We start from the raw sequence: 55,508 nt of genomic DNA on the forward strand, positions 1-55,508 counted from the left end.
GGGTGGTTCCGTTATGGTGAAAGGAAAGTCGAACAGGCCGACGTAGACGATGATCTCGTCGAGCGAGTTCGATCCGGTGTGGAGCACGCAACTATCATCCGACAGTGCTTCGATCATGCCGGTTGTTGGGGGAATGCGTTCTGCGGCAACGGAAGCTGATACGCCCAGGGTGATCTTGGCGTGATAACGATAGGCCGATGTGGACACGCCGCGCGACACATACCCAGCCAGCGGTGGGACTTCGCGGGGGTTGAACCGGGGCCCGGTGGGAATGCGCGGCTTGATCCGGTCCACTCGATACGTTCGCCAGTCGCCGCGATCCAGATCCCAGCCGACCAGGTACCAACGGCGTCCAGTGTGGACGACGCGGTGTGGCTCGGTTTTCCGGGTTGATGCGGTGCCGTCGTGGGACGAGTAATCAAACCGTAGGACTTCATGATCACGGCAGGCCACCGCGATCGCGGTCAAGGTATCCGGGTCGACGGTAGGACCGTGCGAAGGCAAGGTCTCGGTCACCGAGCGGACCAGTTGCACCCGATGCCGAAGGCGTGAAGGCAACACCTGCTCCAGTTTGGCGAGGGCGCGCAGGGAGCTTTCCTCGATCCCCGCGATCGTTCCGCTTGCCGCGGTTCGCAGGCCGATTGCGACGGCGATGGCTTCTTCGTCGTCCAGCAACAACGGCGGCAGTTTCGCCCCCGCGCCCAGGCGGTAGCCGGCGCGGCCTTGGGCGGCGACTACGGGATATCCCAGGTCACGCAGGCGTTCGATGTCCCGGCGGACTGTTCTTACGTCGACCGACAGGCGCGACGCCAGGTCTGCTCCGCTCCAGTCTCGGGAGGTCTGAAGTAGGGACAACAACTGAAATAGCCGCACAGTTTCAGCTTAGGACATGATCCGCCCTAAGTGGGTCTTAGTGTTGTCCCCATGAGCGAAGAGATCACCGAGTTCCGCATCGACATCCCGCAGGAACGCCTTGATGACCTGCAGGTACGGCTGGCTAACACCATCTTTCCGACCGCTCTCCCCGGCGACGGCTGGGACACCGGCGTGCCCGTCCACTGGCTGCGCGACATCGTCGAGTACTGGCGCACCGAGTACTCATGGCGGGATGCCGAGGCGCAACTCAACAAGTTTCCGCAGTTCACGACCACGATCGATGGGCAGCGGATCTACTTCATGCACATCAGGTCCGAGAACGAGGAAGCCACTCCGCTGCTCCTCACGCACGGCTGGCCCGGGTCGGTCGCGGAGTTCCTCAAGGTGATCCCGCTGCTCAAAGACCAGTTCCACCTGGTCATCCCCGCCCTGCCCGGCTTCGGCTTCTCTGGCCCCACGAACGACGCGGGATGGGACACGACCCGAACCGCGCGAGCATGGGCGACGTTGATGGATCGCCTCGGCTACGACAGGTTCGGCGTGCAAGGCGGTGACATCGGCGCGGCGGTCAGCCCCGAGGTTGCGAGGGTTGCTCCCGACCGGGTGATCGGCGTGCATGTCAACGGGGCCATGGCGATCCCGCAGTTCCCCATCCCCGAGGACGAGTGGGCCACGCTGACCGAGCTCGAGCAGGATCGGCTCAACCGGATCCAGGCGTTCCACCGCGAGGAGTTCGGCTACATCGCCATCCAGTCCACGCGTCCGCAAACCCTGGCGTACGGCCTCGTCGACTCCCCGGTCGGCCAGCTGGCCTGGATCATGGACAAGTTCCGGGAATGGACGCACCCGCGCGAGGTCAACCCCGAGGAGATCCTCGACCGCGACTGGCTGCTGACCAACGTGATGATCTACTGGCTCACCGGCACCGCAGGATCGGCTGGTTACGTCGGCTACGCGCAGGACACCTCGTGGGGCGCGATCGCCAAGAACTCCGGCGTGCCCACGGCGATGATCGTGTTCGCCCACGACGCGGGAGTCCGGCGATACCTCGAGCCTGAGCACACGATCGTGCGGTGGACCGATGTGGACCGTGGCGGGCACTTCGCCGCGATGGAGGAGCCTGAGATCCTGGTCGCCGACATTCGCGACTTCTTCAAGGACCTTGGTTGAGGACGTTCGTTCAATCCTGGTACGGCGATCCCACGTCGCCTGCCGCGGTGGCGCCCGGCTCACCCCTGGCGCCACCGCCGCTCAAGGCGTGGCACGACATCGCGGCGCAATGGGATGGCGTGATCACGAGTCACAACTACCCGGTCGCGCTGCCTGAGCTTCGCCTGCTCGACGGAATGGTCGAGTTCTGGGGGGAGAACCAGGGCTGCTGGGTCTGGGGATTCGATCCGCACGACACGGCGCATCCGGTTTACGAGCAGCCGCACGCGATCGGGCCGTGGCGGCCGACCGGGGCGAACCTCGCCGAATTCCTCGAGCACGCCACCATGATCGAGGCGACGTTCGGTGCCCCGGTCCAGCTGTCGGCAGTGAGTCACTACTGGATTCCCGTTAGCGAGAGCCCGTTTCGGCCATGGAACTGGCCCGCACCAGGTGCCCGGGTGGTGGTCGGTGGCCAATGGCTGGCGTTCGTGTACCCAGAGCAGCACGGACACAGCATCACTCTGGCCGCTCGGAAAGCAGAGAACTTGGCGTGGGCCGAGGGAAAGGCGACGTGGCGCCGATACGAACCGGCCGCCTGCAACGACGAACCGGCTGCCTGGACCGAGCCGCCCTGGTGAGTCAAGTAAGACCCGACTGGTATGCGAAGACCACGAGTTGCGCGCGGTCGCGGGCGCCGAGCTTGATCATGGCGCGGCTGACGTGGGTACGGGCGGTGGCGGGGCTGACGACGAGGCGCTCGGCGATCTCGTCGTTGGTCAGGCCTTCGCCAACCAGCCCGACGATTTCCAGTTCGCGTTGGGTCAGAGTGCCCAGCTGCGGGTGTGGTTTGACCGCTCGCGACGGGCCGGAGGCGAATTCGCTGATCACGCGGCGGGTTACCGAAGGCGACAGCAACGCGCCGCCGCCCGCGACGAGTTTGATCGCCGCGACCAGCTCGTCCGGCTTGGTGTCCTTGAGCAGGAAACCGCTTGCACCGTAACGCAACGCGTCGAAAACGTATTCGTCCAGCTCGAACGTCGTCAGCACGATGATCTTGGTTTCGGACAGCGAGGGCGTCGCCACGATCCGGCGAGTCGCTTCGATGCCGTCGATTCCGGGCATCCGGATGTCCATCAGGATCACGTCCGGCGACAATTCCACGGCTCTCGACACGGCCGCGAGACCGTCGGCCGCTTCACCGGCGAAGGCCAGCCCGTCCTCGTTTTCCACGAGTGTCCGCAGGCCGACCCGGATCAGGTCCTGGTCGTCGACGATCAACACCCGGATCATGCGTCCCCCTTCGCAGGTATCGCGGCGCGCACCTCGAACATGCCCTCGGCAGTGGGCCCGGCGCTGAACTGCCCGCCCAGTGCCGTGACTCTCTCACGCATCCCCGCGATACCGAACCCGTCACCCACCGGCACACCGTTCGCGGGATTGGACACCGCGATGTCAACCGCGTCCGCCGAGTAGCCGACCTTGACCGTTGCCCGCTTGACCGGGCTGTGTTTGAGCACGTTGGTCAACGACTCCTGCACGATCCGGTACCCGGCGAGGTCCACCGCGGCGGGCAAAGCACGTTGCGTGCCAACGACATTGAGCCGGACTTCGACGCCAGCGTGACTCATCCGGTCAGTCAGATCCGGCAGCAGGCTCAGGCCGGGCGCCGGGGCACGACCCCGCACGACGGTCAATGTCGCACGCAGTTCATCCAGCGCCTCGGTACTCGTCGAACTGATCGCCTTCAACGCGATCTCGGCCTGCTCAGGCTTCTTGGCCAGCAGGTGCAACGCGATGTCCGCCTGCATCTTGATCGCCGCCAACCCATGGCCGACGACGTCGTGCACCTCCTGCGCGACCCGCAGCCGTTCGTCGGAAACGCGTTCCCTGATCGCGTCGGCACGCGCACGTTCGGCGGATTCCCGGTTCACCCGGACCATCACGCCCACAGCAAGCGGAATGATCGCGAAACCAGTCGACGGGATCAGGCCATACAGGCCGCTCGCGGAAGCAGGATGGACGAACAAGTGCGTGGCCTCGACTACCAAAGCGATCAACGTGGCCGTCGCGGCCCGGTTCAGCGGCAAGTAGCGGCCGACGCTGTAGGTGGCGACCGAGAACGTGAACATGACCGGCCCGTACGGGTAGGTCAGCCAGAGATACGTCGACAGCAGCACCACGTTGGCGGCCAATGTCGCCTCCGGCCACCGCCGCCGGACGGCCAGCACCAGTGCGGTGCTGGCCGCCAAGGCGAATCCGAGCAGGTCGATCGACCGGTCCGCGGCGTTCATGTGGTTCAGCGCGCCGGCCGAGACCACAGCGAGCACCGCGAGGAACACCGCGAGTGCGATGTCGCCGACCTTCATGACGTCACTCCAGTTCACTGGTCCTCAGCAGCGTCGACACTCTGTACTTCAGAGCTGCCAGGAAATAGCCAGGTTCACTCGAAAGGTAACCCGACACTGCATCGGGCGGGACGGTCAAGCACTACTGCTCCACATAAACTCACCTTGTGCGTACGGCGTACCGGTGCCGGGCCTACCCCGACTCGGAGCAGGTTGTGGCGATTAACCGTACGTTTGGGTGTGTGCGGCTGGTGTGGAACAAGACCTTGTTCGAGCGGAACCGCCGTTGGCGTACCGATGGAACACGCATTTCGTATCGGGACACTGATGCCGCACTGACTGGATGGAAGCGCACCCAGGAGTTGGCGTTTCTGTCTGAGGTGTCTTGCGTTCCCTCGCAGCAGACGCTGCGGCATCAGCACGTCGCGTTTGGCAACTTTTTCGCTGGCCGTGCCGGTTATCCGCGGTTCAAGTCCCGTGCTGGCAAACAGTCTGCGCACTACACGCGGTCTGCGTTCCGGATGCGCGACGGGCAGTTGTGGCTTGCGAAAACTAGCGCTGCTCTGCGGTTCGTGTGGTCCTGGCCCGACATCGATCCAGCTGAACTCAACCCCACGATGGTTGTTGTGTCGCGAGAGCCGGATGGACGTTGGTATGTCACCTTCGCCATCGACACCGACGGTCCTGAACCTGCGTCGGACACCGGTCGAGCAGTTGGTATCGATCTCGGCGTACTGGACTTCGTTGTGGACTCCGCTGGAGATCGGGTCGCCAACCCGCGCCATCTTGACCGTAAGGCCCGCAACTTGGCCCGGTATCAGCGGCGGATGGCTCGCTGTCAGAAAGGCAGCATGAACCGTCGCAAAGCCAAGGCCAAGGTCGCACGGACGCACCGTAAAGTCCGCCACGCGCGAAAAGACTTCTTGCACCGCCATTCCACCCGCCTTGTCCGCGATCATGACCTGATCGCCATCGAAGACCTCGCCGTCGCTAACCTGGTCCGCAACAAGCGGCTGGCCAGAGCGATCTCCGACTGCGGTTGGGGCGAATTCCGTCGCCAACTTGAGTACAAGTCCCAACGGGCAGGGAAGACGCTTGTAGTGATCGACCGCTGGTCCCCGTCCAGCAAAACCTGCTCCGACTGTGGACACCAGCTCGCCAAACTCCCGCTGTCGTTCCGGCACTGGACGTGCCCTGCTTGCCGCACCCACCACGACCGGGACATCAAACGCGGCTAAGAACATCCTTGCGGCTGGTCAAGCCGTAGCCCAAAGGATCACGTTGGGCGATGCCTGCGGAGCTGATGTCAGACGGCAAGGGCCTTCCCTGCCGCAATCGGCCGTGAACCAGGAAGCCCCGCTTGTGAAAGCGGGACTCCCTTCGCCTTGAGCACGGGAGCAAATCAATTGATGTCTCGGCGCTGCAGCAGCCATCCGCCTACCACGGAGAATGCCAGCAGGTAGGCCACGATGACAACGGTTGCCTGGCCGCCGCCCACGATCGGGTCGACTCCCGGCGGGCCCGCCCCGATCAGGGACGCTACGAGCGCGCCCGCGTTCGGCCCCGGCAGGCCTTTCTGCATGTCGTCGACCCAGCCGAGCAATGGCGCCGCGATCGAGGACAGCAGGTTCTGGATCGCCAGCATCCACACCAGGCCGAGCCCGATCGGCATCGCGACGCCACGGAACACGATGCCAAGCAGCACCCCGAGCGCACCCCACATCATCGTGACCAGCCAGCCCGCGCCGAATCCCGTCACGATGTCCACGAAGGACGGCCAGTTCATCGGCTGGTTCTCCAACGCCGCTACGACAACGCTCGCGGCAGCCGCGAAAGCCATCAGCGCCAAGACGAAGACAAGCACACCGAAAGCGACGGTGATCAGCTTCGCCGAATAGGCCCGGACACGTGAAGGTCGTTGGGAGAGCACGGTTTTCCACGTCTCCCAGCCGTACTCACTGCCCGCCACCAGCACGCCGAGGATCAACGCGAGGGCGCCGACGAAGAGCGGAAGCCCGCCGATCGCGCTGGCCACGAACTGCTCGGGCAGCATCGCCGCCAGCCCTCGGCTGACCGGCCCGCCTTCGGTCGTTCCAGTGAATCCGGCATACGGGATGACGTAGGCGAACGTCAGAGTCTGCACGACCGCGATGCCAAGCAACAGCCAGATCGCCGGCCGGTGCACCTGCTTGGTGATCTCGGCCCTGATGTCAGTCCACATGCGAAACACCTCCGGTCAGTTCGAGGAAAGCCTGCTCCAGATCGGGTTCGCGCCAGCGCAGTTCGCTGACCTCGACCCCGGCGCCGACCAGCTCGGCATTGATCTTCGCCGCCTGGTCCTGCTCGACCTCCAGGTCGAACACCGACTCCGAACCCAGCACACGCCCACCACCGAGCAGCGCCGAAAGCACGCTTCGCGCCTGGTCAAACGGATGGGCGACCACACGCAACGTCCCGCCTGCCCGCAGTTGGGCCACGGTTGTCTCGGCGACCAGTTCGCCTCGCGTGATCACGCCAACGCGGTCGCAGATCTGCTCGACCTCGGCCAGCAGATGGCTGGACAGCAACACCGTGCAGCCGTTTGCTGCCAGCTCACGGATGGTGACGCGCATGTCGGCCATGCCTGCTGGGTCGAGTCCGTTGGTCGGCTCGTCGAGAATCAGCAGCTCCGGCTCCTTCAGCAGCGCCGCGGCCAGACCGAGGCGCTGCTTCATGCCCAAGGAGTACGTCGAATACCGGTCACCCGCGCGGCCGGAAAGGCTGACGACGTCAAGCACTTCGTCCACTCTGGACCGTGCGACACCTGCGTGATCTGCCAGAACCACAAGGTTCTTGCGGCCGGACAGGTACGGATAGAACGCGGGCCCTTCGATCAGCGCGCCGACCTTGTCCAGATACCCAGGCCCTGGTGGCTTGCCGAGGATCCGGACACTGCCGGACGTCGGCCGGATCAGGCCGAGCAGCATGCGCAGTGTGGTGGTCTTGCCCGCGCCGTTCGGGCCGAGGAAGCCGTAGACCTCCCCGGGCCGAACGGTCAGGCTGACGTCGCGGACCGCCGCGACCTCGTCGAAGTTCTTGGCCAGTTTGATCGTCTCGACCGGGTTCATGACTTCTTGTCCTTCCTGAGCCGTCCCCACGGCTTGATCACGGAGATGACGGTCGCGAACAGCACCGCGCTTGTGGACACGATCGGCGGGAAGATCATGCTGTCGGGCGGCGCCGCGGCCAGCCCACGGCCGAACTCGGCCGCTTCCTGAACGCCGGTACGCAGCGAGAAGATCACCAGCAGCACCAGGATCACGTTCATGATCAGCTTCACGAACACCCACCAGTAGCGGACAAGGCCGTACTTGGTGCCGAGCCCGAGCGCGATCCCGCTGATCAGGCACACGATCCCGGTGATGATCAACGGCCAGACCGCGAACAGCTCAAGCGCTTGGTAGGCCACCGCCGCGGTCTGCGGATCGGACGTCCACATCGCGGTGAACACCAGAACGCCGAGCACCAGGTCCATCCCGATCCACGCACCCGCGGACACGATGTGGATGATCAGCCACGCCCGGCGGGTCCCCTTGCCCAGCCGTTTCGGATTCGGCCGCGCCGATGCTGGGCGCCTCGGCGGGGTCAGCACGTTCGTTGTCATGGAAGGAATCGTCGCGGGCCAGGGTCCCGAGGACGTCCGCGCTGGCGCTGATCTCCACGTACGTAAATCTGCGTACATCGGGTGTGTGGCATTGGCCGCAGAGCAGGATCGCGGTCGGGAGTACGTTGCCGCGAGGTAGTCGGAAAAACTTTTCAAGATCGTGTGAATAATCGCGGTCCCGCCGGCTCTCTTCCAGTGCGTGAAGGGAGAGAGGTGTGCGGGTGTCCAGAGGGAGCAGATGTTCGTGCTCGACGCTGGGATCAGGGCAAACGCTGTCCACTACGGCGTGGTTGATGGTGTGGCTCGGGTTTGTGCTTTCGCTTGTCGCCGTGGTGTTCGACGATCTGGGCAATGTGCTTGCTTTGTTGCAAGCAACGGTCACGCTGCTGGTGGCGACCGTGGAAAGCAGACGCGGTCGTCGATAACGGTGTGACCGGAAGTTCATTTCATGATTTTTGCGGTTCGCGCGGAGATTCGGGGTTCTCGGTGCTCTGAAGGGGAGTCGTTGCATCTTGCGTGAAGGAGACACCATGCGGACCAGTCCGGTCTGGTTCTACGAATTGTTGCGCTCGTGCGCCCCACTGTGGCTCGCCGATCTGCGGCGCGGGCGGTGACGCGGATGGACGTGCGGATCAAGGACCTGGCGGTACAGGCGGGCAGCAAGGATCCGCAGGTCCGCAAAACCGCGGGGGACCGGCTGGTCGGCATGCTCCGGCACGGAGACGGTCATGCCGACGAGGCGTTCGCGGCGCTCTGCGAGGCGGAGCGCCCGCGGATCTTCCACTTCTTCTCGTTCCGGGTCCGGGATGAGCAGGAAGCGTTCGATCTCACCGAGAAAGTGATCGAAAAGGTGCTGACCGCGGGCAAGCGACTGCGGCTCGAGTACGGCGTCCGATCGTTCTACAAATACGTCTACACGGTCGCAACACGCGATGTCGGGCACTATCTGGACAAACGCAAACGGTCGATCTCGGTCGAGCCTGAGACGTTCGACATGACCGATCAATGGTCCAGCCAGCCCTCGCCGGAGGAACTCGCCCGCAGTAAGGAGATGTACAAATGGCTGCGGCAGGCCGCCGCCGAGATCCCTGACGACTTGAATTTGCTCATGCTCGCGCACGGACTCGGCCTGCCACGCACCGAGTTGATCGAGGTCAGTGGTATTCCCGCGGCGAAGTTCGACCGTCGGCTGCACGCCGCGAAGACCAAAGTGATCGATCGATTCGTCTGCCTTTACCTCGCCCGCACGCGCGGGATCGGCGAGCTGGAAACCGAGAAATGTGCCACATTGGCTGGCGAGCTCGAAGCAGCGCGTCCCAAGTGGACGCCGACGCAGGACTTCACGACGCCGGTGTACATGCTGGTCAAACGCCACCTCGGCCGCTGCGAGCCCTGCGCGGCGCAGTACGAGGACAAAAAGCGGCGCGGACTGCGGCCAGAGTTCCTCGGCATGCCGCTGATCGCGATGCCGGACTACGCGCGGGACCAAACCACGACAGCCTTCAAACCGGTGCGGCCGCGTATCGTCCGGCGGCGAGTCCCGAAGAGCGCCCAGGTCATGATCAGCACTGGCGTGACCGCTGCCGCTGTGGCCGCCGCGTTCTTGTTCACGCCAGCCGCTCCGACGCGGGATGCCAGCGGCAGCCCTGCGCCGACGACGACATCGAGCACCCCGGCCGCGTCCGAGACGACGACATCGAGCGCGGCGCCGCCCACCAGCACCACCACGAGGCCGAGCACGTCGACAAGCAAGCCACAACCGTCAACCCGGCCGAGCACCCCGCCGGTGAAGCCGTCCACATCGGCCACCAAACCGACCAGCAAGGTGGAAACCACCACGTCATCCGCCGTGCAGGCCCCGCCGCAGATCACACTGGCAACCTCGGCCGCGACGTGCGCCCCGGCCGACTCCTGTGATCCGGTGCCCTCGTGTGACACCTGCTCGGACACCTACGTCGGCAGCTGCACGGGCGGCGTGACGTTGCAGTTCAAGGCGATCATCAAGGTCAACCACGGGCCGGCTGAGCTGAAGTTCCGGTGGGTGCTCAACGGAACGCCGATGAGCTCGGACACTGTGTCGTTCCCCGAATCGGGGCCGCAACAGACCTGGGTGGGTCAGGTGACCGTGCTGTACGCCTCGTCCGGGCCGTGGACCGCGCAGCTGGAAGTCCAGACGCCGCAGTCGAAGGAGTCCAACACCCCGCAGGCGACCATCACGTGCACCTGATTTGTCCACAAGGGACCGATCCACGTGAAACCAAGATCAACGGAAATATGGTGCCGCGTAGTGTGGTTGAGGCAGCTGTTCGGCCAGTTCAACTCGCCTTGGAGGACTCGATGCGCGCCCTGGTCACCACCCCGGACACCAAGTTCGGGCTGCAGCTGAAGGAGGCGCCTGACCCGGTTCCGTCGCCCGATCAGGTGGTCATCGAAGTCGAGAACGCGTCATTGAATCACGGTGACGTGGCCGCGGCAGGCCGAGCCAAACCAGACCGGGTGGGCGGATGGGACGCCGCAGGCATAGTCGTACAGGCCGCAGCGGACGGTTCCGGCCCGAAGGTCGGCGATCGCGTGGTGACCACGGGACTAGCCGGAGCGTGGGCGGAGAAGCGCGCGGTTCCCGTGAACGAACTGGCGGTCGTGCCGGACTCGGTGGATCTGGCGGTCGCTTCCGCGTTGCCTATCGCGGGCGTCACGGCGACGCGCGCGCTGCACCGCTCCGGTGACATCGCGGGCAAACGCGTCCTGATCACGGGTGCGTCCGGTGGCGTCGGCCGCTACGCGATCCAGATCGCCGCTCAGAAAGGCGCGCATGTCGTCGCACTCGCGCGGCGTGGCGACGGGCTTGCCGAACTTGGCGCTCAAGAGGTCGTGTCCGACTTGGATGGCGTCCAGCCTGTGGACGTCATCCTGGAGAACGTCGGCGGCCCGACCCTCGTGCAGTCGTGGGAGCTGCTCAAGCCGGGCGGGGTGCTGCAGAGCATCGGGTGGACGTCGATGGAGCCCGCGGTGTTCCCGCCATATGCGACAGTCGGAGAGGCCAAGTCCCTCAGCCCGTTCACGTCGGGCAACAAGTACGGCCCTGACCTCGAATACCTGCTCAAACTGGTCGCCGAGGGCAAGCTGAAGGTCGATATCGGCTGGCGTGGCTCGTGGACCGACTTCGACGAGGCCGCGGCCGCGTTGTTCGGCCGTCAGGTCGCTGGCAAGGCCGTCCTGGACGTCGACTAAGCGAACCGCCGCCGAGGCGAGTCGCTGTCCTTCATGGACGTGATCAGGTCGTCACGCGCCCGCGCGACGCGCGACCGGATCGTGCCGACCGGACAGTCACAGACTTCGGCGGCGTCAGCGTAGGCAAGGCCGAGGGTTTGAGTGAGCACGAAGGCCTCGCGGCGCTCGGTGTCGAGTGACCTGATGAGCTCCTCGAGGACAACGCTCTCCTCGAACCCAGGCGCCTGCTGGGTCCGCTCGGCGGCCGCCTGCCAGTCAGCCACGTCGGCATGACGCGGCCGGACCTGCGCGGCCCTGATCTGGTCGACGACCACGCGACGCGCGATCGAAAGCAGCCAGGTCCGCGCGGACGAGCGTCCCTCGAAGCGCGCGAGACTGCCCAGCGCGCGCAGGTAGGTCTCCTGTGCGAGGTCGTCGGCGAGCTTCGGGTCGGCGAGGTGCGCGACGAAGCGCCAGACGTCGCGCTGAGTCGCACGGATGAACCGCTCCAAAGCGGTCCGGTCACCACGCCGGGCAGCGAACGCCAACTGGGTGATCTCGGTGTCCTCAGGCCTCACAAGTACCACAACGTACTGGATCGATGCCGAGTTCAGGCAGACCCGGTCGGCCCATCCGTGCCGTGAAGGCCACCCTCGCGGCGTCAGACGCGCGAGGGCCTCCTTTCGCGCGTTTAACGCCGCATGGGTGGCCTTCACGGCAAAAAGATCAGTATGGTCACCAATGGATTTATTCTTGAGCGAGAAGGACATGATGACTGACGAATCCACGCGGGTCGCCCGCAACGACGAGCAGAGCCGCTACGAGGTGTTCTACGGCGGTGAGCTGGCCGGTTTCGCCGCGTACACCGAGGAAGGCGACCAGGTCGTGTTCACCCACACCGAGGTCGACGGCGCCTTCGCCGGCAAGGGCCTCGGCAAGGTGCTGGCCAGTGGTGCCTTGGACGACGTGGTCGCCCGCAACCGGGTGATCGTGCCGATCTGCCCGTTCATCGCCTCGTTCGTCCGCAAGAACGAGCAGTACAACGACCACGTCAAGTGGCCGAATGAGTAACGTGACCAGCCCTGAGTTCTTCGAGGCCCGCGAGGTACCGCTCGGCGGGGTTCGAGGAGTCAAGGTGGACCGGGTGCTGCCGCAGCGTGAGCTGCCGACGCTCGGCGCTTGGTGCTTCCTCGACCAGTTCGGTCCGGGGATCGCCGAGATGATCGTCCTGCCGCACCCGCACATCGGGTTGCAGACCGTGACCTGGCCGTTGGCCGGGGAGATCCGGCACCGCGACAGTGTGGGCAGCGATGTGGTCCTGCGGCCCGGTCAGCTCAACCTGATGACCAGCGGCCGCGGTGTGGCGCATTCGGAGGTCTCGCTGACTGGTGGCGTGCACGCCCTGCAGTTGTGGGTCGCGTTGCCCGCCGATGCGACCCAGATCGACCCCGGGTTCGAGCATCACGCTCAGCTGCCGAACTTCCGAAGCGAAGGGATTGATGCCCTGGTGTTCATGGGCGCGCTCGGCGACGTCGAATCGCACGCGACCACGTACACCCCGCTTGTCGGTGCCCAGATCGACGTCACCGAGGGCACGATCCCGCTGCGCCCCGATTTCGAATACGGAGTGCTGGTGATCGACGGCTCGGTCCGGGTCGCGGACGTCGAGCTGAAACCGGGACCGTTGCTGTACCTGGGCACGGGCCGCGATGAGATCACGCTTGCCGGTCCGGCACGCGTGGTCCTGCTCGGCGGCTTGCCTTTCCCCGATGACCTGGTGATGTGGTGGAACTTCGTCGGACGCAGTCACGACGAGATCCTGGCCGCCCGTGAGCAATGGGAGAACCAGGACACGACCCGGTTCGGCACGGTGGCCGGGCACGGCAGCGACCGGATCCCCGCGCCGGTGCTGCCCAACCTTCGCCTCAAGCCGCGCAAACAGCCGTCACGTCAGCAGTAGCGACGCGCCAATGAGCACCATCGCCACACCGGACACTCGCGAGACGATCGCGGCGGCCCGCGGCCGTGCACCCAGCACGGTCCGGGCCAAAAGCCCGACCATCAGGTAGATCACCGCGCACAGGACCATGTGCAGCACGCCCAGCGTCGCAGTCTGCAGCGCGATCGGCCATGGCGCGTCCGGCCGGACGAACTGGGGGAGCAAGGCCACCGTCAGCAGCATTCCCTTGGGATTCAGGCCGCTCACGCCCACGCCCCGCAACGCGATCCGTCCAGGTGACGGCGCCGCGAGCTGGACCTCCGCCGGTGGCTTCACCAGGACGCTCGCGCCCATCCAGATCAGATACGCCGCGCCGACCGCGGTGAGTCCTTTCAGCAGCCCCAGGTTCGCGGCGACCAAGGCCGCCAGACCGGCCGTCACCAGGATGACGTGGCCCGCGTAGCCGATCACTAGGCCGGTCACCGCTGGCACCACCGAGCGGTCTCGTATCCCAGCCGCAATGGTGAACGCCCAGTCCGCGCCGGGCGTGAGGACGAGCAGCAGATCGATCACCAGAAACGTCGCGACAGCACCGAAATTCATGGGGCAACGCTATGTCGATCCATCCGCAAGGTGTTCCCGAAGTTACCCAGGTCAGGCTCATTTTGGGGTAAAATATCGCGTGTGGATGCCGTTGACCGGAAGATTATTGCCGAGCTGCAGAAGGACGGCCGGTTGACCATCACCGAGCTGGCCGCGCGGGTGCGGCTGAGTGTGTCGCCGTGCCATCGCAGGCTGCGTGACCTTGAGCGATCCGGCGCGATCCGCGGGTACCGGGCGGTGATCGACCGGTCGGCGCTCGGGCTGGACTTCGAGGCTCTGGTGTTCGTGACGATGAGTACGACCGAGCGCCCGGTTGTCGCCGCGTTCGAGGAGGCCATCGCCAAGCTGCCCGAGATCGTCCAGGCCGAGCGCTTGTTCGGCGACCCGGATCACCTGCTCAGGGTCGTGACCAAGGATCTCGCCGCTTACCAGCAGTTCTACGACGAGAAACTGGCCACTTTGGCAGGTGTGCAGCGGGTGTCGTCGACGATCGTGATGAAACACGTCGTCGACCGTGTCTAGTGGCTCGTCTCAAGTCGTTGATCTTGTAACCGGGCTTCCGGTCTGTCCATAATGGATGATCAACCGTCACCTGAGTCGCACCTGTCGCACGTACCACACCTGTTACCCACGTTGATGCCGTGAAGGTCACCTTGGCGGCGTTCAACGCCGCTAACTCGGCCCTCACGAACAGTCGCGAGCGTGACCAGCACCGGACGACACAGGAGGCGGCCCTCCCGCCGAGGAAATGCCTCATTTGGGGTCACTCTGACCACCTCAGATCGATCCTGGCTAGAGGAGACCGGCTCCACCGAATAGACGCGGCACCTTCCGAGACACCACTAGGTCCAGGTCGCGGTCTCGGGATCGATGCCATTCACACGAGCGCTGGCGTCGATGATGCGACGGAACCACGTGGCAAGGCCGGGTCGGATGCCGTTGTAGTGGGCGGCATATCCCGGATCGCCCTCGAACATCCGGCCGAGACAGACCTGCATCTGCCTGCTGAGGGGAAAATACGACGCGAACACCTCGCGATGCTGCTCGACGAGCTGATTCGCTTCCGCGCTACCAGGCTGGACGCCCGCGTCCATCGCATCCCCCAATGCTCCTTCGAAGCCGAGCATGGCGTCGGCGATGGCCTGCCATTCCTCCGGACCGCGATCGGCTGAGCCTTCAGCGAACTGCTGCCATTGCGTCGTGTCGCCGTAGCGCTGACGGGCTTGGACCGACCAATCCGGGTTCCACTGTGGACCGATGATCGCGACCTGCTGCTCGGCGGTCAGCAGCAGGCCGCGCTCGTGGGCGTCGATCATCCGATCCAGTCCGGCGCTCAGTTCTCGCAGCCGCTTGATCCGGTCAGCGACCTGGGCGCGCTGGGCCCGCAACGCCTCGGGCACGGCCGTGGTCGAGTCCAAGATGGACCGGATCTTGTCCAGCCCGAGGCCGAGCTCGCGATAGATGACGATGCGGTGCAAGCGTTCCAGATCACCAGCGGTGTAAAGCCGGTATCCACCGGCCGTACGCAGCGACGGCCGCGCCAGGCCGACCTCATCCCAATGGTGCAGCGCTCGGACGGTCACGCCAAGACGCGTCGAGACCTGACCGACGGTCAGGCCTTCGACATCAGTGGGATCAGGCATGCTCCCCATTGTCGCTTGGCGGGGTGATCCCGACAGCCGCAAGGTTGCGTGCCTCCTCACTGTCCGGGTCGTACGGCTTCGCCGCGGTGAAGATGATCCGGGCGTTCTCGGGCGTGATCACCTCCACGTCACGGGTATTCCATGGCGTGTCGCGTGGACCGTCGACCGAGTCCGGGCGGATCGCACGGCAAGCCTCGACAATGGACTCGACCTGGTTGAGCACGCACGAGAAGCTGAAGCTGATCGCAGGTGCCTTGTCCGGAACGGTCTGCGCCGCGACGAGGAGCACGTCCTGGAACGCCCACCGGCGCAAGTGCGTGATCGTGCCGGGAATGGTGAACAGGTCGATGAACCCGAGCCCTCGGGTCCAGAAGTCCACCGAGGCCGCCAAATCGTTCGTCGGGATCGTCACGAACGCGGGCATCGCGTAGATGCCACGGAACGGCTCCGGCGCGACCGCGTCCGGGCCGACCGGCACAGGGCTCATCTCGAAGGCGTTGTAGTAGTCATTCACCCGACCTACCTTGCAGCCTCACGTTACGTGAGGGTCAAGCTGTTTGTTGCGTCGCACCCTCCGCAGGATCGGCACGACCACGACAGCCACCACGAACAGGCCCGCCAGGGTCGCGGACACCGGCCGTTGCAGGAAACCAAGGAGGTTCCCGTCGAACAGTCGCATCGACCGGCGGAACGAGCTTTCCAGCAGCTTGCCGAGCACGAACGCCAGCACCAGTGGCCCCGGCTCGAACCCGAGCTTCTTCATGCCGTAGCCGACCAGGCCGAGCACGATGACCACGAACATGTCGAAGGTGCTGTTACGGATGCTGTACACGCCGATCATCGTGATCAGGATCGTCAGCGGCGCAAGAATCCCCGGCCGCACCTTCAACAGCCGCACGAACACGCCGATCAGCGGGATACTCAGCAGCAACAGGAAGACGTTGCCGACGTACATCGAGTTGACCACACCCCAGAACACGTCCGGGTGCTCGACGATCAACTGCGGTCCCGGCGGAATTCCCTGCAGCAGCAACGCTCCGAACAACACCGCCATGGTCGCGTTCGCCGGGATTCCCAGTGTCAGCAACGGGATGAACGACGACGTCGCCGCCGCGTTGTTGGCTGTCTCCGGCGCGGCCACGCCCTCGATCGCGCCCTTGCCGAGCCGTTCGGGCTCTTTGGACGATCGTTTCTCCACCGCATAGGCCACAAAGGACGACATGGTCGCGCCGCCGCCGGGCAGCACACCGAGCACGAAACCCACGATCGAGCCACGCACAATGGCCAGCCGGGACTTGAGCCATTCGAGTCTCGTCGGCAATGCCCGGCCGAACGAGCTGATCGTGGGCTGCTCCCGAAGCCGGTGTTCGAGGTTGTAGAGGATCTCGGCGACCCCGAACAGTCCCATTGCGACGATCACGAAGTCGATCCCGTCGGCCAACTGGTCGCTGCCGAACACGAACCGAGGCGCAGCCACGATCGGGTCGCTGCCGATCGTGGCCAGCAGCAGGCCCAAAGCCGCTGCCGCGATTCCCTTCACCAGCGACCCGTTCACCAATGTGGCCACCAGCAAGACGCCGATCAACGCCAGCATCGTGTACTCGGCAGGACCGAACTCCAGTGCGAAGTCCGCGACCAGCGGCGCGATGAACGTCAGCAGGATGATCGACGCGGTCCCGCCGATGAACGACCCGATCGCCGCGATGCCCAACGCGGACCCGGCTTTGCCTTGGCGGGCGAGTTCATGGCCGTCGAACACAGTGACCACAGTGGACGCCTCACCCGGCAGCCGGAGCAGCACCGAGGTGATCGTGCCGCCATATTGGGCGCCGTAGAAGATCCCGGCGAGCAGGATCACCGCGGCCGCGGGCTCGATGCTGTACGTGATCGGTAGGAGGATCGAGATCGTCGCAGCCGGGCCGAGCCCCGGCAGGACACCGACGAGCATCCCGAGCGTCACGCCGACAAGGCAGTACAGCAGGTTCTGCGGCTCGAACACGACCGAGAACCCCGCCAGCACTGGTCCGAAGTCCATGGCGATCCCTTCAGATCACGAACAAGTGCGGCAGCGGCACGCGCAGGCCGAGGATGAACAGGGCGTAGGCCGCCGCGGTCGCGACCACTGAGACAATGCCGGTGACCAGCCAGCTCTCCTGGCCGAACGCCTTCAACCACAGCGCGAGCAACAGAATCGTCGGGATCTCGAACCCGGTGAGCTCGAACAGATAGGCGTACACGCCCAGGCTCACCGCGGCGATCACGACCGTGATCGCGCCTCGGGTGAATCCCTCGGTGTCCGGCCGTGCCTCGACGATGATCGCGATCCCGGCGGCGACCAGCACCACCGACACCACGACCGGCCACAACCCCGGGCCTGGGTTGGTCAGCGACCCGAAGTCGAGGTCGGCCGCGAACCACAGCGCGACAAGGCCGAGCAGGATCGGCGGGACGCCTGCGACGGCGCGCGTCATGAGCCGAACGTCAGACCGTACTTGCGGACTTGTTCCGCGTACACGTTCGCGGCCTCGGCGATGTGTGTCCGTGCCTCGTCGCCGGAGACTTCCCAGCGCTCGACATAGTTGTCGCTCAGGAACTTCTCGTACGCGGCGTCCTTGCGTGCTTCGGCGAAGCTGTTCGCCAGCTTCGTCGACACAGTCTCGGGCAGTCCGGACGGCGCGACGACGAACCGGCGCTGGTCGACCACGACGTCGTAGCCGCTTTCCTTGACAGTCGGCACATCGGGGACGAACTTGCTGCGTTGGTCGGAGAATACGGCCAAAGCGCGCATTCTGCCTGCCTTGATGTGCGGCATGGTCTCGGACAACGAACCTGACAACGCGTCAACCTGCTTGCCCAGCAAGGCGGTCACGGCAGGCGCGCCGCCGTCGAACGGTACGTCGGTCGCCTGGACGTTGGCTGCCTTGAACAACAGCGCCTGCGACAGCTGGGCTCCGGTGCCGACGCCGGACGTGGCGTACCTGACTGACTGCGCGTCAACCAGATCCTTGAGTGTCCGATATGGCGAGTCCGCGTTCACCACGAGGATGTAGTCCTCGGTGGTCAGAGTGGCCACAATGGTCAGTTTGTCCAGCTGGATCGCGGTCGGGTCCTTGATGGCCAGCGGGGTGATGGCGAAAAGGGACTTCACCAGCAACCCGATGTTGTACCCGTCCGGCGGTTGTGCGAGCACCTCCTTGCCGCCGACGGCACCGTTCGCGCCGGGTTTGTTGGCGACCGGCATGGATTGTCCCAGTTGCTTTTCCGCGACCTTGGCCGCGGCCCGCCCGACTATGTCGGTGCTTCCGCCTGGCGGAAAAGGAACCGTGAACTGGACGGCGCGATTCGGGTAGGAGGCGGCATTGCTGCCGCCTTGTACGCCGTTACATGCACTGGTGGAGACCAGAATCGTCGCGAGCGCGGCAAGAAGTCGGCGCCGCCGGACGGGCACAGTCATGACAGCTCCTTACGAGCGTATGAGTGTTGTCCTGCTGGCGGCGGACTCTTACGTCAGCTCCCGTTGTACCACTGGATCATCGACTGGGCCATCGGACTGTCGCCGACCGGGCCGAGCGTGGTGTCCACTCCAGACGCCGCGAGGCGCTCGCTGTAGGTGATCACGGTGTGTCCGTGGTGCCATGCCGCGCCCCATATCGCGGTTTCCAAGGCAGTGAGTACCCGCTCGGTGGAAATGACGCCAGTCCGCTCGTAGGCGACGATTTTGCGTGCGTCCTCGTCGACCACGAACAGCGCTCCGGCGTGGAAGTCCACGTACCACCGGCGGATTTTCGGTCCATCGGTGGTGACGGGCCGTGGCCCGCCGGAGATCTTCATATCGCGCATCAGCCGCTCGACCGTGCAGCGGGCGATTGTGACGCCTTCGGCGTTGAGCCTGCGCCAGATTCGCCGCGACCCGGCCGATGTCTCGGCGAAGACGCGCAGGATCTCGCGCTTCATGTCCTCGTCACGGCGTGAGCGTTGCGACAGCGGCCGTGCGATGGCCGCGTAGTACGTCGACGGAGCGATCCCCAGAACTCGGCAGATCGGCTCGACTCCGAACGTGCTCTTGTGTTCGTTGACGAATTTGATCAGTTGCTCGGTCGCGGGTCGAGCTCCCGCGCGAAAAAAGCCGATGCGGCTTTCAGTATCTCGTTCGACCGGCGAAGCTGCTGGACTTCTCTGGTCAGTTCGGTGATCCGGCGTTCGGCGGACATCGGCGTTCCGCTCGACTCGCCATGGATTTCGGCTTGCCGGACCCAGCTGCGCAGTGACTGGTCGCCGATCCCGAGCCTGGTGGCCACCTCGGCGATGACGCCGTAGGAGTTGCCACGGGCCCGTCGGGTGTCGAACACCAGGCGGACGGCGCGAGTGCGCAGCTCATCCGGATATTTTTTGGGTGCGGGCACGGGAAGATCGTGCTCCCGCACCTGCATACGCCCTGCACAATTCGCGTACAAACGGGCGGCCAAAAATAGTTCAGTGCCTATACTTGACTGCCCGAAACCTCCGATGTGTACTGGATAAGCCCTGCATCCGCCGCTCTTGCCGTCGCTCCCTGTGTCTGTTCAGCGATGGCAGGAAGGACTCGTCGTGCGCTCAATTCGTGCTGCCCTGATGACCGTCGTCTTGCTCGCTGGCGTGCCCGTTGCGACGCTTGCTTCCCCTACTGATGCCGCCTTCAACCCGTCCTCCGGGGTGTTGGACGTCGACTACGCCAGTTATCCGGCCAAGCACGACGTGGTCTACAACCGGCCGAACACCAATAAGCTGCATGGCCTGTTCGCGGGCAATGGTCGGATGGGTGCGATGGCGTGGCACCAAAACGGCCTGACCATGCAGGTCTCGGGCGTGGACACATCGCAGCAGACGGCGTTCGGCGCGGGGATGGCGAATCTGACGACCACTCCAGCTATGGATAGCGGATACTCCAGCTATCAGCAGCGGCTCTCGCTCTATGACGGCACGCTGACCACGAAGTACGACGCCAACCGCGCAGTGACCGTGATGGGCTCGCCGAACTCCGAGGTCATGGGCGTGCACGTCGACGACACCCGTGGGGGAGTACAGAACATCAGCTTCGAGCTGAGCCTGTGGAACGTCAGCAACCTCGGCAACAGCGGGGACGTCCCGAACCTGGACACGTGGAAGACCGTCACCGCGTACGCCGACTCCGGCAGTGCCGGGATCAGCCGTGGCCAGTCCGACCCGCAGAACTTCGGCTACACGCTGGCTGCGACCGTCGAGGGCGCCCCATTCACGACCCAGGTGGTGAACAACAGTCGCGTCCGGTTCACCATCACACCGTCCACAAGCTACACAATCTGGTTCACCGCGAGCACCAGGCTCAACGCGCCAGGCAACAACTCGGTGACCCAGGCCCGCAACGCGCTCAACTCAGTCAGAAGCACGGGCTACGCCGCCACGCTGACCAACTTCCGCAACTGGTGGCACGCGTTCTGGCAGAAGTCGTTCGTGCAGTACTCCAACGGTTCCCGCGAGGCCGATTACCTGGAGAACGTCTACTACCTGAGTACGTACATGATCGCCTCGGGTGGATATGGCAACTATCCGTTCCACTTCATCAACGGTGTCTTCCGGGCGACCGAGGATCAGACAAAGTGGAGCAACTCCTACTGGTACTGGAACCAGCGGGACGTCTACAACTCGTTCCTGGCGTCCAACCACGCCGACCTGATGGCCGGCTTCAACCGGATGTACAGCAGGAACTACAGCTATCTGAAGTCCTACACGCAGACCCGATACGGCATCGACGGCCTGTGGGTGCCCGAGACGATGGGCTGGGACGGAAACGCCCGCGGCACGATCAACAGCGACTACACCAAGAACATCTACTCGACCGGCACCGAAGCCGCGTACAACATGTATCTCCAGTACCGGTACACGAACGACGCGAACTACCTGCGTACCACGGCTTATCCATACATGCGTGAGGTCGTGAAGTTCTATGCGGCCAGATTGTCCTTTGACGGCAGCAAGTACTACATGGCCACGTCCAACTCGCATGAGACGTACTGGAATGTCCGCAACGCCATCACGGATCTCGCGGCTGTGCGGTTGTTGTTCCCGCTGACCATCCAGATTTCGACCGAACTCGGCCTCGACGCGGGTTTGCGTGGCCAATGGCAGAACATCGTGAACAACCTGGTCGCTTATCCGGTGGAGAACGGCGCCTACGTGCCGCATCAGCCGCCGATCGCCCAGACCCGCAACAACGAGAACGTCGCGGTCGAGCTCGTGTGGCCGTATGACCTGACCGGCATTGGTTATCCCGACCAGTCCATGGCGGTGACGACCTGGAACCGGCGGCCTTTCCCGTATGGCAACGTCTGGGCTCCGGATGCCGCGCAAGCGGCCCGGCTGGGTCTCGGCGACCAGACCATGCAGGGCATGAAGCAAATGCTGCGGCAGTACCAGAACTATCCCAATGGCATGACGAACAACACGAACGGCGTCTACGAGTACCTCGGCGTGCACCTGACCGCGATGAACGAGGCACTCATGCAGTCGTACAACGGGAAGATCCGCGTTTTCCCGGCGATTCCCAGTGATTCCTCGTTCGTCGGCAAGTTCACCCTGCTGGCCAAGGATGGTTTCCTGGTCAGCTCGGAACGTGAGGCGAGCGAGACGAAGTACGTCGGAATCCGCAGCCTGTATGGAAAGCCGACTCGAATCGTCAACCCGTGGGGTACTCAACAGGTCCGGGTCCGGCGCACGTCCGACAACGCGGTCCTGCAGACGACCTCGGCCGCCGAGCTCGACCTGCCGACCGCCGCGAACACCGTCTACGTGGTCGAACGTACCGCGAAACCGTTGACCAACTATGCCTCGACCAGACTCACCGGCACTGCCAACCAGGGCTCGAAGTCCCTCGCTGGCACGGCATCGACCTTGGGCCTTGACGCGACCGCCAACCCGATGGTCAACAACACCGACGTCACGTATGGCGCGAACTGGTACCTCACAACGAATCGCGGCTACGGCGACTACAACGACGACACCCACCACAGCAATACGATCGACGCGTCCGCCCAGTACACGTTCACCGGTACAGGTGTGCAGTTCATTTCCGAACGTTTCAGCGACATGGGAACCGTGGACGTCTATCTGGACAACGCTTTCCAAGCGACCGTGAACCTCCGGATCTCCGGTGCGCGGCAGTCGCAGCAGGTGGTGTGGGAACGCCAAGGCCTGCCGCGCGGCAGCCACACGATCCGGATCGTCAACCGCAGCACCTCGGTCGGCATGATCGACGCGTTCCGCATCACCCCATAGCCGGTCATCCCTCGTGAGTGGTTATCAGGGTTAGAACACGGTTAACCACTCACGAGGTCCGATCGGTATAAATAGGCAAGATGTTGCTGCCGAGAGGGCAATCTCGGGCTGGACCATGGCTTGTAGAGTCATGGCAGCCATACCGTTCGTCATTCGTTTCACGCCAGCAGGCACAGTGGAGCGTAGTCAATGAACGGTGATCAGTCGTGGAGGTCACGGGAAGGTGATCGCGCGGATTCGGGCGAACGAAGAGCTGTCGCGCAGGTACCGGGCCAGCGGTATTTGGCGACGGCACGGACCGCTCGCCGACCTGCGGAAGTGGCGGGCCGAGACGCCGCACGCGGCCGCGATCATCGCTGAGGAAGCCGGGGTGTCGAGGGTCTGCCTGACCTACGCCGAGTACGAGCGGATGGTCGAGCGCTTCGCCGGCGCGCTGACCGATCTGGGCATCGGTCGCGGCGACGTCGTGCTGATCCAGCTGCCAAGCCGCTGGCAAGTGCCCGCGTTGATGCTGGCCTGCCTGCGCGTCGGGGCGATCGTGGCGCCGGTGATACCGACGATCCGGCCGCGTGAGGTCGAGCGAATGCTGCGCAGGCTCGAAGTCCGCGTCTGTGTGACGATCGACTGCTGGGAGGGCTTCGCGCACGCGGACGCGCTGGCTGAGATGAGTGATCGGCTTCCGCACCTGCAGCATCGGGTGATTCTCGGGCACGCCAGAGACGACCGGGGCGAGCTGAGCTTCGATGAGGTCTTCGAACGGTCAGCTACCTGTGCCGACGAGCTGGACGACGACCCGGACCGGGCGGCGATGGTGCTGTTCACCTCGGGCACAACGGGTGCGCCGAAAGGTGTCGTGCACACCGCGAACACGCTGTACGCGGGTATCGCTCCGGTGATCGACGCGGAACAGCTCGGGCAGCACGACCGGTTCTTCACGGCCGCCGCGCTCACCCACATCGTCGGCGCGATCTACGGATACCTGCTGCCCCTGCTGACCGGCGGCACGGCCGTCATCCGTGACGCATGGGATCCGGTGAACGCGGCGATCTTGCTGGCCGAAACGCAGGCGACGGTCTACTCAGGTGCGCCGGTTTTCCTGCGCCAACTGCTGTCCGCGATCGACACCGATTCGTCGGGACCGTTGGCTCTGCGGTTGGTGGTCAGCGGCGCCACCACTATTCCGCGGCGGCTTGTCGACCAGACGCACCGGATCCTCGGTCTGCCTTTGCGGACTGCCTGGGGCATGACCGAGGCCGCCGGGCATACCTGGACCAGACGGGACGATCCGGTCGATTGGGGTGCGTACAGCGACGGAAGCCCTGGCGCGGGTGTCGAGATCGATCTCAGGTCGCAGCTGGAGATCACCCGTGAACAGCCCGGGCGGCTGTTCGTTCGTGGCGCGGGCGTCTGCGTGGCCACGTTCGGCTTGGACAGCGACGAGTCGCGAATACTGGCCGACCACGACGACGGCTGGTACGACACCGGTGACCTGGCGGTTCATGACGGTCGGGGAGGCATCAGGCTGATGGGCCGGGTCACTGACCGCATCGGCGGCACGTTCATGATCCCGGTGACCGATGTCGAGGCCGCGTTGCTCAACCACCCCGGGATCGCCGACGTGGCTCTGGTTGGCTACCCGGATGGCGATGGCGGCGAGTTGGCGTGCGCGTATGTCGTGGCGACGCCGACAGCCACGGTTGATCTGCCGATGATCAGGGCCTATCTGAACGGCATCGCGATGACGGGGTGGTATCAGCCGAGCCGCGTCGAAGTCATCGGCCAATTGCCGAGGAACGGCAGTGGGAAAGTCCAGAAAGACGTTCTACGGGCCCGCCTTCTGGACTCCCAGTAGTCATCTACTGCGGGGATTCCTCGGCGATCCGCATGGCCTCCTCGATCAACGTCTCGGCGATCTTGTGCTCTGGCACGGTCCGTACCACGCGGCCCTTGACGAAGATCTGGCCTTTGCCGTTGCCAGAAGCGACACCGAGATCGGCCTCGCGGGCCTCGCCGGGCCCGTTGACGACACAACCCATGACAGCGACCCGAAGCGGAACTTCCAGACCGTCCAAAGCAGCCTGAACCTCGGCAACCAACCGATACACGTCGACCTGAGCCCTGCCACAGGAAGGACACGAGACGATCTCCAGCTTGCGCGGACGCAGTCCCAACGACTCCAGGATCTGGCTGCCGACCTTGACCTCCTCGATCGGCGGCGCCGACAGCGAAACCCGGATCGTGTCCCCGATCCCGTCGGAGAGCAAGGCTCCAAACGCCGCCGCGGACTTCACGGTTCCCTGGAACATCGGCCCGGCCTCCGTCACCCCGAGGTGCAGCGGGTAATCGCACTGCTCGGCCAATTGCCGGTACGCCTCGACCATCACGACACAGTCGTGGTGCTTGACCGAGATTTTCAGGTCGTAGAAGTCGTGCTCCGCGAACAGCGAAGCCTCCCACAACGCCGACTCCACAAGGGCTTCAGGCGTCACGCGGCCATGCTTCGCGAGCAACCTTGGATCGAGTGAGCCAGCGTTGACGCCGATCCGGATGGGCGTGCCGTGATCGCGGGCTGCGCGGGCGATCACACCGACCTTGTCGTCGAACTTCTTGATATTGCCGGGATTCACGCGCACTGCCGCGCAGCCGGCCTCGATCGCGGTCAGGACGTACTTCGGCTGGAAATGGATGTCGGCGATCACCGGGATCTGGGATTTCCCGGCGATCTGCGGCAACGCGTCCGCGTCGTCCTGTGACGGGCAGGCGACGCGGACGATGTCGCAGCCTGCCGTGGTCAGCTCGGCGATCTGCTGCAGCGTCTTGTCGACGTTCGCGGTCACCGTCGTTGTCATGGACTGCACCGAGACGGGGAAATCGCTGCCGACTCCCACCGGACCCACCTTCAGCTGGCGGGTCTGCCGACGAGGCGCGAGTGTGGTCATGCCTGGCCCTCCAAGACGGTCGCCGCGATCGCGGCACCAGTGAACCCGTGCGACTCAAGGATTTGCTGACGTGAAGCGTGTGCGATGAAGGCGCGTGGATACCCGATGGTGTGTACCGGGATTTCCGGAATGGCTTGAGCGAGCAAGCTTCCGGCCGATCCCTCGCGGCCGCCGTCCTCGACCGTGAACACCTTTCGGTGCGCACGAGCCAAAGCCGCCAGCGCGGGGGAGCACGGCACAATCCACCGCGGGTCGACCACAGTCACGCCAACGCCTTCGGCTTCGAGCAGTGCGGCCGCTTCGAGGCAGACTTCCGCGACCGGCCCCATCGAGACCAGGAGCACGTCCGTGCCTGTGGACCGCAGGATATCCACAGGGCCAACACGATCGATGGCTTCGATCGATTCCCCAGCGGACGCTTTGGGGAACCGGACCACTGTCGGACCCGTGGCCACCACTGCTTCTCGAAGCAACTCGCGAAGCTGCGCGGGATCCCGGGGAGCTGCGAGGCGGAGACCAGGGACCGCGGTCATCAGGCCGATGTCCCACACGCCGTGATGCGACGCACCATCCGGCCCGGTGATACCGGCCCGGTCCAGGACGAACGTCACCGGCAGCCGGTGCAGCGCCACGTCCATCAGGACCTGGTCGAACGCGCGGTTCAGGAACGTCGAGTACACCGCGACCACAGGATGACACCCGCCCATCGCCAGCCCGGCCGCCGAGGTGACCATGTGCTGTTCGGCGATCCCGACGTCGAAGATCCGCTTGGGGAACCGTCGCGCGAACTCGCCGAGCCCGGTCGGCAGGAGCATCGACGCCGTCAGACAGACCACGTCGTCGCGTTGCGCCCCGATGTCCACGATCTCCGAGGCGAAGACGTCTGTCCACGTTGGCTTGGACTGGCTGCCGGATGGACCGACGGCGTGCATCCGGTCGTTGGCGTCGGCTTCGGCCGGTGCGAAGCCGTTTCCCTTGACCGTCACGCAATGCACGACGACAGGGGAGCGGTACGAGCGTGCCTCACGCAAAGCGTGCTCAAGCGCCGGAAGATCGTGGCCGTCGACAGGTCCGATGTAGACGAACCCGAGCTCTTCGAACACGTTGGGGCCGTAGCCCATCCGCAAGTCTGCGAGATGATCGGCGATGCCACCGCTGGTCGCCGCGTAGGAACGGCCATTGTCGTTCAACACGACCACGACCGGCCGACTGGAACCACCGATGTTGTTCAACGCTTCCCAGCACATGCCACCGGTCAGCGCGCCGTCACCGACGACCGCGACCGTGGTCCGTCCGGCGATCTCCCTCACCTCGTCAGCCTTCGCAAATCCGTCCGCATAGGACAGTGCGGTCGACGCGTGCGAGTTCTCGATGATGTCGTGGACGGACTCGGCCTGGCTCGGATATCCGGACAAGCCGTCACGCAGCCGTAGCGAGGTGAAGTCCTGCCGTCCGGTGACGATCTTGTGGACGTATGCCTGATGTCCCGTGTCGAACAGGATGCGGTCACGCGGCGAGCGGAAAACCCGGTGCAACGCCAGCGTCAGCTCGACGACGCCGAGGTTGGGGCCGAGGTGGCCGCCGTTGCGGCAGACGTTCTCGATCAGGAACTGTCTGATGTCCCCGGCGACCGCGCGCAGCCGCGGGTATCCCATGCTTCGCAGCGTCGCGGGATCGCAGGCCAGGCCCGGCTGTAGGGCGGCAGCGGTAGCCGACATGTTCCCTCCCTGATCGATTTCCACGCCGCCTGAGTCTGTGAGGGCGTTCCCGTGTGGTCCACCCGCTGTTCTGCGTCACGGAACGACGACGCCGCGCTGCTACCCGAAAGCCTTACGTTCGCTGCCATGGGACGACGAATTCTGCTGGCCGCGCCACGCGGTTTCTGCGCTGGAGTCGATCGCGCGATCGTCACTGTCGAGCGGGCGCTCGACCAGTACGGTCCGCCGATTTACGTGCGCAAGGAAATCGTGCACAACAAGCATGTCGTGCAGACGCTTCGGGATCGCGGAGTCGTTTTCGTCGACGAGATCGACGACGTCCCGGCCGGTTCGGTGGTCGTGTTCTCGGCGCACGGCGTATCACCCAAGGTGAAAAAGGATGCCCGAGACCAGGGGCTGATGGCGATCGACGCGACCTGCCCGCTGGTCACCAAGGTGCATCAGGAGGTCATCCGGTTCGCCAAGGACGGCTACCAGATCCTGCTCGTCGGCCACGAAGGCCACGAGGAGGTCGAAGGCACCATGGGCGAGGCGCCCGACCGGGTCCAGTTGATCGACACGGCCGAGGACGTCGATTCCGTCGCGGTGGACGATCCATCGAAAGTGATTTGGCTGTCCCAGACAACGTTGAGTGTCGACGAGACAATGGAACGCGTCGAAGGATTGAAAGAACGGTTCAACTTGTTGGCGGACCCGCCGAGCAGCGATATCTGTTACGCCACCCAGAACCGGCAGGTCGCGGTGAAACAGATCGCTCCATCGTGCGACCTCGTGCTGGTCGTCGGCTCGCGGAATTCGTCGAACTCGGTGCGGCTGGTGGAAGTGGCCTTGCAGGCCGGGGCCGCCGCGGCCTATTTGATCGACTCTGCTCGGGAAATCGAACTGTCCTGGTTGGACTCGGTGACCACGGTCGGGGTCACCAGCGGTGCCTCGGTGCCAGAGATTCTGGTCACCGAGGTCGTCGACTTCCTTGCCGGGCAAGGATGGCCCGAACCGGAGGAAGTCGTCACCGCTGAGGAACGGCAGGTGTTCGCGTTGCCTAGAACCCTGTCAGGTAAGCCTTCTCGATCTTGACCGGCTTGGCTGGCAGGCCGTCGCCCGGCACGGCCGGGTCGGTGTCGATGATGCCGTTGGCCACGATCCGGTCGAGCACGTCCATCCCGCGGACGACCTTGCCGAACACGGAGTAGTTCGGCTTGATGTTGGCGAACGTGTGGACGATGAAGAACTCGCTGCCGTTGGTGCCGGGGCCCTGGTTACCCATCGCGACGGTGCCGCGCGGGTAGGTCTCCTTGCCGTTGACCTCATCAGCGAACTTGTACCCAGGCCCGCCCACCTCGGCCTTGATCAGGTCGCCGCACTGCAGCACCCCGAGCCGCGCGTTGTTGGTCAACCGCCAGCACTGGCTCTTGTTGTAGAAGTGCTGCACGACCAGGCTGGCCATGTTGTGCGCGGCACATGGTGCCGTACCCGCCCGGTTCAGCTCGATCACGATCGGCCCGTAGTTGGTCTTGAAAGTGACCTTCTGGGTGCCGATGGTCAGCGCGTACGGCACCGGCCGCAGGACCGGCCGCGGTGACGGGTTCTCCGGCGTCGGCGTGAACTCACACCGGACGAACGGCTTGGTGGTGCTTGGCGAAGCCTGGGCCGGTGCGGCCGCGAGAACGGACGCCGCCAACGCGGCGACGGTGGTGAATACCCAACGAAGCTTCATGGCCGAGACAATAATCGGTTGTACCTGGCTTGTATCCGTACTGGCCAGGATGACGCCATGACGAACTGGGGACGGCTGCTGCTCGCGGCCGCGATCACAGTGACCTTGGTGCCGGGTGTCGCTTCCGCAGCGGCGGAATCACATTCGGAGAAGATCATCTTCGACGGTGGCGGCGACGACACGCTCAACGGCATCCGCTACCACTCGTTCCGGATCCCGGCGCTGATCCGTACCAACGACGACACGCTGATCGCGTTCGTCGAGGGCCGCGCGGAGAACAACGCCGACTACGGCAACATCAACCTGCTGTACAAGCGCTCGTTCGACAACGGCGCCACCTGGTCGGCGCTGGCCGAGGTGGTCGGCGGCGGCCTTGGCGTCTGGGGCAATCCGACCCCGGTCGTGGACCGGTCGAACGGCAAGATCTGGCTGTTCATGAACCGTCAGCCGGAAGGCAGCCACCCGGTGGACTCGTGGGACGACCGGCAGGTCTGGCTGTCCTCGAGCACGACCAACGGTGCCTCGTGGACCGCGCCGGTGGATATGTCTGCTTCCTTGAAGCCGCGTGAATTGGCGACGGGCAAGAGCTGGAACTGGGACGCGGTCGGGCCTGGTGTGGGAATTCAGACGACCGTGCGTAATCCGGGCAGGCTCGTGATTCCGGCGCAGCACCGGAACATTTACAGCGACGACCACGGCCAGACCTGGAAGGTCCAGGTCATGAAGACCACCTCGGGTGCGGCGATGGAACAGACCGGCGAATCGACCGTGCTCGAACTGGCGGATGGCCGGTTGTACCGAAATGACCGGCCGACCTCGGGCAACTGGGAGGACGTGAAACGCCGCTGGGTGGCCCGCGGCACGATCGAGGGTGGATTTACGGCATTCTCCGGCGCGGATTGCCTCCTCGACCCGTTGAACGAAGCTTCCACCATGCGTTATAACGCCGATGCGCCCGCGCGTCTTGCTTTCGTGAACTCCGCCAGCACCACGACCCGGACGAAGATGCGGATTCGGATGAGCGAGGACGAAGGCAAGACGTGGAGTTACAGCCGTCCGTTCTCGGACGCGCCATTGCCGCTGGAAGGCGGGAATTACAAGGAAGGCGGCTACTCCAGCATCGTGAAGACTGCCGATTACCACGTCGGCGCGTTGATCGAGGTCAACGAGAACACCGGCAGCAGCTCCACTTCGCACCGGTCTATCGCGTTCCGCAAGGTGAACCTGCCGTGGGTGCAGGGCGGCGTGCGCGAACCTGATTGCACTGAGTAAAAACCGCTGCGAGACGCCGTCAAGGTGGGTAGAAAGGCGTTATGACCAGTTCCCACCTTGATGGTGCTATCGAAATGCCCGATGGGACCTGGATCCGCGGCCGGGGTCTGCGTAACCCCGAGCCACCTGGCGAGAAGCCGGAATACGGCCTGTACCTTGGCTCAACCAAGATGCGCCGTAAGTACGAAGACCAGCTCACCTGGCCGCACGACTGGGTCGAATGGCCCGACTTCTGGCTGCCGAAGGACACCGAGGCCGCCAGTCGCGCGATCCGCAAGCTGCATGAGACGGCTCTGGCAGGCAAGCGGGTCGAGCTCGCCTGCGGCGGCGGTTTCGGCCGCACCGGCACCGCGATGTCCTGTCTGGCGGTCCTGGCGGGGATTGAGCCCGCCGACGCCGTCGCCTGGGTACGCGAGCACTACAGCCACCGGGCCGTCGAAACCCCATGGCAACGCAAATGGGTCCTACGTTTCCGCAGGTAAACCGTCGTGAGTGTTTTCGCCGGTTAGAACCGGCGAAAACACTCACGAGGGGTTTTTAGTCGACGGGCCAGGTGTGGACGGGTTTGTTCGAGTGCATGTGGGTGATGTACAGGTTCAGCATTCGCTTCAGGGCTGTGTAGCGGTCCACGTTGTCGCGTTCTTCGACCCTGGTGACCTCGTTGACCTGCCAGATCGCGCCATTTCGGCCGGTGAGGCAGCGGTCTTGGATGATCCCGAGCAGGCGGTCACGCTCGTCGGGGTGGACGCCCCAGCGGTCAAGACCTTCGTGGGCCATCGGCAACAGGCGCCGCAGAACCAACTCCGCCGCGGGCACGAAGCCGACACCTGGCCAGTACAACTGAGCCTCAAGCCCTTGGCGTGCACCGAGATGGAAGTTCTCCTCGGCCGCGCTGAACGACATCTGTGACCAGATTGGACGTTCGGCCTCCGCCAGCATCCGGACCACGCCAAAGTAGAACGCCGCGTTGGCCAACGTGTCCGCGACCGTCGGACCTGCTGGCAGGACTCGGTTTTCCACGCGCAGGTGCGGAGTTCCGGCGACCACGTCGTAAACCGGGCGGTTCCAGCGGTAGATCGTCCCGTTGTGCAGCCGCATCTCGGCCAGTGACGGAACGCGACCGGAATCCAAGGCTTCGAACGGGTCTTCTTCGTCCACAATGGGCAGCAAGGCCGGATACAGCCGGACGTTCTCCTCGAACAGGTCGAACACCGACGTGATCCACCGTTCGCCGAACCACACCCGCGGCCGAACACCCTGCGCCTTCAACTCGTCGGGCCGGGTGTCCGTGGCCTGTTCGAACAGCGGCACACGGGTTTCCTGCCACAGGTTCTGTCCAAACAGGAACGGCGAGTTCGCGGCCAGAGCGAGTTGGACACCGGCGATCGCCTGTGCGGCATTCCAATAGGCCGAGAACTGCATCGGGCTGACCTGCAAATGCAGCTGCGCACTTGTGCACGCGGACTCCGGCGCGATCGAGTCACACGTCACCTCAAGCCGTTCCGTGCCCTCGATCGAGATGTGCATGTCCTCGCCGCGCGCGGTGAAGATCTGGTCGTTCAGCAAGGCATAGCGCGGGTTCGCCGACAACGTGTCACGCGTCAGATCCGTTGCGCGCAACGTCGGCAGGATGCCGATCATCACCATATGCGCGCCTTTGCCGCGTGCTTTGTTCTCCGCGGCGTTCAGGCTGGCTCTGACCTGCTTCTCGAACTGGGTGATGCCGCCGCCGGAGAGTTCCCGCGGCTGCACGTTGATCTCGATGTTGAACTGGCCCAGTTCGGTGACGAAGTCCGGATCGGCGATCGCGTTGAGCACTTCCTCGTTGCGCATCGCCGGTTCGGTCTGGTTGTTGACCAGGTTCAACTCGATTTCCAGGCCGGTCATCGGCCGTTCGAAATCGAACCTCGACTCCTGCAGCATCCGGGCGAACGCGTCGAGGCATCGCCGTACCTTGTGCCGGTACCGAGTTCTGTCCTCGCGACTGAACTCTCGCTTCTCGACTTCCTGGCCCATGTCAGCCTCCCTGGATCCAGAGTCCGATCAGGCCGCGGAAGTGCGCGACGAACCGATCATGCTCAGCCGGTGGATAGGTCGTGCGTACCGTGTCGACGAGCAGCGCGTCGAAGTCCGGCGAGGAAACCCAATCCCGCACCATATCGTCCACACCGGACAGTGAGGTGGCGCAGAACTCGTGGTAGCGGGCCGTGTCGAAGTAGTCGTCGGCGAGCTTGCGGTACTCGGTCAGCTTCTCCGAATAGTCTATTTCGGAGTCGGCGACCTCGAAGTAGCGCCGGGTGTCCAGATCCAGCTGCGCCTTGCGTCCGGTCACCGCGCAGAACACCGACCACTTCAGCAAAGCGCCGATCGCCCACGGGAAGTAGTAGTGCAGCGAGGTGATCGAGATGTCCGGGCACGCGTTGGCGTAGTCGATCGGGTAGACCTCGGACCCGACGACCAGACTCTCACAGGAGTTGAACTCCCACCGGAAGAACGCGTTGATCAACCGGGAGATCGAGACGACCTCGGTGCCCGCTTCCTCGGAAAGGAAACCGTGTTGCACGGCGTACCGCTCGTGCATCGGCTTCTCCGGCTGGAAACGCATGACCATGGTGTCCGGGCCGATCGTCAACGACCGCGCGAACGAGTCGTAACCCTCGATCGACGCCTGCAGGTGCATCAGCATCTCGCCGGACGAGTCGTAGGCCTCGTGCAAGGCCTGTGGATCGGCGATCCGGGACACGCCACGCCACGCGCCACCGTCGTAGGGCTTCATGAACAGGGGGTACCCGACTTCGTTCGCGACAGCGTCCAAATCGAACGGCCGGTTGTACTTCTGCGCGGTGTACGCGTACTTCGCGTGATCGACCGGATTCTTGTACGGCACCAGCCACGTCGGCGGAACCTTCAACCCGAGCCGCATCATCGCGCAGTAAGCCGCGTGCTTTTCCATGGACTGGAACGTGAATGGGCTGTTGAGCAGGTACACGTCGTCCATCAACGCGACCTTCTTCAACCACTCCCTCGGCACGTAGTACCAGTACGCCAGCCGGTCGATGACCAGGTCGTAACGCGGTTTCGCGCGCAGGTCGAACGGCTCGATCGTGATCCGCTCAGTGGAAAGGGTGTGCTCGACGCCCGCGTTGTCGCGCACCGGCCCGAGGCGTTTCACCAACGTCTCGAACGCGCGCGGCCAGTCCTCCTCGGTGCCAAGCAGCAGTCCGAGCAAGTGCTCTGTGCGGTCCGGCATGCGCGGTCCTCCCTATACGAACCTCGGCAGGTGATGGGCGATTTGGGAACGCCACGACGGCCAGTCGTGCGGCACGTCGTGGCCCCAGACGTCGAGTTCGCAGCGCAGACCTTTGTCCCGCAGCAGATCGGCCATCTGCCGGGTGGACGGCAGCGAGCCGGTGGTGTCCTCCCACTGTCCCTGCCCGACCACGAGCAGGATCGACAGCCGCGACCGCAGCCAGTCGAGATGGGAGCCGTTCAGATTCGGCACGAAGTCGACCGGGTTCGCGAAGTACATCGCGTCACCCCGCTCGCCCCAACCGTGCCACGAGGACGCGTCGTAGTTGCCGGAGAGACCAAGCGCGAGGGGGAACAGATCGGCACGGCGCAGTGCGAAAAGCACGGAGTGGAACGCGCCGAGCGAGCATCCCATCGTCGCCACCTCCTGCGGGCCGCCCCCAAAAGAATCGGCACAGTCAGCGTGGATCATCGGCAGCACATGATCAAGGACCCATGCTTCGTACGTGCCGTGGTTCCTCGCGCGGTCCTCAAGCGGGATCGACCGGTTGGACCATGACGCGGCGTCGAACGAGTCGACGCAGTAGAGCTTGACGCGGCCGTCCTCCAGCAAGGGACGGACCGCGTCGATCATCCCGTTGCTCTCCCAGTCCCACGCGCGACCCTGTTCGGACGGGAACACCAGGAAAGGTCTGCCGTAGTGGCCGTACGCGATGACCGTTCCGCCGGCCAGGTCCACTTGATCACGCCTCAAGATCCCTCCCACACCGTGCGCAGCAGGTCAGCCAGCGCGGGGTCGAACGCGTCCCGCCACCCCACATAGTTGTGCGCGTCCGGGACCTCCACCAGTCCTGTGGGATATCCAAGTGCCACCAATGCCGCCGCCATCTGGCGATTGTTGGCCAGGTTCTCCTCAGCGAGACCGCACGTGACCGTCACAGGGACCGGCTTGCCCTTGCTCGTGCCGCGCACGATCCCGCTGACGAACCTGGTGACCCGCCGATACCGGCTGTACCCGGACTCCTGCGGATCCAACCGCCGATCGAAGAACGAACCAGATTGCAGGAACAGCCCACCGAATAACCCTGGCCTGCGACGTTGCGCGTGGAGCATGCCCAGCCCGCCAAGGCTCGCGCCCATCCCGACCACGGGCCGCTCGACCGGGACCAGCTTGCGGATGGTCGGCAGCAGGTCGCGGGCGAGCCTGCGGGCGTAATCGGGGTTGCCGGAGTATTCGTCGTCCCGGTCACCCGGCTGGAGCAGCGCGACGCGGTGGGGGATCTTGAACCACGCCGAGAATGTGGTGAGGCTGGCCAGTCGGTCGTACTCAGGGCCGTCGTTGGCCACGAGCAGAGGCATCGGGCCTTCTCCGGGGGACCACAGCCGTGCGTTGAACCCTGGAATGTCCAGGTATTCGCCGGTGGCGGGGGTGTCGAGCCACGCTGGCCGGACGTAGTCGGGGAACTCGACGACGGACTTGTCTCCGAAGGCTCCGGGTGCCCGCTTGTCGTTGCCGGGGTCGCAGATTTCCTCGATGCCGCCGTCGCGGTGCCGCAGTTGCAGGCGGTATTCCATCCGCCAGACCGGCGGCCGGTTGAGCAGCAGCGTCCAGCACTCGTTCGCGTGGGTGAACTCCATTCCGGCGCCTGGCAAGGACAGTGCGGGCAACAACCGGACCCCGGCGAGAACCGGGCCGTTGTCGGGCAGCCTGAAGGTCACCGAACTGGCCGTGACCAGCGGTCCGCCTTCGGTCGATTCGTCCACGCTGATCACGATCTCATGGCAGACTGCGGCGGCGTGAAAACTGGGTGGGGGCAAGTTCTCGCGGTCGTCGTCGCGGTGGTGGCTGGCGGCGAGGGCGCCAGCGACCGCGGGGATGCTGAAACCGCCTGCCACGCTCGCAGAGATCGCCGATATGCAACGGCAGATCGGCGTCCCAGTTCCGGCAGAGCTGATCGCCTCGCTGCTACGCCATAATGGCGCGGGCACGACCATGCTCGGGTTCATCCTGCCGCCGTTCTACATCCCGATGTCGACGCACAGCATCATCAGCGACGCCAAGATGATGTGCGACATTCTCGTCTCGAACGGGCACAACGACAGCGTCGGTTCGTGCTGGCACGGACAGGTCATTCCCGTCGCGCTGGACGGCGGCGGTGGGAATCTCCTGCTGGATCAGCGTCGTGGCCGCAACGGGAGGTTGGGCGACCACGACGAGGAGACGTACATGATGTTCGATCAGTGGCCGCCTACCCTCACTGACCTGATGGAGCAGACGGCCACCGCGCTGGAGACAGGGGAGCGGTCATGCAGGACTACCGTCCTAAGGTCACCGCGAAGGGTGAGCTGGAGTGGGACATCATTTGAGGTGCTTGTTCAGGAAGTTCACCGTGATGCCGAGTACCTGCTGACTGGTCCACGGCAGCCTGGACTCCGGGGTCGGCGCCAACGTGCCGTGCCCACCACCGTCCACAACATACCGTGTGCTGTCAGCTCCGGCGGCCTGTAAAGCGTTGTGCAGCAACAAGGTCTGGCTTGGCGAGATGATGGTGTCCTGGTTGCCGTGGAAGATCAAGAACGGCGGCGCGTCGGCCGTCACACGGTTCGCCGGGTTGGCCGCGGTCATGTCCGGCGCGTACTTGACGAAGCTGCTGGTCAACGGTGCCATCGCCTGCTGGCCAGCGGTGTCGAAGTCCGACGTGACCTTCGAAAGGTCGGTGGCGCCGAAGTCGTCGACCACGGCCTGGACATTCGCGTCACCGGTCAGGCCGGTCATCGACGCGAGATAACCGCCGGCAGAGTCGCCCCACACCGCGACTTTCGCCGGGTCGATGCCGTACTGGCTCGCGTTGGTGCGCAGGAACTGGATCGCGGCGGCGATGTCCGCGAGGGTGTCGGTGTACGTGGCGCCTTGCGGGATGGTCCGGTACTGGATGCTGGCGACGACGTATTCGGCCTCGGCCACGAATGTCCTCGTGGTCAAGGACATTCGTGGCCGATGACATGAACCCGCCGCCGGGAAGGTAGACGACAAGCGGCCGCACGCCCTCGGTCCGTGGCGCCAAGATGTCCATTTTGAGCTGGCCGGAGTACGTGACGTCCGATGTGGTCGTCAGCTGGATCCGTCCACACTGGATCTGTGCGTCGGTGCCTGGCTTGATCACCGTGCTCGTGCTGGTGTCGACTGGGACGACGATCTTGACCACGTGCTCTCCTCCGCGTGACGTGCGGAATAGCTATTCCGATTTCACTGTACGCCGATCCGGGTACCGTGGTGGTGTGCCGCCAAGCGACCGGATGCGCCGCGACGCCGAAACCAATCTGCGCAGGGTGCTGGCCGCGGCTGCGGAGGTGTTCGCCACCCAAGGGCTCGACGCGACCCTCGCTGACGTGGCCAAACACGCTGGAGTAGGAGTGGGCACGGTCTATCGGCGGTTCGCCAACAAGGACGAGCTGATCTATGAGATCTACCGTGAACGACTCAGGATGGCCGAGGATCGGGTCAGGGAAGCCACCGAGAGCGACGCGGTGTGGGACGCGTTCGTGCGGTTCTTCGAGGAGTCCATCCGTGTCCTCGCGGCCGACCGTGGCCTGTGGGAGTTGACCACCAGCGGCTTCAACGACTCGGTCGGCTGGTCACGCGGGAGCCCACCGACCCGGCTGACCGACTTGCTCACCGAGCACCGCGAGATCCAGGGCGGCCTGCTGCGAAAGCTGGTCAGCCGGGCACAAGAGGCCGGTTACCTGCGGACTGACTTCGAAGCGCTGGACATGATGGTGCTGTCCGCGGGGGTGCAGGCGACCATCACGTTCGGCGACGAGGCGTCCCGGCGCGCCCTCGGGTTCATCCTGGATGGCCTGCGTCAACGTGCGTGAATCAAACGTGAATCGCACGGTGATGTCGCGGCGGTTGCATCAGTGGCATGACCGAAAAGAAGATTCTCGCCGTTGTCGGAGCCACTGGTCAGCAGGGTGGTGGCCTGGCCCGTGCGATCCTTGACGACCCCGCCGGTGAGTTCAGCCTTCGCGCCTTGACCCGCGATGTCGATTCCGACGCCGCACGTGAGCTCGCGGCTCGTGGCGCGGAGGTCGTGCAGGCCGACCTCGACGACCCCGAGTCGGTGAAGAAGGCCTTTCAGGGCGCGTACGGCGCCTTCGTGGTGACGGCGTTCTGGGAGTACAACTCGCCGGAGCGGGAGCAGGCGCACGTGCGTGCGGCGGTCGACGCGGCCACTGCGGCGGGCCTGCAGCACGTGGTTTGGTCCACGTTGCCGGACACGCGCCTGCACGTGCCGATCGAGGATGGCCGGATGCCCACGCTGCACGGCAAGTACAAGGTGCCGCACTTCGACAGCAAGGGTGAGGCCGACAAGGTGTTCACCGACGCGGGCGTGCCGACCACGTTCCTGAGCACGACCATGTACTTCGAGTCCTTTCTCGACTTCTTCAAGCCGACCCGGGATGACAACGGCACGCTCTACATCACGCTGCCGATGGCCGATTCCCCGCTGCCCGGCGTCGCCCGTGAGGACATCGGTCGGACCGCGTACGGCATCTTCAAGCAGGGTAAGGACCTGATCGGGGAGACCGTCAACCTTTCCGGCGAGAACCTGACCGGCGAGGAGTACGTCGCCGAGATGGGCAAGGCGCTGGGGGAGAAGGTCGAGTACCGTCCGCTGACCTTCGAGCAGGTGCGGGCGCTGCCGGTTCCCGGCGCCGACGACATCGCCAACATGTTCCAGTACTACGCCGAGTTCTCCGACTACTTCGCCGGGGTTCGCAAGCCGGAGTACGTCCGCACGCTCAACCCTGACCTGCAGGACTTCGCCACCTGGCTGGCCGTTCACAAGGGGCAGCTCGCGGAATAACGGCTTTCGTCCAGCGGTTGACTTGAACGTTCATGTCATGCTTGAGTAGGTGAGGGACATGCAGTTCGGCATCTTCGGGGTCGGGGACATCGCGGTCGACCCGTGGACCGGCAAGGCGCCGTCGGAGCACGAGCGCATCAAGAACATGGTGGCCGTCGCGATGAAGGCCGAAGAGATCGGACTGGATGTGATTGCGGTCGGCGAGCATCACAACCCGCCCTTCGTGACGTCGTCGCTGACCACGATCCTCGGCTACATCGCCGCGCGGACAAGCAGGATCATCCTGTCCACATCGGTCACCCTGATCACCACGAACGATCCGGTGAAGATCGCCGAGGACTACGCGACCCTGCAGCATCTCGCGGACGGCCGGGTCGACCTGATGCTTGGCCGTGGGAACACGGGCCCGGTATATCCGTGGTTCGGGAAGGACATTCGCGACGGCCTTGGCCTCGCGGTAGAGAACTACGCGCTACTGCGGCAACTGTGACGTGAGGACGTGGTGGACTGGGAAGGCAAGCACCGCACGCCGTTGCAGTCCTTCACGTCCACGCCTCGGCCGCTCGACGGCGTACCGCCGTTCGTCTGGCACGGCTCGATCCGCAGCCCGGAAATCGCGGTACAGGCAGGGTTCTACGGAGACGGGTTCTTCCACAACAACATCTTCTGGCCCAAGGAACACACCAGGCGGATGATTGAGCTGTACCGTGGCCAGTTCGAGCACTACGGGCACGGGTCCGCCGACCAAGCGATTGTTGGTCTTGGCGGGCAGACGTTCATGCGGCGCACCTCGCAGGACGCGATCAAGGAATTCCGTCCGTACTTCGACCAATCGCCGGTGTACGGCGGCGGACCGTCACTGGAACAGACCATGCGGGAGACGCCGATCTCGGTCGGCAGTCCACAGCAGATCATCGACCGGACACTGCGGTTCCGTGAGGACTTCGGTGACTACCAGCGTCAGCTGTTCAATGTGGACGGAATGGGCCTTCCGCAGAAGGTCGTCCTTGAACAGCTGGACATCATGGGCGAGGACGTCCTTCCCGTGCTGCGCAAGGAGTTCGAGTCGATGAAGCCGAAGGCGCCGACCCACGAGACGCTGAAGGTGGCGTCATGACACGCACACTCGCAGTGGTGTCCGCGGGCCTGAGCCAGCCGTCGTCGAGCCGCCTGCTCGCCGACCGGCTGGCCGCGGCCGTCGTCCGGGCGATGTCCGACGACGTGGACGTGCGGATGATCGAACTGCGTGGTCACGCGCACAGTCTCGTGGACGCGATGCTTTCGGGATTTCCGCCACAGAACCTCAAACCCGTTCTGGACGCTGTGGCCAGTGCGGATGGCTTGATTGTTGTCACGCCAACGTATGCCGCCTCGTACAGCGGCCTCTTCAAGTCCTTTGTAGATGTTCTTGATGAGGGGATGGTCGCGGGCAAGCCGGTGTTGATCGGCGCGACGGGCGGTACGGAACGGCACTCGTTGGTGCTCGACTACGCGATGCGGCCGCTGTTCACCTACCTGAAGGCGATTGTCGTGCCGACAGGCGTGTACGCCGCGTCCGAAGACTGGGCAGGAACCACATTGTCCGCACGGATCGACCGCGCCGCGGGCGAATTGGCACACGACATAGTCCTGCGTGAGCGAACGATCCAGGCGGATCCCTTCGCGGATCCTCGTGAGTGGTTAGTCGTGTTAGAACACGTGTTAGAACACGTCTAACCACTCACGAGGGTTGACCAGGGAGGATGCAAGGGTGGAGTTGCGGTTCGAGGTGCTGGGCCCGGTCCGCGCGTGGCGCGGCGATACCGAGGTGGAGCTAGGGTCGCCGCAACAACGCGCCATCTTGGCGATTCTGTTGCTGCACAACGGCGGGGCCGTCTCACCGGACCAGCTGATCCAAGCGACGTGGGGGACAGATGCTCCACGCGCGGCGATCGGCATGGTCCGGTCGTACGTGTCGCGGCTGCGTAGCGCGCTCGGCCCGGTGATTCAATCCGTGACTCATGGGTACGCGCTGCCCAAGCCATCCCTTGACCTGACTGACTTTCAACGCCATATCGCCACGGCCAAGGCCGAGGACACCGCCGCTCGTGCCGCCGAGTTGCGCGCTGCTTTGGCGCTGTGGAAGGGAACTCCGCTCGCGGGCGTGCGCGGCGACTACGCGGAGGCTGAACGCGTGCGGCTGGGAAACGTTCAGCTCAGCGTGATCGAGGACCTGGCAGCGGCTGATATCGAACTCGGCAGACAGGCCGAGGCCGTCGCGGATCTGATGGCGATGGTCGAGCAGCATCCGTTCCGCGAGCGATCGCGGGAGCTGCTGATGCTGGCGCTGTACCGATCGGGACGGCAGGCCGAGGCGTTGGCGTTGTTCGACGAGACCCGCCGGGTGCTCCTCGACGAACTCGGCATCGACCCAGGTCCGGACCTGCGCGAAATGCGCCAGCGAATCCTGGTCTCCGACCCCACCCTGACTCCCGCGGTTGTCGTGGCGCGGCCCGCGCAACTGCCCGCGGACGCACCGTTCTTCGTCGGCCGAGGCAAGCTGTTTCCGCAGATCACGTCGGCGTTGGCAGAGGGCATCCCGGTTGGTATCGAAGGAATGCCTGGCGTCGGCAAGACCGCGCTGGCCATCCACATAGGACACCAGATGGCCGCGGAGTTCCCCGACGGCACGCTGTTCGTCGACCTGGCGAAGTCACCCGATCCGCTGGCCGAACTGCTGCGCGCGGTGGGTGTCGTCGACCTGCCTCGAACAACGTGGGAACGCGAGACCTTGTGGCGGACATTGACGAGCGCGAAGCGGATACTGATCGTGATGGACAACGTCCGTGGACCCGTGGAAGCACTACTGCCCAGTTCCGGCGCCGTGCTCATCACCGCACGTCAGCGGCTGTACGAGCCGCCACATGCGAGGTGGATCACCCTGGGTGGCCTCGATGAGGACGAAGCCGTGCTGCTGTTCGAGCACATGATCGGTGAGGCCAGGGTGCGCGCCGAGCCGGTCGCGACCCGACGGCTGGTCGCGAGCACGCTAGGCATCCCGCATTTGGTGCAGGCAATGGGAAACCGGATCGCATCACGGCCAAAGTGGACGATCGCGTCGGTCAGTGAGTGAGCCGAACGGCGAGTGCCGGGCGCGCCAGCGCAGCCGCCGGAATGCGAGATGATCGAACGGCCGTTCAAGGAGATCCTGGCAGACCTCGACGCGGAGCAACTCCGCGTGTTGTTGCTGGTGTCGTTGGTCGAATCGCCGGAGATCGACGTGCTCGCGGCTGCCGCGCTGCTGGACAGGCCCGTGACCCTGTCCGAGGATCTGCTGGAATCCTTGGTGGACAAGCACATTCTCGAGAGCACGGTACGGGACCGATACCGGCACCTGTCACCGGTGAAGAGGTATGCCCGAGTTCGTGCGCTGGCTGAGGTCGGCCGCGTCGAGTGCGAGGCCGCATTGGGCAGGTTGGCCGAGTACCACGAACGCAGGTTCCTGCCGCAGGACCTGGTTGCCGTCAAAGGCTAGCGGCGACCGCGTGCTGCGGCAGCTTGGCGTCGATCTTTCGCATGCCCCAAGCAGCCAGGCAGGCACAGACGAACACAACCAGCCACGGCAGCCAGATCGCGATCTGGAAAAGGCCCACCACACCAGGCGCCGCGACGCCTGCGATGGCGAACGCGTACTGGAAGGCCGCCAGGTAACGCCCCCGGACAGCGGGCGGCGCGGCGGCCTCGGCCAGTGCGTTCACCCTGGACTGGAATATCAGCACAGCCGCGGCCACGATCAACGTCGTGACCAGCAAGTACGGGATGCGCCACGCTGACGGCAGCAGAACCGTGGCGAGGGCGGCGACGCACCACACCGCGAAGAGCCCCGAGCTCAGCACGACCGCTGTGGTGCGCTTGTACATGCGGGTCGCCTGCACCGCCAACGTGCCGCAAGTCGCGGTGATCGCCGTGATCAGGCCGAGAAAGGCACCGGGAACCCAGTCGGGCATGTGCAACTGCTCTACCGTGAAGACCGGGATGCCGACCAGGAAGAAGTCGGTGGCCAGACCGACAAGGAAGGTCACGCCGATCAGAGCCAGGTAAGGCCGGTCACGCAACGGGCTCTGGGCTTTGCTTTCCTGCGGGGGCACCACGTGAGCCATCGGATGCACCCGGAACCTCAAGAGCAGCGCGCACAACACGAAGCTGACGCCGTCCAGCGTGATCGCGACCGTGTATCCAGTGGGACCTGCGGTCGAGAGCAGCACCGCGGCCGCGAGAGTGCCAGCCCCGAACGAGGCGCTGCGCACCATGCCGACAACCGCGAACGCCTTGTCCTTGGGTCCTACTCCAGCCACATCGGCGATCAAAGCGAACAGGGATCCGTAAAACATCTGCTGACCAGTGGCCAGCAAGGCCGCCGCGAGCACGGTGACCGCGACCCCGTCGGCGGCGAGGTAGGTGAACGCGCCCGCCGCCTGGATCACCTGCGAGAGGACCACGACGCTACGGGGGCCTGCGCGATCGACCAGTCGTCCAGTGAGTGGCAGGACCAGCCAGGCCGACCATCGTGCCGATCATGACGGCCGTGCCCGCCACGCCGACCGTCAGGCCGATCACCTGGACCGCGTAGACCACCACCAGCGGCAGGAAGAGTCCGGATCCGAAGTTGTCGACGGCGAGCGCGATCAGCAAGGCAATTCGGCTGTTCCCCACTGGTCACACCGTATTGGATCTAGAAGCTACTTGCCTAGCATGCCTCGGACAAAGGCGGCCTGGCCCACGTGCTGCAGGTCGTCGGAGATCACGCTGATCAGCCGCACGCCCAACGTCACCGGTGGATCCCAAGCCTCGTCCACGATCCGGTCAAAATCCTTGTCCTTCAGGGTTTTGACGTAGTCGATGGTCTGCTCGTTGGTCGCGTCGTAGTAGCCGATCAGTAGCTCGGCGCTGGCTTTGACCTTGGCGACCTGTGCGGCGCTGTGGCCGTAGCCGGTGTCGGATTTACGCAGGGACAGCCCGAATCGGTCGAACCAGCCCTGATCGGTCCACACCTGCGGGTGATCCGCGGCGTCGGCGAGGTGGTCGTCCTGGATCCTGGTGAGGTGCCAGACGAGCCACGCGATGGTGTTCGCACTGTCGCCGACCCGGAACGCCAGGTCATCGGTGCTCAGGTCGTCCACCACCGCGTGGACTTCTTCCCGCACACGGCCGAACGCGTCGACGAGCAACTCTGCGCTAGTCACTCCCCTGACACTACCTGCTCAGGATGATCCGCAGCGGTGTCGTGTCGGGATCCACTGGGAACACACAGGTCTCCACCTCGACACGGCCCGCGATGTTCAGGTCGCACACCCATGGCAGCTGTCCGTACCGGCGCTTTGCCTCCACGCGTGCGTCACCGATTGTCGGTTCTGGCGGCAAACTCAATGTGTCCATTGGCTTGCACAGCATTATCTGCGTCACCGAGTCACAGATCGCCAACGCGGCTGGCGGGGCCTCGGCAGGAATTTGAGCGGCCGGTGTCACGGCGCCGCCGGTTGTCGCTGTTACGGCGATGACGCCAGCCATGATCAGGTTCAGCATGACTCACCTACCCTGCTGTCGTAGTTCTGGCACAACAGGATTCGGCTTGTCCATTATGGAGCAAACCGCTCGCTCAGGTGGTTTCGCGCATCAGCGGCTGGGTACTAGTGGTCACGATCGGAAGTCTGTCGGGGGTCTCGACGGCCCAGCTTCCCGCTAGGAGGCCGCTGAATAATCGGCGTGTCGCCCCAGGATGTGGGTTTGAGCTGGGAGAATCGTTTCATGCAGGGTGTGGAGCGTGGTGATCGGGAGCTGCTGGACGCGGAGGCGCTGGTCGGTCATCTGGTCCCGGCGGGGAGCATGTTCGCGTTCCTGGCCGGGCATCGCCGGAATCTGTTCCCCGATGGAGAGTTCGAGGATCTGTTCCCCTCGGGCAAGGGACGGCCCTCGATCCCGGCGTCGGTGATGGCCTCCATCCTGGTGTTGCAGACCCTGCATGATCTCTCGGATCGGGAGACCGCTGAGGCGGCCCGGTGTGACCTGCGGTGGAAGGTCGCGACCGGGATGGCATTGGACGACAAGGGATTCGACCCCTCGACGCTGGTGTACTGGCGCAAACGACTGGCCACCTCGGGGCGGCCGCATCGGATCAACGACGCGGTGCGCACGGTCGTCGAGGAGACCGGGATCCTGCGTGGCCGCCGCAAGCGGGCGGTGGATTCCACGATCCTGGCCGACGCGGTCGCCACCCAGGACACCATCACCCAGCTGATCTCGGCGATCCGGCGGGTGGATCGGCAGGTGCCCGGCGCGGCGGGGCAGATCGCGAAGGTGTGTACCGGCCATGACTACAGTCGGCCGGACAAGCCGAGGATCGACTGGGACGACCCGGCCGCCAGGGACGCGCTGGTCTCCGCGCTGGTCAACGATGCGAACGCGCTGGTGGCGGCGCTGGCCGATACCGAACTGGAAGGCGACGCGGAGTTCGCGTTGGCGTTGCTGGCGTTGGTCGCCGGTCAGGATGTCGAGCCCGCCGAGGGCAGTGACGGCACTGATGGGCGGTGGCGGATCGCCCGCAAGGTCGCCCCGGACCGGGTGGTGTCCACAGTGGATCCGGATGCGCGGCATACCCGCAAGTCCCCGGAGAACCGGCGGGACGGGTATCGGGCGCACGTGGCGGCCGAGCCCGAGACCGGGATCGTCACCGACGAGAAGGTGACCACGGCCGCCGGCACGGAGAACTCCGACCCCGCTGTGGCCGAGGAGTTCCTCGACGCCGAGGACGGCAAGCGCGCGTGGTACGGCGATTCCGCCTATGGCACAGGGGATCTACGCGGTGGGATCGACGATGCCGGGCATGAGGCGGTGATCAAGCCCAAGCCGCTGCGGGCTCCGGTCGAGGGCGGATTCACCGTGGACGACTTCACCGTGGACGAGCAAGCGGGCACGGTCACCTGCCCCAACGACATCACCCGCCCGATCAGCCGGACCCGGGTCGCCACCTTTGGCGCTCTCTGTCGTGCCTGCTCACTGCGTGCACAGTGCACCACGTCCAAGACCGGCCGTAAAATCGTTCTGCACCCACGAGATGACCTGCTGCGCCAAGCCCGACGCGACTGGGCGGACAAGCCCGAACTGCGCGAGAGCTACAGGACGTTCCGCCCCAACGTGGAACGGGTCATCTCCCAGATCGCCAGCCGCGGTGGCCGACGTCTCAAACTCCGATATCTAGGCACCGGCAAGAACAACGCCTGGCTCAAACGCCGCACCGCAGCCTTGAACCTCCGCAACCTCATCGGTCGCGGCCTGACCCATACGGCGGGCGCTTGGACCCTGGCTACCTGAGGGAAACCACGGCCCAACCCCCAGTCTTGGGAGTTGTGAACCTCGTCGAGCAACCGCCCTGGGCTCCCTGAACGCCCAGCATCGCCCATGAATCAGCAAGGCCCAGGTCCTCGCCTGCCATCACTCGGTGACAACCAACCCGCAAACCACCCTAATTCAGCGGCCTCCTAGCGGGAAGCTGGGCCGTCGAGACCCCCGACAGACTTCCGATCGTGACCACTAGTACCCAATTGGAACGTTCCATCCAGAACGGACGAACAATCATGACTGACGCCGACCTGGCCCGTTCATTGGGCTTCACCAGCGAGTACGCGGATGTCAACGGAACACGCCTGCACTACGTGATCGGCGGCGAAGGCAGCCCCCTGATCCTGTTGGGAGGCTGGCCCCACACCTGGTGGGAATTCCACAAGATCATGCCAGCGCTAGCCGAACACCACCGCGTTGTAGCGGTCGACCTGCGCGGAATGGGCGGATCAGCCAAGCCGGAAAGCGGCTACGACAAGAAGACCATGGCCCGCGACATCGCCGAGCTGATCAAGACACTCGGCTTCTCGAACGCCAACGTCGCCGGCCACGACATCGGTGCGATGGTCGCGTACAGCCTTGCCGTGCATCACCCGGAGGCGATCGGCAAGCTCGCACTGCTTGACGTGCCACACCCGGACGAGGGCTGGTTCTTCTTCACGATGTTGCCGCAGCCACAGGTCCCGCACATGTGGTGGTTCGCCTTCAACCAGTTGACGGAGCTTCCGCAGGTCCTGCCCAACGGGCGGTTCCGCGCGTTGATCGACCATCTTTGCGAGGGTGGGCTGGTCAACAAGGACGCGATCACCGAGACCGACCGTGAGATCTACGCCAAGGCGTACGACTCGCCTGACGCGATCCGGGCCTCGAACGCCTGGTACCAGACGTGGCTCCAGGACATCGAGGACATGAAGACGTACACACCGGTGACGTTGCCGGTCCTGGGCCTCGCGGCTGAGGACAACGCTTTCCTGGAAGCTGCTCTACGCAGGCAAACCACCTCGTTCCAGCACGAGCGCATCGTGGGCAGCGGGCATTATCTGGCAGAGGAACAGCCCGAGGCGGTCACCGGCCACCTGCTGAAGTTCTTCAGCTGACGGGTCACCGGCGACCTGCGGCACTACCTCGGCTGACTGCCTCGACCTGGCGCCGGAGCAGTCACCAGCCACCCACAGCATTACCTCGACTGACCTCCTCAGCTTGGCGCCGTGGGCTGCGCAACGCGGCCCTTGTCGGATAGCCGACGCGGAACGAGAAGACCGCGTGCCCACCCGGCGGGACCAGCGCACTGGTGAACTCCGGCTTCAGATCGACCGATCGTTCCCGGTCGATCCGTTCCTCGATCTGGTTGATAGGTTGCGTCGTGCCACACCAATGAGATGTCCGGGGTTTCCGCCAGCGTGGCGAACTCGGCGTGGCCACGGGCCGGGAGTCATAGGCAACGCGGTTCGTGTGGCGGTGCGGGATCGCGTCAAAGAGCGCGGATTTCTCCGAAGTAGACCGTCCGAGAAGGACAGTCGCGCAGTCGTACATCCAGTTTCAGGCCACGATATCGAGCGGCAAGTGCGAGGTTCTCCAACGCTCGTCCCACGCTACGTAAGCCGCCCCGGATCCGGTCGAGAACACCCCCTGGTCGACCGCCTGCCACGTCGTCGCGCCAGTCCCAACCACTGCGAAGGAACCCAGCCCCAGTAACAGTTTCCGTCTGTTGATCACGTCTCCCCCTCGAAAAGTCTTCGGCCCTCGTCGGTCAGATACGGCTCGAGCACGACCATCAGCAGGTCAGTCACCCGGGCGACCTGCTGCTCGTCGGTCGGATCGCTGGTCAGATCCAGAAACGGCTGCCAGCCCTCAGCCACCAGCCACAGCGCAGTGATCAGGTCATCGATCGTCCGCGGCAACTGCGGCACGCGGATCACGTTCTGCAGCACCAGTTCTTGGGCGAACGACCGTTGTTCACTGAATCGCCGTTCATAAACCACGTCGTACGCCGCCCGAAGCCGGTCATCGGCACGCAGCAGCACGAGCATCTCACGCTGAAAGAACCGGTATTCCCAGCTCAGAGCCGCAGCTTCAGCCAGGTTGCGCCCGAGGACAGCCAGGTTCTTGCCCGCGTCGCGGTCCGGCCGCCACCGGTCGTCGAGCTCACGCGCATACCGGTCGAACAGCGCGTGGATGATCTGCTGCTTGTCGCGGAAGTGGTAGTAGAGGTTGCCGGGGCTGATCCCGGCGCCAGCCGCGATGTGGTTCGTGCTGACCGCCGCGGTTCCGCGCTCGTTGAACAGGTCCCGGGCGGCTTCGAGCACCTTCAGTCGCGTCCGCTCGGAAGTTTTAGAGCTCATGCTCTAATTAGAGCACATACTCTAAACGCTGGCCACTAAAAAGGCCCCCGAGTCATCCCCGGAGGCCTTACGCTGTTAATCCACCAATCGCAGGTCGGCCGCCTTGGCGTCCGCGGTGCCAGGGATGGTGTCGAACTTGTCGGGGTCGATCCGGTCGACCGCGCCCGTGCTGACGTCGGCGATCATCCGGTTCAACCCGGCGACGACCGCCCGCGTGAACCGTTCCCGGTGTTGCTGGCCAAGGGTTTGCGTCTGGCCACGAACCTCGAACAGCACGGTTCCGGTGCCGTTCAAGGCAAAGGAACAGCGCGCCTGACCAGGCAGGTCACGGTCGGCCGCGTGTGGATAGCGCGCGCCGATGTAGCCGCCTTCGGTCATCCCGTTGAAGGCGCTGATCGCCAGCTGCCGTGATTCATCCTTTGTGTACACGTCACGGTACTTCGCATACTTCTGGCCGTCCTCGAAGAACCGGTCCGGCAACGGCGGGTAGTCCACCGCCACGTCGAGGAACTTGTTGCTGCCTTCCTGCCGGACGCACGCGCCCTGGTGATGCAGGTCGACATACACGTCAGGCACCCTGCCGCGCTCGGCCTTCAGGTCGAGGTACACCTTGCGCAGCGCCCTGGCCTCCGGCGTGATGAACCAACCGGGCTGGTCGGGCGAGCCGGGCACGTCCGCGGCCTGCGGCACGTAGTTCAGCTCGGGGTGGAAGTCGCGGTTGACGTCGAACCCGGGCCTGGTGCGATAGTCATCTCCTTGCTGCTGGCCGGAAATGTAGTTCCACGCGGGTGGACGCCCAGCCAGTTGCGGGAACGTGCGCTGCACTTCGGCCCAGGAGATGTCGTTGCCCCTGCGGTCGAGTTCGGCGCCGTCCGGGTTGAGCTTCGGCACCGCGACGAACGTGATCGCCGCGCGTATCCGCTTGGCGTGCGCGGATTCCGACGTGCCAAGGAAATCGAGGATACGCAACAATGCGTCGGTCCCGGTCTTCTCGTTGCCGTGGATCTCGCTGCTGACAACCATCACCTTGGGCCCGGTACCGACGGTCACCCGGTGAATCGTGCGGCCGCGGTTCGACAGGCCCGCGGACTCGACCTTGACCCTGCCCTTGCTGACGCGTTGCAACCGGCCCAGTTCCCCCTGGAGTTCTCGGTAGTCGGTGAACTCGTGGATCGGCAGTTCCCGTGGTTCCTCACTGCACGGCCGTGCCTGGATTTCTGGCTGTGCTGCCGCCGCGAAGGTGGGATTGACCAGGCCGAAGGCCATGGCGGCGGCGAGTGTGCCAACAAGAATCCGCATGGACGCCTCCCAGTATGTTGGACAAAGCCAACGTACTGACATCACGTAACGCACGGTTAGCCCGATTGGCCCCTGTTCGAGTTGCGTGATTCGCCGCGACTGGGTACTACCTCCTTGACCAGGGAGGTACGCATGTCCACTGACAAGCCGAAACACGTGGTCGAGGAGATCGTCGGCAAGATCAAGGAAGAGTGGGGCGAGTACACCGGCAACGAGGCGTTGCGGGTGGAGGGCGAAGCCGAGCTCGAGCAGGCGAAAGAGGACCTGAAACGGGACGACGAATGATCAGCCGGGATTTCGGGTAGCCACGAGTCATGGCGCGTGCGATATGGAGCGGGGCGATCAGCTTCGGGCTGGTCAGCATCCCGGTGGAGCTCTACAGCGCCACCAGCGACCACACCGTGCACTTCAACCAGTTCCAACGCGGGACATCGGATCGAATCCGGTACAAGCGGGTGAACGAGCGAACCGGCAAGGAAGTGGACTACGGCGACATCGTCAAAGGTCGTGAGGTCGGTGACGGCCAGTTCGTGCTTGTCGAACCGGACGAGCTGGCCGACATCGCGCCAGGCCGGTCACGGACGATCGATATCGACGCCTTCGTGGACCTCGACGAGATCGACCCGATCTTCTACCAGAAGACCTACTGGCTGGCACCGGCCAAAAAGGAATACGCGAAGCCGTACGCCTTGCTGGCCAAGGCAATGACGGACAGCAACCGCGCCGGGATAGCGACCTTTGTCATGCGCGGCAAGCAGTATCTGACCGCGGTCCGGGCCCGTGACGGAATCATGGCGCTGGAAACGCTGTACTTCGCCGACGAGATCAGGGATCCGGCGGACGTGCGTGAGTCGGTCAAAGGCGTGAAGGCCGCGCAGAGCAAGGAACTCAAGATGGCCACGTCCCTGATCGAGTCACTGAGCGAGGCATGGAACCCTGAAGACTATCGCGACACGTACACCGACAAGGTGAACAAGCTCATCGAGGACAAGGCTGCGGGCAACGAGGTAGTCGTCGAGGCCGAGCCGCCAGCGGCCACCGAGGTCACTGACCTGATGGAGGCCTTGCGCCGGAGCGTCGAATCCACGAAGGGCCGAGGCAGGAAGCAGAGCCTGTCCGGCCTCAGCAAGGCGGAACTCGACGAACGCGCCCGTGACCTCGAGATCAAAGGCCGCTCGAAGATGAGCCGGGCCGAGCTGGAGAAAGCCGTGGCCAAGGCGTCGTGAGGTTTCCGGCTTGACGCGCTGGGCAACACTGGATGCATGATCGGACAACTACGAAGTGTGGTGTTTGACTGCAAGGATCCGGCGAAACTGGGGGATTTCTACGCACAGTTGATCGGCGGAAAGATCACGCAGGAAGAACCGGACTGGGTGGTCGTGACAGACCCGAATGGGCAACGGCTGGCGTTCCAGCTGGCGCCTGACTACGAGCCGCCGAAATTCCCCGACCCCACCGGCTCCCAGCAGGTCCACCTGGACATCAAGGTCGACGACGCGGATGAAGCAGAACGCCAGGTCCTCGCCCTGGGCGCGACCCGGGTGACAGAGGAGCACGTCGAAGACCACTTCCGGGTTTTCCGCGACCCGGCAGGACATACGTTCTGCCTGGTCTACGGCATCGAGATAGACCCAGCGGGCTCAGGCGCCTAGTACGGCAGCCGCACCTTGTGATATTTGAGGTGTTGTCGCTGGTAGTGGCTGCGGCGGGCTCGGGTTTGGTGGCGTCGTCGCCAGTCTGACCAGTGGTTGGTGTGGGTTTCGGGGTGGACCGGGTGGGTGAGGGTGGCCCAGAGTCGTCGAATTTCGTTACAGGACAACGGAATCAGTTGGCTTAAGGTGGCGAGATCGCCCCTTTTTGGTCATTGCGGCCGCGTTCTCGATATGCGGTGACGGCGAGGAACGCGGCGGCCAGCATCGCCAGGGTGATGTGCCGGTACCAGACGTCGTACTTGCGCACCTGATAGTGATCCAGTCCGGTCTCGTTCTTGGCGAACTGGAACGTTTCCTCGACCGCCCAACGGGATCCGGCTACCCGGACCAACTCGGCGACGGGTACTGGTTGGGTGCTGTGGCAGATGTAGTAGGCCAGCTCGCTGGGCTTGGAGATCGAGCGACGCACCAGCAGGAGGTGCTCGTCAGCGCCGGGGTCGATGAGCAGCCAATCGTAGAGGCGATGTCCCTTGCTGCCCTTACCGGCTGAGAGTCGTTGCCAGCCTCGTTTCGGCGCGGTCGCGGCGAGTTCGTCGGCTCGCTGAGGCCCGGTTGGAGTGGTGAACCGGTCGTCGCAGGAGACCGCCATGACGTAGTTGATGTCCTCGTCCTCCAGCCAGTCCCGCAGTCCGGGGTTGTCGCCGTAGGCTTCGTCGGCGGTGAACCAGCCCACCGTCTGCTTGCCGTGCTTGGCGATGAGTCGTTCGAGCATCCGCCGCGCCAGCTTCGGTTTGGTCGCGAACCCGACCGTGTCCGCGATGCCCGCCTCGGCACACCGCTCCCGGTCACCGGTCCAGGATTTCGGCAGGTAGAGCTCTCGGTCGATCAACGCCCGCCCCCGCGACGACACGTAGGTCAGGAACACGCCGAGCTGGCAGTTCTCGATACGCCCGGCAGTGCCGGAATACTGACGCTGCACGCCGGCGGATTTGGTGCCCTTCTTGAGAAAACCTGTCTCATCGCCCACCACGACCCCGCTGGGGTCGGCGAGAGTGTCCAGCACATAGGAACGTAGATCATCCCGCACCGCCTCGGCGTCCCAGCGGTAGAAGTTCAACAACCGCTGCATGCCATCCGGAGTCAGGTCACCAGCCTGCTCCGCGATGGTCCAGGAGTTCTTACGCTCGGCTGCCGAGAGCAGTCCCAGCAGGTACATCCGTGCCCGGCGACGTGAGTCCGCCTGCGCGAAACGCCCGGCCACCAGCGCGAACATCTCATCGAACCCCGCTCGCCACCGCGTGAGGCGATCATCAACTACAGTCTTCGACGCGGCCACCGCGTCTGCTTCGAGTCCTAACACACCTTGAAGTTGATCACGCGGTGGCCGCGTCCATGATCACGACCCCACACCAAGATCACACAGTGCGGTTGCCGTACTAGGCCCGTCGCGCGCCCAATGGCCGCAGAGCGTTGCGAATCTCGTGAGTGGTTATCCGCGTTCTAACGTGGATAACCACTCACGAGGCTTGACCTGCAGTGGACTTGAACTTTTAGGTTTGGGCCATGACGTATTTGGTGACGGGAGCGACCGGGAACGCGGGCCGCCGGGTGGTTGAGCATTTGCTCCGCAAAGGACAGCGAGTGGGGGCGCTGACCAGGAACCCTGGAAAGGGTAGCTTTCCCGAAGGAGTCGAGGTCGTGGCAGGTGATCTGACCGACCCGTCAACCCTCGACTTCCGCGGCATCACAGGCATTCACCTGCTGACCATCGGCGGGGATGACTACGCGACCCTCAAGACCGGCCCGGACATCGTTACGCTGGCGGAAAAGCACGGAGTGAGGAAGATCGTCACCCTGTGGAACGGGCAATCCGGTCCGGTCGAGGAAGCCGTGGAACAGTCCAGTCTGGAGTGGACACACATCGAGCCGACCGACTTCATGAGCAACGCGTTGCATTGGGCCAAGGCCATCCAAGCCACCGGCAAGCTGGAAGAACCTTTTGGCGACAGCCTGAACGCGGCCGTGCACGAGGCGGATGTGGGCGCGGTCGCGGCCACTGTCCTCGTCGAAGACGGCCATGCTGGCAAACGCTACTCGGTCACTGGGCCGGAACCGTTGACACCACGGCACAAACTCGATCAGATCAGCGATGCTATCGGTAGGCCGCTTGAGTTCGTGGAGTTGACCGAAGCCCAGGCACGAGCACGGTGGAAGCAGGCGGGCCATGCCGAGGAAATGATCGACATCCTGGTCGCGTGGCAGTCCAATCCACCGGCGGCTGCCTACACTGTCACGGCGACAGTCGAAGACATCACCGGCCAGAAGCCGAAATCGTTCAGGCAGTGGGCTGAGGAAAATGTTGACAAGTTCCGTTAACGGCCATCCAGCAGGGGCCGCAACGGGTCCCATGTCTCGCCTGTCCGGCGGTGGGCGATCGCGGAAAGTGCTTCGAGCACAACGCGATTCGCCAAAGCCGCCGTGATGTCCGCGTGGTCGTAGGGCGGGCTGACCTCGACCACATCTATGCCGACAACGGGCAGCTCCAGACATATCCTGCGCACCGAGTCGAGCAGTTCACGCGCGGACAGGCCACCAGGCTCCGGCGTGCCGGTGCCTGGGGCATGTCCGGGGTCACAGACATCAATGTCCACCGACAGGAACACGCCGTCGCACGAATCCGTCGCGATTCCGAAGGCTTCCGTCAGACACTCAGACAACCCGCGCGCCACGATCTCGGACATCTCGTACGAGCGCATCCGCTGCTCTGCCATCCATTTCAGCACTTCCGGCCCTGGCCAGTAGCCGCGCAAACCAATCTGCAGGAACCGGTCCCCGCGCAGTGCGCCGGACTCGATCAACTGACGCATCGGCTGCCCGTGGCCCCACAGTGAGCCGAATTCGATGTCTCCTGTGTCCGCGTGTGCGTCGAAGTGGATCATTGAGACTCGGCCATGACCCAGTACGTCCGCGACGCCGCCCGCGTCTGGGAAGGCGATCGAGTGATCACCGCCCAGGATCACCGGGATGGCTCCGGCCCGCACCACTTTCGCGACCTCACCGCGCAATGTCGTCAACGACCGTTCCGCATCACCCGAGAACATCTCGACATCTCCGGCGTCAAGCACGCGCAGGTCACGCAGACCGTCGGTGCGCAAGGCCAAACTTGGCCGGGAGCCGTTTTGTCCAAGGTAGTCAGTCGTGCGGATGGCCTGTGGGCCGAACCGGGTTCCTGGGCGGTGTGATGTTCCGCCGTCGAAGGGCGCTCCGACGATCACCACGTCGGCGTCCGCATAGGACGATGGTTCGGTCAGGTCGCAGCGGGCAACGCCGAGAAACGTCACATCAGGGCCGTACATCGCCATGGTCTCTATTCTGGCCTGATGACCGACGCTTGGCACTACACACCTTCCGGCAGCCCTCGGGCACGGGCGCTGACCATTCCTTTCCCTGGTCAGCCCGGCACGCTCAACTCGATCACCGATGTCCCTGGCGTCGAGGTCGGCTATGAAACCCTCATCGAGGGCGACGACATCCGCACTGGTGTCACCGCGATTCTGCCGCGCGGCAAGCAGGGGGTCGGCGTGAGCTGCGCGTCCGGTTTCCACTCGTTCAACGGCAACGGCGAGCTGACCGGGTCACATTGGTTGGCTGAGACCGGTCTGCTCGGCTGGCCCGTGATGATCACCAACACGTACGCCGTCGGGCCGGTGCATCGCGGGGTCATCGACTGGGTCGTGCGTGAACAGCCCAATCAGACTCCCTGGGATTTCCCGGTTGTCGGCGAAACCTACGACGGCTATCTCAACGACATCAACCGCTCCTACATCACGGCTCAGCACGCGGTGAATGCCATCGACAACGCCAAAACCGGCCCAATCGAGGAGGGTTCGGTCGGCGGTGGGACCGGCATGAACTCGTACGGGTTCAAGGGAGGCAGCGCAACGGCGTCCCGAAAAGTCCGGTATGCGGGCACGGACTACACGGTCGGGGCGTTCATCCAGTCCAATTTCGGTGCACGTCACCAGCTCACGATCGCTGGACGTGCGTTGGGCGAGATCTTCGCCGCCGACAACCCAATGGCCGAGACCGACTGGTTCCTGCCACCGGGCGCCGGGTCGGCAATTGTCGTCATCGCCACGGACGCACCCCTGCTTCCCCAGCAGTGCACGGCCCTCGCCCGCCGGGCCACCATCGGGCTAGGCCGGACCGGCACGACCGGAAACCACAGCTCAGGCGACATTTTCCTGGCGTTCTCGACCGGAAATCCCGGCGCGCTGGATCCCAAGCGGGAAGCCTTGTCGCGGCTGGAATTCGTGCCGTGGCACGGGATCGACCCGTTCTTCGAGGCAACCGCCTACGCGGTAGAGGAAGCGGCGGTCA

58 protein-coding genes, 3 pseudogenes and 1 other annotated feature (2 of these 62 running past the window's edge) are annotated in these 55,508 nt (G+C 64.5%); of the genes and pseudogenes, 28 read left to right on the forward strand and 33 right to left on the reverse strand.

Annotation, left to right across the window (positions count from 1 at the left end):
* A protein-coding gene (locus LWC34_RS51870; protein WP_233733650.1) for a helix-turn-helix transcriptional regulator crosses the window boundary here: on the reverse strand, positions 1-873 show its 5' portion. Its footprint begins 63 nt before the window's first position; the window shows 873 of its 936 coding nt (coding positions 1-873); the start codon lies at positions 871-873; its stop codon lies off the left edge, out of view.
* Positions 874-924: 51 nt separating this feature from the next.
* On the opposite strand from LWC34_RS51870, the gene LWC34_RS51875 reads away from it, so the two are divergent.
* Complete coding sequence (locus LWC34_RS51875; RefSeq protein ID WP_233733652.1) at positions 925-2,046, forward strand: epoxide hydrolase family protein; 1,122 nt, start codon at positions 925-927, stop codon at positions 2,044-2,046.
* Positions 2,043-2,666 (forward strand): hypothetical protein, encoded by a 624-nt coding sequence (locus LWC34_RS51880; protein WP_233733653.1) that lies wholly within the window; start codon positions 2,043-2,045, stop codon positions 2,664-2,666. Before LWC34_RS51875 ends, LWC34_RS51880 begins: the two co-directional genes overlap by 4 nt.
* Before the next feature lies 1 nt (position 2,667).
* Here the strand turns inward: LWC34_RS51880 and LWC34_RS51885 are convergent, their stop codons facing one another.
* Both LWC34_RS51885 and LWC34_RS51890 read right to left on the reverse strand, forming a co-directional pair.
* Entirely contained in the window at positions 2,668-3,318 is a 651-nt protein-coding gene (locus tag LWC34_RS51885; protein WP_233733664.1) for a response regulator, read from the reverse strand.
* Positions 3,315-4,394, reverse strand: coding sequence for a sensor histidine kinase (locus LWC34_RS51890; RefSeq protein WP_233733666.1), 1,080 nt, complete (start codon positions 4,392-4,394; stop codon positions 3,315-3,317). The genes LWC34_RS51885 and LWC34_RS51890 overlap by 4 nt, the downstream gene beginning before the upstream one ends.
* Positions 4,395-4,588: 194 nt before the next feature.
* On the opposite strand from LWC34_RS51890, the gene LWC34_RS51895 reads away from it, so the two are divergent.
* Complete coding sequence (locus LWC34_RS51895; protein ID WP_233734190.1) at positions 4,589-5,611, forward strand: RNA-guided endonuclease InsQ/TnpB family protein; 1,023 nt, start codon at positions 4,589-4,591, stop codon at positions 5,609-5,611.
* 164 nt (positions 5,612-5,775) lie between these two features.
* Here the strand turns inward: LWC34_RS51895 and LWC34_RS51900 are convergent, their stop codons facing one another.
* The 4 genes and pseudogenes from LWC34_RS51900 to LWC34_RS51910 all read right to left on the reverse strand — a co-directional run bounded on the left by LWC34_RS51900 (position 5,776) and on the right by LWC34_RS51910 (position 8,016).
* The gene (locus tag LWC34_RS51900) at positions 5,776-6,594 is read right to left on the reverse strand and encodes an ABC transporter permease (RefSeq protein WP_233733668.1); all 819 of its coding nucleotides are present in this window, start codon (positions 6,592-6,594) and stop codon (positions 5,776-5,778) included.
* A complete protein-coding gene (locus LWC34_RS59370; RefSeq protein ID WP_417448688.1) occupies positions 6,584-7,087 on the reverse strand; it encodes an AAA family ATPase in 504 nt (167 codons plus the stop codon). The genes LWC34_RS51900 and LWC34_RS59370 overlap by 11 nt, the downstream gene beginning before the upstream one ends.
* Positions 7,073-7,414 (reverse strand): annotated as a pseudogene (locus LWC34_RS59375) (ATP-binding cassette domain-containing protein); the annotation flags it as partial. The pseudogene LWC34_RS59375 and the gene LWC34_RS59370, both read right to left, overlap by 15 nt.
* Positions 7,415-7,476: 62 nt before the next feature.
* On the reverse strand, positions 7,477-8,016 hold the full coding sequence (locus tag LWC34_RS51910; RefSeq protein WP_233733672.1) for a hypothetical protein: 540 nt from the start codon (positions 8,014-8,016) through the stop codon (positions 7,477-7,479).
* Between the two features lie 221 nt (positions 8,017-8,237).
* On the opposite strand from LWC34_RS51910, the gene LWC34_RS51915 reads away from it, so the two are divergent.
* The 3 genes from LWC34_RS51915 (at position 8,238) to LWC34_RS51925 (ending at position 11,247) form a co-directional block, all read left to right on the forward strand.
* Positions 8,238-8,441 (forward strand): hypothetical protein, encoded by a 204-nt coding sequence (locus LWC34_RS51915; protein ID WP_233733674.1) that lies wholly within the window; start codon positions 8,238-8,240, stop codon positions 8,439-8,441.
* Between the two features lie 194 nt (positions 8,442-8,635).
* Positions 8,636-10,243 carry an RNA polymerase sigma factor gene (locus LWC34_RS51920; protein WP_250109480.1) on the forward strand — a complete coding sequence of 536 codons (1,608 nt, stop codon included), beginning with the start codon at positions 8,636-8,638 and terminating at the stop codon, positions 10,241-10,243.
* A gap of 110 nt (positions 10,244-10,353) precedes the next feature.
* Positions 10,354-11,247, forward strand: a complete 894-nt coding sequence (locus LWC34_RS51925; protein WP_233733678.1) for a zinc-binding dehydrogenase — start codon at positions 10,354-10,356, stop codon at positions 11,245-11,247.
* On the opposite strand, the gene LWC34_RS51930 is transcribed toward LWC34_RS51925, so the two are convergent.
* Positions 11,244-11,813, reverse strand: a complete 570-nt coding sequence (locus LWC34_RS51930) for a sigma-70 family RNA polymerase sigma factor (protein WP_233733680.1) — start codon at positions 11,811-11,813, stop codon at positions 11,244-11,246. The two genes, LWC34_RS51925 and LWC34_RS51930, sit on opposite strands and share 4 nt — an antisense overlap.
* Positions 11,814-11,979: 166 nt before the next feature.
* Here LWC34_RS51930 and LWC34_RS51935 point away from each other — a divergent pair, with 166 nt between their 5' ends.
* Both LWC34_RS51935 and LWC34_RS51940 read left to right on the forward strand, forming a co-directional pair.
* Positions 11,980-12,297, forward strand: a complete 318-nt coding sequence (locus LWC34_RS51935) for a GNAT family N-acetyltransferase (RefSeq protein WP_308200284.1) — start codon at positions 11,980-11,982, stop codon at positions 12,295-12,297.
* Positions 12,290-13,186: a pirin family protein gene (locus LWC34_RS51940; RefSeq protein WP_233733683.1), complete on the forward strand. Its 897-nt coding sequence runs from the start codon at positions 12,290-12,292 to the stop codon at positions 13,184-13,186. Before LWC34_RS51935 ends, LWC34_RS51940 begins: the two co-directional genes overlap by 8 nt.
* On the opposite strand, the gene LWC34_RS51945 is transcribed toward LWC34_RS51940, so the two are convergent.
* On the reverse strand, positions 13,172-13,768 hold the full coding sequence (locus tag LWC34_RS51945) for a LysE family translocator (protein WP_233733684.1): 597 nt from the start codon (positions 13,766-13,768) through the stop codon (positions 13,172-13,174). The two genes, LWC34_RS51940 and LWC34_RS51945, sit on opposite strands and share 15 nt — an antisense overlap.
* Positions 13,769-13,849: 81 nt before the next feature.
* Here LWC34_RS51945 and LWC34_RS58560 point away from each other — a divergent pair, with 81 nt between their 5' ends.
* Entirely contained in the window at positions 13,850-14,290 is a 441-nt protein-coding gene (locus LWC34_RS58560) for an Lrp/AsnC family transcriptional regulator (RefSeq protein WP_233733685.1), read from the forward strand.
* Positions 14,291-14,610: 320 nt separating this feature from the next.
* Here the strand turns inward: LWC34_RS58560 and LWC34_RS51955 are convergent, their stop codons facing one another.
* The 7 genes from LWC34_RS51955 to LWC34_RS51985 all read right to left on the reverse strand — a co-directional run bounded on the left by LWC34_RS51955 (position 14,611) and on the right by LWC34_RS51985 (position 19,814).
* On the reverse strand, positions 14,611-15,411 hold the full coding sequence (locus LWC34_RS51955; protein ID WP_233733686.1) for a MerR family transcriptional regulator: 801 nt from the start codon (positions 15,409-15,411) through the stop codon (positions 14,611-14,613).
* Entirely contained in the window at positions 15,404-15,925 is a 522-nt protein-coding gene (locus tag LWC34_RS51960; RefSeq protein WP_233733687.1) for a VOC family protein, read from the reverse strand. Before LWC34_RS51960 ends, LWC34_RS51955 begins: the two co-directional genes overlap by 8 nt.
* An 18-nt stretch (positions 15,926-15,943) precedes the next feature.
* Entirely contained in the window at positions 15,944-17,446 is a 1,503-nt protein-coding gene (locus tag LWC34_RS51965; protein ID WP_233733688.1) for a tripartite tricarboxylate transporter permease, read from the reverse strand.
* Positions 17,447-17,456: 10 nt separating this feature from the next.
* On the reverse strand, positions 17,457-17,882 hold the full coding sequence (locus LWC34_RS51970; RefSeq protein ID WP_233733689.1) for a tripartite tricarboxylate transporter TctB family protein: 426 nt from the start codon (positions 17,880-17,882) through the stop codon (positions 17,457-17,459).
* Positions 17,879-18,865: a tripartite tricarboxylate transporter substrate binding protein gene (locus LWC34_RS51975; RefSeq protein WP_233733690.1), complete on the reverse strand. Its 987-nt coding sequence runs from the start codon at positions 18,863-18,865 to the stop codon at positions 17,879-17,881. The genes LWC34_RS51970 and LWC34_RS51975 overlap by 4 nt, the downstream gene beginning before the upstream one ends.
* Before the next feature lie 53 nt (positions 18,866-18,918).
* Complete coding sequence (locus tag LWC34_RS51980) at positions 18,919-19,542, reverse strand: IS3 family transposase (protein WP_372496842.1); 624 nt, start codon at positions 19,540-19,542, stop codon at positions 18,919-18,921.
* Positions 19,426-19,539: a sequence feature (AL1L pseudoknot), on the reverse strand. (Overlaps the previous gene by 114 nt.)
* A complete protein-coding gene (locus LWC34_RS51985) occupies positions 19,497-19,814 on the reverse strand; it encodes a transposase (RefSeq protein WP_233733694.1) in 318 nt (105 codons plus the stop codon). The genes LWC34_RS51980 and LWC34_RS51985 overlap by 46 nt, the downstream gene beginning before the upstream one ends.
* A gap of 184 nt (positions 19,815-19,998) precedes the next feature.
* On the opposite strand from LWC34_RS51985, the gene LWC34_RS51990 reads away from it, so the two are divergent.
* Positions 19,999-22,701: a glycosyl hydrolase family 95 catalytic domain-containing protein gene (locus tag LWC34_RS51990; protein WP_233733696.1), complete on the forward strand. Its 2,703-nt coding sequence runs from the start codon at positions 19,999-20,001 to the stop codon at positions 22,699-22,701.
* Positions 22,702-22,924: 223 nt separating this feature from the next.
* Positions 22,925-24,553, forward strand: coding sequence for an AMP-binding protein (locus LWC34_RS51995; RefSeq protein ID WP_233733698.1), 1,629 nt, complete (start codon positions 22,925-22,927; stop codon positions 24,551-24,553).
* Positions 24,554-24,557: 4 nt separating this feature from the next.
* Here the strand turns inward: LWC34_RS51995 and ispG are convergent, their stop codons facing one another.
* Together ispG and LWC34_RS52005 are read right to left on the reverse strand one after the other, a co-directional pair.
* A complete protein-coding gene (gene ispG / locus LWC34_RS52000; protein ID WP_233733707.1) occupies positions 24,558-25,640 on the reverse strand; it encodes a flavodoxin-dependent (E)-4-hydroxy-3-methylbut-2-enyl-diphosphate synthase in 1,083 nt (360 codons plus the stop codon).
* Positions 25,637-27,358 carry a 1-deoxy-D-xylulose-5-phosphate synthase gene (locus tag LWC34_RS52005; protein WP_233733709.1) on the reverse strand — a complete coding sequence of 574 codons (1,722 nt, stop codon included), beginning with the start codon at positions 27,356-27,358 and terminating at the stop codon, positions 25,637-25,639. Before LWC34_RS52005 ends, ispG begins: the two co-directional genes overlap by 4 nt.
* 126 nt (positions 27,359-27,484) lie before the next feature.
* Here LWC34_RS52005 and LWC34_RS52010 point away from each other — a divergent pair, with 126 nt between their 5' ends.
* A complete protein-coding gene (locus LWC34_RS52010) occupies positions 27,485-28,432 on the forward strand; it encodes a 4-hydroxy-3-methylbut-2-enyl diphosphate reductase (RefSeq protein ID WP_233733711.1) in 948 nt (315 codons plus the stop codon).
* Here LWC34_RS52010 and LWC34_RS52015 read toward each other — a convergent pair.
* Positions 28,398-29,072: a peptidylprolyl isomerase gene (locus LWC34_RS52015; protein WP_233733713.1), complete on the reverse strand. Its 675-nt coding sequence runs from the start codon at positions 29,070-29,072 to the stop codon at positions 28,398-28,400. The genes LWC34_RS52010 and LWC34_RS52015 overlap by 35 nt on opposite strands.
* 57 nt (positions 29,073-29,129) lie before the next feature.
* On the opposite strand from LWC34_RS52015, the gene LWC34_RS52020 reads away from it, so the two are divergent.
* Together LWC34_RS52020 and LWC34_RS52025 are read left to right on the forward strand one after the other, a co-directional pair.
* A complete protein-coding gene (locus LWC34_RS52020) occupies positions 29,130-30,344 on the forward strand; it encodes a sialidase family protein (RefSeq protein WP_233733714.1) in 1,215 nt (404 codons plus the stop codon).
* A 74-nt stretch (positions 30,345-30,418) separates the two neighbouring features.
* Positions 30,419-30,826 (forward strand): protein-tyrosine phosphatase family protein, encoded by a 408-nt coding sequence (locus LWC34_RS52025; protein ID WP_233733715.1) that lies wholly within the window; start codon positions 30,419-30,421, stop codon positions 30,824-30,826.
* A gap of 55 nt (positions 30,827-30,881) precedes the next feature.
* Here the strand turns inward: LWC34_RS52025 and LWC34_RS52030 are convergent, their stop codons facing one another.
* From LWC34_RS52030 to LWC34_RS52045, 4 genes are read right to left on the reverse strand one after another with little or no spacing between them, the layout of a single operon-like run.
* Entirely contained in the window at positions 30,882-32,360 is a 1,479-nt protein-coding gene (locus tag LWC34_RS52030) for a glutamate-cysteine ligase family protein (protein WP_233733716.1), read from the reverse strand.
* A gap of 1 nt (position 32,361) precedes the next feature.
* The gene (locus LWC34_RS52035; RefSeq protein ID WP_233733717.1) at positions 32,362-33,594 is read right to left on the reverse strand and encodes an ATP-grasp domain-containing protein; all 1,233 of its coding nucleotides are present in this window, start codon (positions 33,592-33,594) and stop codon (positions 32,362-32,364) included.
* A gap of 12 nt (positions 33,595-33,606) precedes the next feature.
* Positions 33,607-34,347, reverse strand: a complete 741-nt coding sequence (locus LWC34_RS52040; RefSeq protein WP_233733718.1) for an esterase family protein — start codon at positions 34,345-34,347, stop codon at positions 33,607-33,609.
* Positions 34,344-35,600, reverse strand: coding sequence for an alpha/beta hydrolase (locus LWC34_RS52045; RefSeq protein WP_233733719.1), 1,257 nt, complete (start codon positions 35,598-35,600; stop codon positions 34,344-34,346). Before LWC34_RS52045 ends, LWC34_RS52040 begins: the two co-directional genes overlap by 4 nt.
* On the opposite strand from LWC34_RS52045, the pseudogene LWC34_RS59245 reads away from it, so the two are divergent.
* A pseudogene (locus LWC34_RS59245) lies at positions 35,509-35,739 on the forward strand (SMI1/KNR4 family protein); the annotation flags it as partial. The gene LWC34_RS52045 and the pseudogene LWC34_RS59245 sit on opposite strands and share 92 nt — an antisense overlap.
* Positions 35,740-35,952: 213 nt before the next feature.
* On the opposite strand, the gene LWC34_RS52050 reads toward LWC34_RS59245, so the two are convergent.
* On the reverse strand, positions 35,953-36,576 hold the full coding sequence (locus LWC34_RS52050) for an alpha/beta hydrolase (protein ID WP_250109481.1): 624 nt from the start codon (positions 36,574-36,576) through the stop codon (positions 35,953-35,955).
* An 83-nt stretch (positions 36,577-36,659) separates the two neighbouring features.
* On the opposite strand from LWC34_RS52050, the gene LWC34_RS52055 reads away from it, so the two are divergent.
* The 6 genes and pseudogenes from LWC34_RS52055 to LWC34_RS52080 all read left to right on the forward strand — a co-directional run bounded on the left by LWC34_RS52055 (position 36,660) and on the right by LWC34_RS52080 (position 41,975).
* Positions 36,660-37,469, forward strand: coding sequence for a TetR/AcrR family transcriptional regulator (locus LWC34_RS52055; RefSeq protein ID WP_233733721.1), 810 nt, complete (start codon positions 36,660-36,662; stop codon positions 37,467-37,469).
* A gap of 47 nt (positions 37,470-37,516) precedes the next feature.
* Positions 37,517-38,461, forward strand: a complete 945-nt coding sequence (locus LWC34_RS52060) for an NmrA/HSCARG family protein (protein WP_233733723.1) — start codon at positions 37,517-37,519, stop codon at positions 38,459-38,461.
* A 58-nt stretch (positions 38,462-38,519) separates the two neighbouring features.
* Positions 38,520-39,578, forward strand: a pseudogene (locus LWC34_RS52065) (LLM class flavin-dependent oxidoreductase).
* A complete protein-coding gene (locus LWC34_RS52070) occupies positions 39,575-40,177 on the forward strand; it encodes an FMN reductase (RefSeq protein ID WP_233733725.1) in 603 nt (200 codons plus the stop codon). Before LWC34_RS52065 ends, LWC34_RS52070 begins: the two are co-directional and overlap by 4 nt.
* A 34-nt stretch (positions 40,178-40,211) precedes the next feature.
* Entirely contained in the window at positions 40,212-41,573 is a 1,362-nt protein-coding gene (locus tag LWC34_RS52075) for an AfsR/SARP family transcriptional regulator (RefSeq protein WP_233733727.1), read from the forward strand.
* A 12-nt stretch (positions 41,574-41,585) separates the two neighbouring features.
* On the forward strand, positions 41,586-41,975 hold the full coding sequence (locus LWC34_RS52080; protein ID WP_233733729.1) for a hypothetical protein: 390 nt from the start codon (positions 41,586-41,588) through the stop codon (positions 41,973-41,975).
* Here the strand turns inward: LWC34_RS52080 and LWC34_RS52085 are convergent.
* From LWC34_RS52085 to LWC34_RS52100, 4 genes are read right to left on the reverse strand one after another with little or no spacing between them, the layout of a single operon-like run.
* Positions 41,965-42,939, reverse strand: coding sequence for an MFS transporter (locus tag LWC34_RS52085; RefSeq protein ID WP_372496822.1), 975 nt, complete (start codon positions 42,937-42,939; stop codon positions 41,965-41,967). The two genes, LWC34_RS52080 and LWC34_RS52085, sit on opposite strands and share 11 nt — an antisense overlap.
* Positions 42,940-42,943: 4 nt before the next feature.
* Positions 42,944-43,153 (reverse strand): hypothetical protein, encoded by a 210-nt coding sequence (locus LWC34_RS52090; protein WP_233733731.1) that lies wholly within the window; start codon positions 43,151-43,153, stop codon positions 42,944-42,946.
* A gap of 26 nt (positions 43,154-43,179) precedes the next feature.
* The gene (locus tag LWC34_RS52095; protein ID WP_233733732.1) at positions 43,180-43,683 is read right to left on the reverse strand and encodes a mycothiol transferase; all 504 of its coding nucleotides are present in this window, start codon (positions 43,681-43,683) and stop codon (positions 43,180-43,182) included.
* A gap of 10 nt (positions 43,684-43,693) precedes the next feature.
* On the reverse strand, positions 43,694-44,023 hold the full coding sequence (locus LWC34_RS52100; RefSeq protein ID WP_233733733.1) for a hypothetical protein: 330 nt from the start codon (positions 44,021-44,023) through the stop codon (positions 43,694-43,696).
* A gap of 222 nt (positions 44,024-44,245) precedes the next feature.
* On the opposite strand from LWC34_RS52100, the gene LWC34_RS52105 reads away from it, so the two are divergent.
* Both LWC34_RS52105 and LWC34_RS52110 read left to right on the forward strand, forming a co-directional pair.
* A complete protein-coding gene (locus LWC34_RS52105) occupies positions 44,246-45,808 on the forward strand; it encodes an IS1182 family transposase (RefSeq protein WP_233733734.1) in 1,563 nt (520 codons plus the stop codon).
* Positions 45,809-46,071: 263 nt separating this feature from the next.
* On the forward strand, positions 46,072-46,932 hold the full coding sequence (locus LWC34_RS52110) for an alpha/beta fold hydrolase (RefSeq protein ID WP_233733735.1): 861 nt from the start codon (positions 46,072-46,074) through the stop codon (positions 46,930-46,932).
* A 61-nt stretch (positions 46,933-46,993) separates the two neighbouring features.
* Here LWC34_RS52110 and LWC34_RS52115 read toward each other — a convergent pair whose 3' ends face one another.
* From LWC34_RS52115 to LWC34_RS52125, 3 genes are all read right to left on the reverse strand, one after another.
* Positions 46,994-47,368, reverse strand: coding sequence for a hypothetical protein (locus LWC34_RS52115; RefSeq protein WP_233733736.1), 375 nt, complete (start codon positions 47,366-47,368; stop codon positions 46,994-46,996).
* Positions 47,369-47,547: 179 nt separating this feature from the next.
* Positions 47,548-48,177: a TetR/AcrR family transcriptional regulator gene (locus LWC34_RS52120; protein ID WP_233733737.1), complete on the reverse strand. Its 630-nt coding sequence runs from the start codon at positions 48,175-48,177 to the stop codon at positions 47,548-47,550.
* A 75-nt stretch (positions 48,178-48,252) separates the two neighbouring features.
* On the reverse strand, positions 48,253-49,476 hold the full coding sequence (locus LWC34_RS52125; RefSeq protein ID WP_233733738.1) for a M14 family zinc carboxypeptidase: 1,224 nt from the start codon (positions 49,474-49,476) through the stop codon (positions 48,253-48,255).
* 132 nt (positions 49,477-49,608) lie between these two features.
* Here LWC34_RS52125 and LWC34_RS52130 point away from each other — a divergent pair, with 132 nt between their 5' ends.
* The 3 genes from LWC34_RS52130 to LWC34_RS52140 are packed head-to-tail and all read left to right on the forward strand — an operon-like array spanning position 49,609 to position 51,128.
* Complete coding sequence (locus LWC34_RS52130; protein WP_233733739.1) at positions 49,609-49,761, forward strand: CsbD family protein; 153 nt, start codon at positions 49,609-49,611, stop codon at positions 49,759-49,761.
* A gap of 29 nt (positions 49,762-49,790) precedes the next feature.
* Positions 49,791-50,702 (forward strand): non-homologous end joining protein Ku, encoded by a 912-nt coding sequence (gene ku, locus LWC34_RS52135; protein ID WP_233733742.1) that lies wholly within the window; start codon positions 49,791-49,793, stop codon positions 50,700-50,702.
* Positions 50,703-50,738: 36 nt separating this feature from the next.
* Positions 50,739-51,128, forward strand: coding sequence for a VOC family protein (locus LWC34_RS52140; RefSeq protein WP_233733744.1), 390 nt, complete (start codon positions 50,739-50,741; stop codon positions 51,126-51,128).
* Between the two features lie 181 nt (positions 51,129-51,309).
* Here LWC34_RS52140 and LWC34_RS52145 read toward each other — a convergent pair whose 3' ends face one another.
* Positions 51,310-52,401 (reverse strand): IS701 family transposase, encoded by a 1,092-nt coding sequence (locus LWC34_RS52145; protein WP_443667746.1) that lies wholly within the window; start codon positions 52,399-52,401, stop codon positions 51,310-51,312.
* 290 nt (positions 52,402-52,691) lie between these two features.
* On the opposite strand from LWC34_RS52145, the gene LWC34_RS52150 reads away from it, so the two are divergent.
* Positions 52,692-53,504, forward strand: a complete 813-nt coding sequence (locus LWC34_RS52150) for an NAD(P)H-binding protein (protein ID WP_233733746.1) — start codon at positions 52,692-52,694, stop codon at positions 53,502-53,504.
* On the opposite strand, the gene speB is transcribed toward LWC34_RS52150, so the two are convergent.
* Positions 53,501-54,490 (reverse strand): agmatinase, encoded by a 990-nt coding sequence (speB, locus tag LWC34_RS52155; RefSeq protein ID WP_233733748.1) that lies wholly within the window; start codon positions 54,488-54,490, stop codon positions 53,501-53,503. The genes LWC34_RS52150 and speB overlap by 4 nt on opposite strands.
* 18 nt (positions 54,491-54,508) lie before the next feature.
* Here speB and LWC34_RS52160 point away from each other — a divergent pair, with 18 nt between their 5' ends.
* Positions 54,509-55,508, forward strand: partial view of a DmpA family aminopeptidase gene (locus LWC34_RS52160; protein WP_233733750.1) — the 5' portion only. It continues 95 nt past the right edge of the window; 1,000 of the gene's 1,095 nt are visible here — the first part of the coding sequence; it begins with the start codon at positions 54,509-54,511; its stop codon lies beyond the right edge, outside the window.

Source organism: Kibdelosporangium philippinense (assembly GCF_021390435.2).
Lineage (GTDB): Bacteria > Actinomycetota > Actinomycetes > Mycobacteriales > Pseudonocardiaceae > Kibdelosporangium > Kibdelosporangium philippinense.

Bases quoted from the DNA above. Each gene is read 5' to 3' on its own strand.
- speB (WP_233733748.1), bottom strand. From the start codon at position 54,490: ATGGCGATGTACGGCCCTGATGTGACGTTTCTCGGCGTTGCCCGCTGC.
- LWC34_RS52150 (WP_233733746.1), top strand. From the start codon at position 52,692: ATGACGTATTTGGTGACGGGAGCGACCGGGAACGCGGGCCGCCGGGTG.
- LWC34_RS51945 (WP_233733684.1), bottom strand. From the start codon at position 13,768: ATGAATTTCGGTGCTGTCGCGACGTTTCTGGTGATCGATCTGCTGCTC.
- LWC34_RS51920 (WP_250109480.1), top strand. From the start codon at position 8,636: ATGGACGTGCGGATCAAGGACCTGGCGGTACAGGCGGGCAGCAAGGAT.
- LWC34_RS52120 (WP_233733737.1), bottom strand. From the start codon at position 48,177: ATGAGCTCTAAAACTTCCGAGCGGACGCGACTGAAGGTGCTCGAAGCC.
- LWC34_RS51910 (WP_233733672.1), bottom strand. From the start codon at position 8,016: ATGACAACGAACGTGCTGACCCCGCCGAGGCGCCCAGCATCGGCGCGG.
- LWC34_RS52010 (WP_233733711.1), top strand. From the start codon at position 27,485: ATGGGACGACGAATTCTGCTGGCCGCGCCACGCGGTTTCTGCGCTGGA.
- LWC34_RS51890 (WP_233733666.1), bottom strand. From the start codon at position 4,394: ATGAAGGTCGGCGACATCGCACTCGCGGTGTTCCTCGCGGTGCTCGCT.
- LWC34_RS52045 (WP_233733719.1), bottom strand. From the start codon at position 35,600: ATGAACCCGAGCATGGTCGTGCCCGCGCCATTATGGCGTAGCAGCGAG.
- LWC34_RS52060 (WP_233733723.1), top strand. From the start codon at position 37,517: ATGACCGAAAAGAAGATTCTCGCCGTTGTCGGAGCCACTGGTCAGCAG.
- LWC34_RS52110 (WP_233733735.1), top strand. From the start codon at position 46,072: ATGACTGACGCCGACCTGGCCCGTTCATTGGGCTTCACCAGCGAGTAC.
- LWC34_RS52105 (WP_233733734.1), top strand. From the start codon at position 44,246: ATGCAGGGTGTGGAGCGTGGTGATCGGGAGCTGCTGGACGCGGAGGCG.
- LWC34_RS52125 (WP_233733738.1), bottom strand. From the start codon at position 49,476: ATGCGGATTCTTGTTGGCACACTCGCCGCCGCCATGGCCTTCGGCCTG.
- LWC34_RS51875 (WP_233733652.1), top strand. From the start codon at position 925: ATGAGCGAAGAGATCACCGAGTTCCGCATCGACATCCCGCAGGAACGC.
- LWC34_RS52015 (WP_233733713.1), bottom strand. From the start codon at position 29,072: ATGAAGCTTCGTTGGGTATTCACCACCGTCGCCGCGTTGGCGGCGTCC.
- LWC34_RS51885 (WP_233733664.1), bottom strand. From the start codon at position 3,318: ATGATCCGGGTGTTGATCGTCGACGACCAGGACCTGATCCGGGTCGGC.
- LWC34_RS51940 (WP_233733683.1), top strand. From the start codon at position 12,290: ATGAGTAACGTGACCAGCCCTGAGTTCTTCGAGGCCCGCGAGGTACCG.
- LWC34_RS52100 (WP_233733733.1), bottom strand. From the start codon at position 44,023: ATGCTGAACCTGATCATGGCTGGCGTCATCGCCGTAACAGCGACAACC.
- LWC34_RS52005 (WP_233733709.1), bottom strand. From the start codon at position 27,358: ATGTCGGCTACCGCTGCCGCCCTACAGCCGGGCCTGGCCTGCGATCCC.
- LWC34_RS52020 (WP_233733714.1), top strand. From the start codon at position 29,130: ATGACGAACTGGGGACGGCTGCTGCTCGCGGCCGCGATCACAGTGACC.
- LWC34_RS59370 (WP_417448688.1), bottom strand. From the start codon at position 7,087: ATGAAGCAGCGCCTCGGTCTGGCCGCGGCGCTGCTGAAGGAGCCGGAG.
- LWC34_RS51955 (WP_233733686.1), bottom strand. From the start codon at position 15,411: ATGCCTGATCCCACTGATGTCGAAGGCCTGACCGTCGGTCAGGTCTCG.
- LWC34_RS52115 (WP_233733736.1), bottom strand. From the start codon at position 47,368: ATGTACGACTGCGCGACTGTCCTTCTCGGACGGTCTACTTCGGAGAAA.
- ku (WP_233733742.1), top strand. From the start codon at position 49,791: ATGGCGCGTGCGATATGGAGCGGGGCGATCAGCTTCGGGCTGGTCAGC.
- ispG (WP_233733707.1), bottom strand. From the start codon at position 25,640: ATGACCACACTCGCGCCTCGTCGGCAGACCCGCCAGCTGAAGGTGGGT.
- LWC34_RS52130 (WP_233733739.1), top strand. From the start codon at position 49,609: ATGTCCACTGACAAGCCGAAACACGTGGTCGAGGAGATCGTCGGCAAG.
- LWC34_RS51970 (WP_233733689.1), bottom strand. From the start codon at position 17,882: ATGACGCGCGCCGTCGCAGGCGTCCCGCCGATCCTGCTCGGCCTTGTC.
- LWC34_RS52070 (WP_233733725.1), top strand. From the start codon at position 39,575: ATGACACGCACACTCGCAGTGGTGTCCGCGGGCCTGAGCCAGCCGTCG.
- LWC34_RS52145 (WP_443667746.1), bottom strand. From the start codon at position 52,401: ATGTTCGCGCTGGTGGCCGGGCGTTTCGCGCAGGCGGACTCACGTCGC.
- LWC34_RS52025 (WP_233733715.1), top strand. From the start codon at position 30,419: ATGCCCGATGGGACCTGGATCCGCGGCCGGGGTCTGCGTAACCCCGAG.
- LWC34_RS52035 (WP_233733717.1), bottom strand. From the start codon at position 33,594: ATGCCGGACCGCACAGAGCACTTGCTCGGACTGCTGCTTGGCACCGAG.
- LWC34_RS51975 (WP_233733690.1), bottom strand. From the start codon at position 18,865: ATGACTGTGCCCGTCCGGCGGCGCCGACTTCTTGCCGCGCTCGCGACG.
- LWC34_RS52030 (WP_233733716.1), bottom strand. From the start codon at position 32,360: ATGGGCCAGGAAGTCGAGAAGCGAGAGTTCAGTCGCGAGGACAGAACT.
- LWC34_RS51925 (WP_233733678.1), top strand. From the start codon at position 10,354: ATGCGCGCCCTGGTCACCACCCCGGACACCAAGTTCGGGCTGCAGCTG.
- LWC34_RS51900 (WP_233733668.1), bottom strand. From the start codon at position 6,594: ATGTGGACTGACATCAGGGCCGAGATCACCAAGCAGGTGCACCGGCCG.
- LWC34_RS52055 (WP_233733721.1), top strand. From the start codon at position 36,660: ATGTCCATTTTGAGCTGGCCGGAGTACGTGACGTCCGATGTGGTCGTC.
- LWC34_RS51965 (WP_233733688.1), bottom strand. From the start codon at position 17,446: ATGGACTTCGGACCAGTGCTGGCGGGGTTCTCGGTCGTGTTCGAGCCG.
- LWC34_RS52140 (WP_233733744.1), top strand. From the start codon at position 50,739: ATGATCGGACAACTACGAAGTGTGGTGTTTGACTGCAAGGATCCGGCG.